Origin of the sequence: Paraburkholderia sp. DHOC27, from assembly GCF_003429005.1 — a bacterium.
Lineage (GTDB): Bacteria > Pseudomonadota > Gammaproteobacteria > Burkholderiales > Burkholderiaceae > Paraburkholderia.
In genome coordinates this window covers 1,679,431-1,736,616 of the sequence record NZ_QVQV01000001.1, presented here as the reverse complement: position 1 = coordinate 1,736,616, position 57,186 = coordinate 1,679,431, and the positions used below count along the sequence as shown (strand labels likewise).

The 57,186-nt window shown below is 64.9% G+C and carries 50 protein-coding genes (1 of these 50 only partly in view); 19 read left to right on the top strand and 31 right to left on the bottom strand.

Annotated features, from left to right (window positions below; genetic code table 11):
• The 3 genes from D0B32_RS07605 to D0B32_RS07595 form a co-directional block, all read right to left on the bottom strand.
• Positions 1-331: the start of an NUDIX hydrolase gene (locus tag D0B32_RS07605; protein WP_117333240.1), read on the bottom strand. Its footprint begins 350 nt before the window's first position; the window shows 331 of its 681 coding nt (coding positions 1-331); its start codon is at positions 329-331; the stop codon falls past the left edge of the window.
• An 81-nt stretch (positions 332-412) separates the two neighbouring features.
• Complete coding sequence (locus D0B32_RS07600) at positions 413-1,096, bottom strand: hypothetical protein (protein ID WP_117333239.1); 684 nt, start codon at positions 1,094-1,096, stop codon at positions 413-415.
• The gene (locus D0B32_RS07595; RefSeq protein WP_117333238.1) at positions 1,093-2,499 is read right to left on the bottom strand and encodes a selenium-binding protein SBP56-related protein; all 1,407 of its coding nucleotides are present in this window, start codon (positions 2,497-2,499) and stop codon (positions 1,093-1,095) included. The genes D0B32_RS07600 and D0B32_RS07595 overlap by 4 nt, the downstream gene beginning before the upstream one ends.
• Positions 2,500-2,764: 265 nt before the next feature.
• On the opposite strand from D0B32_RS07595, the gene D0B32_RS07590 reads away from it, so the two are divergent.
• Positions 2,765-3,319, top strand: coding sequence for a glycine zipper domain-containing protein (locus D0B32_RS07590; RefSeq protein WP_117333237.1), 555 nt, complete (start codon positions 2,765-2,767; stop codon positions 3,317-3,319).
• A gap of 123 nt (positions 3,320-3,442) precedes the next feature.
• Here D0B32_RS07590 and D0B32_RS07585 read toward each other — a convergent pair whose 3' ends face one another.
• Complete coding sequence (locus tag D0B32_RS07585) at positions 3,443-3,862, bottom strand: PRC-barrel domain-containing protein (protein ID WP_404935525.1); 420 nt, start codon at positions 3,860-3,862, stop codon at positions 3,443-3,445.
• A 235-nt stretch (positions 3,863-4,097) separates the two neighbouring features.
• On the opposite strand from D0B32_RS07585, the gene D0B32_RS07580 reads away from it, so the two are divergent.
• The 5 genes from D0B32_RS07580 (at position 4,098) to D0B32_RS07560 (ending at position 12,770) form a co-directional block, all read left to right on the top strand.
• Positions 4,098-4,835, top strand: coding sequence for an ABC transporter ATP-binding protein (locus D0B32_RS07580; protein ID WP_117333236.1), 738 nt, complete (start codon positions 4,098-4,100; stop codon positions 4,833-4,835).
• Positions 4,828-7,425: an FtsX-like permease family protein gene (locus D0B32_RS07575; RefSeq protein ID WP_117333235.1), complete on the top strand. Its 2,598-nt coding sequence runs from the start codon at positions 4,828-4,830 to the stop codon at positions 7,423-7,425. Before D0B32_RS07580 ends, D0B32_RS07575 begins: the two co-directional genes overlap by 8 nt.
• Entirely contained in the window at positions 7,425-8,597 is a 1,173-nt protein-coding gene (locus D0B32_RS07570; RefSeq protein ID WP_181969736.1) for a lipocalin-like domain-containing protein, read from the top strand. Before D0B32_RS07575 ends, D0B32_RS07570 begins: the two co-directional genes overlap by 1 nt.
• A 289-nt stretch (positions 8,598-8,886) precedes the next feature.
• Positions 8,887-10,716, top strand: coding sequence for an ABC transporter ATP-binding protein (locus D0B32_RS07565; RefSeq protein ID WP_117333234.1), 1,830 nt, complete (start codon positions 8,887-8,889; stop codon positions 10,714-10,716).
• 104 nt (positions 10,717-10,820) lie between these two features.
• Positions 10,821-12,770 carry a bifunctional diguanylate cyclase/phosphodiesterase gene (locus D0B32_RS07560; protein ID WP_117333233.1) on the top strand — a complete coding sequence of 650 codons (1,950 nt, stop codon included), beginning with the start codon at positions 10,821-10,823 and terminating at the stop codon, positions 12,768-12,770.
• Positions 12,771-12,784: 14 nt separating this feature from the next.
• Here the strand turns inward: D0B32_RS07560 and D0B32_RS07555 are convergent, their stop codons facing one another.
• Positions 12,785-13,822, bottom strand: coding sequence for an alpha/beta hydrolase (locus D0B32_RS07555; protein WP_117333232.1), 1,038 nt, complete (start codon positions 13,820-13,822; stop codon positions 12,785-12,787).
• A gap of 212 nt (positions 13,823-14,034) precedes the next feature.
• Complete coding sequence (locus D0B32_RS07550; RefSeq protein WP_117333231.1) at positions 14,035-14,277, bottom strand: hypothetical protein; 243 nt, start codon at positions 14,275-14,277, stop codon at positions 14,035-14,037.
• Between the two features lie 409 nt (positions 14,278-14,686).
• Between D0B32_RS07550 and glgA the strand changes: the two genes are divergently transcribed.
• Entirely contained in the window at positions 14,687-16,312 is a 1,626-nt protein-coding gene (glgA, locus tag D0B32_RS07545) for a glycogen synthase GlgA (RefSeq protein WP_117333230.1), read from the top strand.
• A gap of 140 nt (positions 16,313-16,452) precedes the next feature.
• Here glgA and D0B32_RS07540 read toward each other — a convergent pair whose 3' ends face one another.
• From D0B32_RS07540 to D0B32_RS07480, 14 genes are all read right to left on the bottom strand, one after another.
• Positions 16,453-16,746: a hypothetical protein gene (locus D0B32_RS07540; RefSeq protein WP_117333229.1), complete on the bottom strand. Its 294-nt coding sequence runs from the start codon at positions 16,744-16,746 to the stop codon at positions 16,453-16,455.
• Between the two features lie 283 nt (positions 16,747-17,029).
• Positions 17,030-18,007, bottom strand: a complete 978-nt coding sequence (locus tag D0B32_RS07535; RefSeq protein ID WP_117333228.1) for a carboxypeptidase-like regulatory domain-containing protein — start codon at positions 18,005-18,007, stop codon at positions 17,030-17,032.
• A 377-nt stretch (positions 18,008-18,384) separates the two neighbouring features.
• Positions 18,385-19,206 (bottom strand): GntR family transcriptional regulator, encoded by an 822-nt coding sequence (locus tag D0B32_RS07530; RefSeq protein ID WP_259294906.1) that lies wholly within the window; start codon positions 19,204-19,206, stop codon positions 18,385-18,387.
• A 72-nt stretch (positions 19,207-19,278) separates the two neighbouring features.
• Positions 19,279-19,680, bottom strand: coding sequence for an oxalurate catabolism protein HpxZ (hpxZ, locus tag D0B32_RS07525; RefSeq protein WP_117333227.1), 402 nt, complete (start codon positions 19,678-19,680; stop codon positions 19,279-19,281).
• Positions 19,681-19,682: 2 nt separating this feature from the next.
• A complete protein-coding gene (locus D0B32_RS07520) occupies positions 19,683-20,345 on the bottom strand; it encodes a cysteine hydrolase family protein (protein WP_117333226.1) in 663 nt (220 codons plus the stop codon).
• Positions 20,346-20,562: 217 nt separating this feature from the next.
• A complete protein-coding gene (locus D0B32_RS07515; protein WP_117333225.1) occupies positions 20,563-22,224 on the bottom strand; it encodes an ABC transporter ATP-binding protein in 1,662 nt (553 codons plus the stop codon).
• A gap of 5 nt (positions 22,225-22,229) precedes the next feature.
• Complete coding sequence (locus D0B32_RS07510; protein ID WP_117333224.1) at positions 22,230-22,922, bottom strand: cysteine hydrolase family protein; 693 nt, start codon at positions 22,920-22,922, stop codon at positions 22,230-22,232.
• Between the two features lie 88 nt (positions 22,923-23,010).
• Positions 23,011-23,937 (bottom strand): ABC transporter permease, encoded by a 927-nt coding sequence (locus tag D0B32_RS07505; protein ID WP_117333223.1) that lies wholly within the window; start codon positions 23,935-23,937, stop codon positions 23,011-23,013.
• Entirely contained in the window at positions 23,930-25,045 is a 1,116-nt protein-coding gene (locus D0B32_RS07500) for an ABC transporter permease (protein ID WP_117333222.1), read from the bottom strand. Before D0B32_RS07500 ends, D0B32_RS07505 begins: the two co-directional genes overlap by 8 nt.
• Before the next feature lie 33 nt (positions 25,046-25,078).
• A complete protein-coding gene (locus tag D0B32_RS07495; protein WP_117333221.1) occupies positions 25,079-26,176 on the bottom strand; it encodes a BMP family ABC transporter substrate-binding protein in 1,098 nt (365 codons plus the stop codon).
• A 29-nt stretch (positions 26,177-26,205) separates the two neighbouring features.
• Positions 26,206-28,191 carry an allophanate hydrolase gene (atzF, locus tag D0B32_RS07490; RefSeq protein WP_117333220.1) on the bottom strand — a complete coding sequence of 662 codons (1,986 nt, stop codon included), beginning with the start codon at positions 28,189-28,191 and terminating at the stop codon, positions 26,206-26,208.
• Positions 28,192-28,234: 43 nt separating this feature from the next.
• Positions 28,235-28,396, bottom strand: a complete 162-nt coding sequence (locus tag D0B32_RS32475; RefSeq protein ID WP_181969735.1) for a hypothetical protein — start codon at positions 28,394-28,396, stop codon at positions 28,235-28,237.
• Between the two features lie 43 nt (positions 28,397-28,439).
• Positions 28,440-29,540, bottom strand: coding sequence for an NAD(P)/FAD-dependent oxidoreductase (locus D0B32_RS07485; protein ID WP_117333219.1), 1,101 nt, complete (start codon positions 29,538-29,540; stop codon positions 28,440-28,442).
• Positions 29,541-29,687: 147 nt separating this feature from the next.
• Positions 29,688-30,812 (bottom strand): porin, encoded by a 1,125-nt coding sequence (locus D0B32_RS07480; protein WP_117333504.1) that lies wholly within the window; start codon positions 30,810-30,812, stop codon positions 29,688-29,690.
• A 421-nt stretch (positions 30,813-31,233) separates the two neighbouring features.
• On the opposite strand from D0B32_RS07480, the gene D0B32_RS07475 reads away from it, so the two are divergent.
• A complete protein-coding gene (locus tag D0B32_RS07475; RefSeq protein WP_117333218.1) occupies positions 31,234-32,592 on the top strand; it encodes an AAA family ATPase in 1,359 nt (452 codons plus the stop codon).
• Between the two features lie 23 nt (positions 32,593-32,615).
• Positions 32,616-34,355, top strand: coding sequence for a cobaltochelatase CobT-related protein (locus D0B32_RS07470; RefSeq protein WP_259294905.1), 1,740 nt, complete (start codon positions 32,616-32,618; stop codon positions 34,353-34,355).
• Positions 34,356-34,373: 18 nt separating this feature from the next.
• Here D0B32_RS07470 and D0B32_RS07465 read toward each other — a convergent pair whose 3' ends face one another.
• Both D0B32_RS07465 and D0B32_RS07460 read right to left on the bottom strand, forming a co-directional pair.
• Positions 34,374-35,207, bottom strand: coding sequence for a class II glutamine amidotransferase (locus D0B32_RS07465; protein WP_117333216.1), 834 nt, complete (start codon positions 35,205-35,207; stop codon positions 34,374-34,376).
• 46 nt (positions 35,208-35,253) lie between these two features.
• Positions 35,254-35,922, bottom strand: a complete 669-nt coding sequence (locus tag D0B32_RS07460) for a MarC family protein (protein ID WP_117333215.1) — start codon at positions 35,920-35,922, stop codon at positions 35,254-35,256.
• A 337-nt stretch (positions 35,923-36,259) separates the two neighbouring features.
• Here D0B32_RS07460 and D0B32_RS07455 point away from each other — a divergent pair, with 337 nt between their 5' ends.
• From D0B32_RS07455 to bluB, 4 genes are all read left to right on the top strand, one after another.
• Positions 36,260-36,475 carry a DUF3311 domain-containing protein gene (locus D0B32_RS07455; protein ID WP_117333214.1) on the top strand — a complete coding sequence of 72 codons (216 nt, stop codon included), beginning with the start codon at positions 36,260-36,262 and terminating at the stop codon, positions 36,473-36,475.
• Positions 36,472-37,953, top strand: coding sequence for a sodium:solute symporter (locus D0B32_RS07450; RefSeq protein WP_117333212.1), 1,482 nt, complete (start codon positions 36,472-36,474; stop codon positions 37,951-37,953). Before D0B32_RS07455 ends, D0B32_RS07450 begins: the two co-directional genes overlap by 4 nt.
• Before the next feature lie 189 nt (positions 37,954-38,142).
• Positions 38,143-39,072, top strand: a complete 930-nt coding sequence (locus D0B32_RS07445) for a flagellar brake protein (protein WP_117333210.1) — start codon at positions 38,143-38,145, stop codon at positions 39,070-39,072.
• A 284-nt stretch (positions 39,073-39,356) separates the two neighbouring features.
• Complete coding sequence (bluB, locus tag D0B32_RS07440) at positions 39,357-40,013, top strand: 5,6-dimethylbenzimidazole synthase (RefSeq protein WP_117333208.1); 657 nt, start codon at positions 39,357-39,359, stop codon at positions 40,011-40,013.
• Positions 40,014-40,127: 114 nt separating this feature from the next.
• Here bluB and D0B32_RS07435 read toward each other — a convergent pair whose 3' ends face one another.
• From D0B32_RS07435 to D0B32_RS07405, 6 genes are all read right to left on the bottom strand, one after another.
• Complete coding sequence (locus D0B32_RS07435; RefSeq protein ID WP_117333503.1) at positions 40,128-40,772, bottom strand: DUF4136 domain-containing protein; 645 nt, start codon at positions 40,770-40,772, stop codon at positions 40,128-40,130.
• A 27-nt stretch (positions 40,773-40,799) separates the two neighbouring features.
• Entirely contained in the window at positions 40,800-43,787 is a 2,988-nt protein-coding gene (locus tag D0B32_RS32875) for a CHASE2 and HATPase_c domain-containing protein (RefSeq protein WP_259294904.1), read from the bottom strand.
• Positions 43,788-43,830: 43 nt separating this feature from the next.
• Positions 43,831-45,261: a FecR domain-containing protein gene (locus D0B32_RS07420; RefSeq protein ID WP_117333502.1), complete on the bottom strand. Its 1,431-nt coding sequence runs from the start codon at positions 45,259-45,261 to the stop codon at positions 43,831-43,833.
• A 92-nt stretch (positions 45,262-45,353) separates the two neighbouring features.
• Complete coding sequence (locus D0B32_RS07415; RefSeq protein WP_117333206.1) at positions 45,354-46,052, bottom strand: response regulator transcription factor; 699 nt, start codon at positions 46,050-46,052, stop codon at positions 45,354-45,356.
• A 512-nt stretch (positions 46,053-46,564) separates the two neighbouring features.
• Positions 46,565-47,245 (bottom strand): DJ-1/PfpI family protein, encoded by a 681-nt coding sequence (locus D0B32_RS07410; protein WP_117333204.1) that lies wholly within the window; start codon positions 47,243-47,245, stop codon positions 46,565-46,567.
• Positions 47,246-47,346: 101 nt separating this feature from the next.
• Complete coding sequence (locus D0B32_RS07405; RefSeq protein ID WP_117333202.1) at positions 47,347-48,312, bottom strand: LysR family transcriptional regulator; 966 nt, start codon at positions 48,310-48,312, stop codon at positions 47,347-47,349.
• Between the two features lie 180 nt (positions 48,313-48,492).
• Here D0B32_RS07405 and D0B32_RS07400 point away from each other — a divergent pair, with 180 nt between their 5' ends.
• Entirely contained in the window at positions 48,493-49,314 is an 822-nt protein-coding gene (locus D0B32_RS07400) for an aldo/keto reductase (RefSeq protein WP_117333200.1), read from the top strand.
• Between the two features lie 21 nt (positions 49,315-49,335).
• Here D0B32_RS07400 and D0B32_RS07395 read toward each other — a convergent pair whose 3' ends face one another.
• Positions 49,336-50,157 (bottom strand): inositol monophosphatase family protein, encoded by an 822-nt coding sequence (locus D0B32_RS07395; protein WP_117333198.1) that lies wholly within the window; start codon positions 50,155-50,157, stop codon positions 49,336-49,338.
• Between the two features lie 263 nt (positions 50,158-50,420).
• Here D0B32_RS07395 and D0B32_RS07390 point away from each other — a divergent pair, with 263 nt between their 5' ends.
• Both D0B32_RS07390 and D0B32_RS07385 read left to right on the top strand, forming a co-directional pair.
• Positions 50,421-51,611, top strand: a complete 1,191-nt coding sequence (locus D0B32_RS07390) for an MFS transporter (protein ID WP_117333196.1) — start codon at positions 50,421-50,423, stop codon at positions 51,609-51,611.
• A 49-nt stretch (positions 51,612-51,660) separates the two neighbouring features.
• Positions 51,661-52,395 carry an SDR family oxidoreductase gene (locus D0B32_RS07385; protein ID WP_117333194.1) on the top strand — a complete coding sequence of 245 codons (735 nt, stop codon included), beginning with the start codon at positions 51,661-51,663 and terminating at the stop codon, positions 52,393-52,395.
• Positions 52,396-52,409: 14 nt separating this feature from the next.
• On the opposite strand, the gene D0B32_RS07380 is transcribed toward D0B32_RS07385, so the two are convergent.
• Positions 52,410-53,354 carry a LysR family transcriptional regulator gene (locus D0B32_RS07380; RefSeq protein WP_181969734.1) on the bottom strand — a complete coding sequence of 315 codons (945 nt, stop codon included), beginning with the start codon at positions 53,352-53,354 and terminating at the stop codon, positions 52,410-52,412.
• A 105-nt stretch (positions 53,355-53,459) separates the two neighbouring features.
• Complete coding sequence (locus tag D0B32_RS07375; protein WP_117333190.1) at positions 53,460-53,984, bottom strand: hypothetical protein; 525 nt, start codon at positions 53,982-53,984, stop codon at positions 53,460-53,462.
• Positions 53,985-54,103: 119 nt separating this feature from the next.
• On the opposite strand from D0B32_RS07375, the gene D0B32_RS07370 reads away from it, so the two are divergent.
• From D0B32_RS07370 to D0B32_RS07360, 3 genes are all read left to right on the top strand, one after another.
• Complete coding sequence (locus tag D0B32_RS07370) at positions 54,104-55,015, top strand: LysR family transcriptional regulator (RefSeq protein ID WP_117333188.1); 912 nt, start codon at positions 54,104-54,106, stop codon at positions 55,013-55,015.
• 104 nt (positions 55,016-55,119) lie between these two features.
• Positions 55,120-55,719, top strand: a complete 600-nt coding sequence (locus D0B32_RS07365; RefSeq protein WP_117333186.1) for a TMEM175 family protein — start codon at positions 55,120-55,122, stop codon at positions 55,717-55,719.
• 306 nt (positions 55,720-56,025) lie between these two features.
• On the top strand, positions 56,026-57,186 hold a 1,161-nt coding region (locus tag D0B32_RS07360; RefSeq protein WP_404935524.1), incomplete at its 3' end, for a beta strand repeat-containing protein.

The following is a 57,186-nucleotide window of genomic DNA, read 5'->3' as shown; positions in this document are numbered from 1 at the left end:
TGGCGCCGATATCCGCCCATCCACCTGGCAGCGACCAGCGGCCATCGGCGGCCTCGCGCACCAGCAACACGCGCCCGGCCGCGTCGAAGACCGCGCAGCGCACGTCGAGCTTCGGATTGGCGTAGCCCACTTCGTGGGCGAACAGCGCTGCGACCTGTTCGGTGCGCAGATTCGCGAGGTCGGCGAGTTGCGCCTGCGCGATCGCTTCAAGCTCCTCGTAGCGCTCCTTGTCGAAGGCGCCCGTGGTGTAATGCAGGCCCGTTTGCGCGATCGCTAGCAGGCGTCGCGCCTGTTCGAGCCGTCGTTGGGTGAGGTCAGCAGGTTCTAGCATGGGTCCCTTGCGGCACGCAATTAGCAAAAAGACAGAACCCTACTGTAAACCAATCGCCCGTCACTCAGGCGCGCGTGGCGGTCATACTTCGCCGCCAGCCCAGCCGGCATTGAGTGCGAGCGACACCAGCCCGACCACGACGAGGCTGACCGCCCAGATCGCATCCAGATTGAACCAGCTCCGCGAGACGAATTTGAGGCCCAGGTAGCGATACACCAGCCATGCCAGCAGGCCACCGGCCCCGAGCATGGCGGCGGCGTGCACCATGGCGACCAGCAGCGCCATGCCCAGATCCGCGGCGATCAGGGATTGCGCGGCGCGATGGCCGCGATCCATGTCGTAAGCGCTGCACAGCCCAAGGTAGAGCGGCACGAGCATGAGTCCGGCGCCGTGCGCAATAGCCACCGCGAACGACCACAGCGTGAGCCGTGATGGCGGAATGCGCGCGAGCACTCGGGGATGACGCCGGCGGATCAACAGAAAAACACCGAAGCCGATGATGAGCACGCTCGCGGCCAGTTGAATCTCGCGACGCCAGGCCAGCACCACGGCCAGCATCGCGAACGGCAGCATCACCACGAACATGGCCAGCACGTGGCCCGCTGCGAGACAGGCGAGCGAGCGCAGCAGCGCGCCTTCGCGCCGCTGCAACAGGCCGTTGGAGACGGCGAGCGGCCAGCCCATTGCCGGATTGAGCCCGTGATAGAGCCCGCTGGCGAGGATCGCCAGCCACAGGCCGGTTTGCGACCAGGCGCTGCTGCTCAAACGCCCACCGATGGATAGCAGAACGAATCAGTCGAGCAGTCCCCGCCTTCGAGGCGGATCTGATGCGCGCGGTAGCCAGCGGGAAAGGTCACCCAGTAATCCTCGGCAAGCGCCAGACCGCCCGTGGGGTTGGCGTGCGCCATCACCTGGCCGCCGGGCACGCCGCCCGGATAGAACTGGTCGTCCCACGTCGAGTAGAGCGAATTGGTCCAGTAGACGCGCTTGCCGTCGCGGCTGATCTCGACCATCTGCGGGCCGCCTGCAAACGTCTGGCCATTGGGATGCGGCGTGCGCCGCGCGATGCCGCCAATGTGCACCGAGCCGGTGAACTTCGGCTTGCGCGGGTCGGTTACGTCGTACTGGCGCATCTCGCCGGTGCCGTAGCAGGCGACGTACAGGAATTTGTCGTCGATGGAGAGATCAATGTCGGTGACGAGCGGCGGCACCGCGCCGAAACCTTGCAGCAACGGCGGCAATTGTTCCGTGCTGGCCGGCTCTGGCGGAATCGTGGCGGTCTTTTCGATGTGAAACTTGCCGTCCTCGCGCCACCAGGTCCAGATCGAGCCCTCCAGGTTGGTGGTATCGACCACCACGCCGAGAAAACCGTATTCCCGTGAAGGATCGTGTGCGGGCCTGATTTCCAGCGCCATCTGATGATTCGCACCGAGGTCGATGGTCTGCACGTTGCGCCGCCCACGCAGGTCCCAGAAGTGAACGCGGTGGCCGTATTTGTTGGCGAGCAGGTCCTCCGGAACGACACCGTTCTCGACCTGCGACGGCCGGCCCCACTCGCTCGACACCATGTAGTCGCGCGGCAGGTTCCACCAGAAATCGTAGTGCTTGTCCTGCACGCCACGTTCGATCTCATAGCGGCCGATCACATCGAACGTTTCGCAGTCCATGATAAAAATGCCGGCGGGACCGTCCATGCCATCTTTGCCCGCACCGCCAATCGTGCTGACGTAAATGCCCTCCGGTCCACAATGCACGGTATGCGGCCGCGAATAGCCGGTCTTGCGAAACACTTCCTCGGGTTCGATGATCTTGTGAATCTTTGCCTGGGTGGGATGAGGATGCGTATCCACGATATAGATGCGCGAGGACCGCAGGCCGGGAATGATCAGATAGCGCCGCTGCAAAAACGCGTGCCCCGTCAACGGCGAGAGCGACGACGAACAGGCATTCCAGCCGAAGTGATGCAGCTCGTCGCCCTTGTTCGGCATCGTCACCGTATGCACGATCTGGCTGTAGGTGGGCGAGCCGGGCTTGACGTCGATAACAGCGAGCGCGTCGGGCTGCGAGAAATCGCCGCTCAGGAGCGCGGTGTAGGCGTACTCTTCGGCCGGCGCTTCCTTGGCGAGTTGCGGTGAGGCGTGAAAGGTGGGATCTGGGCGCATACCCATGACGGCAGTCTCCTCTATCGAGTGTCCAGTGTGCAGATCGAGTGTGTAGAACTAGATGTAGTCCACCGCGACGCAGAGAGCAACTGAAACTTGCCACGCCGGTGCAAGCCTTGCGTAATGACGCCCCATTTTTCCTGTTTGAACGCCGGGTACGTCAACGTAGCGGATAAGCCGACCACTTTTCCGCGCGCTGCGCTGCTAATTCTCTACTCATTTAGCGTCTCTACGATGGCATCCATCGAATCACAGACAAGGGGATACCATCATGAAGCTCTCGAGAATCTCACGCCTCGCCGTGCCACTGGCGCTGGTCGCCGTTGCCTTGACCGGCTGTGCGGTGATGCCGCCCACCGGCCCGACCGTGGTTGCGCTGCCGCCCAATGGCAAGCCGCTCAACCAGTTCCAGCAGGAGGACTATGCCTGCCGCGATTACGCGTTCCGCTCCGATGACGCCGGCCAGGCGTCGCAGAGCGCGCTGCAAGGCGGCGTCGGCAGCACGGCGATCGGCACGCTCGGTGGCGCCGCGGCGGGCGCGCTGCTGGGCGCGGCCGGCGGCAATGCCGGGGTAGGCGCGGCAATTGGCGCGGGTGCCGGCATGTTGCTGGGCGGCGCCGTGGGTACGCACAACGTGCAGGACTCGTCGGACAGTTTGCAGGCGCGCTACGACGCCTCGTACGCGCAATGTATGGCGTCGAAGGGCAACACCATTTCAGCGCCACCGCCCGGTGTCTACAGCACAATGCCGGCCTACGCGCCGCCGCCTGTGATGGTCGCGCCGCCACCGATGGTGTACGGCACGCCGGGATACTGGGCGTATTGAGTGGCGGGCCATCGGCTTTCGGTTTCCGCTCCCAGTTCTCAGCTTTCAGCTTTTCAGCGCACCAAACGCAAACTGGCGGCACACAGTGCCGCCAGTCGCGTAAAACAAGGCAAGGCCGACGCCTTAATCCATCTTGTGCGGCTTGGTGGCCTTTTCGAGCTTGTTGTACTCGAACTCCGGCACGTCCTTGAGGGCCTGCTTGGTCGCGCCCGCCAGATAGAGGTTGCCGTCGCGAATCGTGAAATGGTCCACCGGAATGGCCACGTAGTGGATGCCCATGCCGAGGAATCCGCCCACGGAAAGCACGGCGTAAGTCGCCTTGCGATCGGGCGCGATGATCACGTCGTAGATGCTGCCCACCTTGTCATTCGTATCGTTGTAAACCGGTTCGTTCACCAGCGCCCTGCGCACGCTCCAGCCGTGCAGCAGGCCATTGGTTTCTTCGACTGAGCCGCCGAGCGGCTGCACGCCGGCAATCTGTGCCATCGCAGCAGGCAACGCGCACGAAAACAGCAGCGCGCCCGCGCAGATTTGTGCCTTCATTTTCATCATCAGATCAGTACCGTCGCCGGACGGCTCCATGTGACATAGGTGGAGTATCGAGTAGCACGGCGCGTGCCCGAGACGCTTCAGCGCAAGCCGGGTATCGCGGTTAAGATGCAGACGTGTGGTGCTTCGAGCGGCGCTGGGTGGATCACCACGGCCGTGAGCGGCCTGCCGCGCTGCATCCCCTAACCCGCATCCCAGGCGCCGCGTAACGCGGTAGCGACTTACATTCATGCCCGTGCGCAACCAATCGTCCCCTTCCGCCGTGCCGGCGCTCGAATGTCGCGGCCTGAGCAAAGCCTACGGTGCGTCGCGCATCGTGCTTGCGGGCCTAGATTTCACGCTGGCGCGCGGCGAATTCGTCGCCGTGATGGGCGATTCCGGCGTGGGCAAGTCCACGCTGCTGAATCTGATCGCGGGCCTCGACCGCGCGGATAGCGGCGACGTGCTGATCGACGGCGAGCCGATCAACGGACTCGACGACGATGCGGCCACGCGGCTGCGTCGGCAGAAACTGGGTTTTGTGTTTCAGGCGTTTCACGTACTACCGCATTTGACGCTCGCGCAAAACGTCGCGCTGCCGTTGCTGCTGAACGATTTGCCACTCGGTCAGGCGGCGGAGATGCTCGCGGCGGTGGGTCTCGCGGGACGCGATGCCGATCTGCCGCGTCAGTTATCCGGCGGCGAGTTGCAGCGGGTGGCGATTGCCCGCGCGCTGGTGCATCGGCCCCGTCTGATCCTCGCTGACGAACCCACCGGCAATCTCGACCCCGACACCGCCCATGACGTGCTCACGCTGTTCCGCGCGCAAGCCCGTTCGAACCACGCGGCCACGATGATGGTGACGCATTCGGAAGCCGCGGCGGCCTTCGCGGATCGTGTGCTGGTGTTGCGCGGCGGTCATCTGCATGCGGGCACGCTGTCCGCGCAGCACAGCACCGCTGCACCCCAGGCTTCGCCGCATGCTTAAGCGCGCCACCGGCACGTCCACTGCCGCATCCGGCATGCGGCGGCTCGCGCGCTGGCTGCTCAGCGCCGAATGGCGCAGTCAGCCTGGCCGCGCGCTGGTGGCAATCGTCACCATTGCGCTGGGCGTCGCGCTCGGTTATTCCGTACAACTGATCAATAGCGCGGCGTTCAACGAATTCTCCGCCGCGGCGCGCAGTCTCTCCGGCGAGGCCGACCTGGAAATCCGCGGTGCGCAATCCCTGTTCGACGAGGCGTGGTATCCGCGCCTCGCGGCACAGCCCGGCGTCGCGCTCGCCAGCCCCGTGCTCGAACTGGATGCCACCGTGCCGGGCCAGAACGCGCCGCTCAAGGTATTGGGCATTGATGTGTTCAAGGCCGCCCAGATCGCGCCGGACCTGGTCGGTGTGCCTGCGGCCGGGCATCCACTGGACACCCTCGCCGACGACACGATCTTTCTGTCACCCGCCGCGCAGCAGTGGCTCAAGGCTGCGCCCGGTCAACGGGTGGCGCTGCAAAGCGGCACCTCCGACGTAAATCTGCGGGTGGCTGGAGGACTCGTCAGAACGCTGCCCGGTCAGCGCATTGCGGTGATGGATATCGCCGCCGCGCAGTGGCATTTCGCGCGGCTCGGCAAACTGTCACGCGTGGATCTGGAGTTGCAGCGCGGGATAGACCGCAACCGGTTCAAGCGGGATTTACAGGCGCGCCTCGGCACGCAACTCGTGGTGTTCGAAGCGGGCGATGTGGATAGCCGCACCAGCCGTCTGTCGCGCGCGTATCGCATCAACATGAACGTGCTGGCGCTGGTGGCGCTCTTCACCGGCGCCTTTCTGGTGTTTTCGACCCAGGTGCTGAGCGTCGTGCGACGCCGCTCGCAACTCGCCATGCTGCGCGTGTTAGGACTCACGCGCGGCCAGTTGCTGCGGCAGATCCTGATGGAAGGCGCGCTGCTCGGCGTGCTGGGATCCATTGCCGGACTCGCGCTCGGCTATGCGATTGCCAGCGCCGCGCTGCGCTTCTTTGGCAGCGATCTCGGCGGCGGCTATTTTCCCGGCGTCCAGCCGCGCGTGAGCTTCGAACCGGTGGCCACGGCCGTGTTTCTGGTGCTGGGCATCGGCGTGGCGATGCTCGGCAGTCTCGCCCCGGCGCTCGATGCCGCGCGCGCACGTCCGGCCGTCGCCTTGAAAGCGGGCAGTGAGGAAGGCGCGCTGGCGCGGCTGGCGTCGCCGTGGCCTGCGTTGATCTGCATCGCGGTCGCAGCGGTGTTGACGCAACTGCCGCCCATTTTCGATGCGCCCATTCTCGGCTACCTTGCGGTGGCGCTGCTGCTGGTGGGCGGCATCGCCTTGATGCCGCGTTGCACGGCGCTGGTGTTCAGCGCGATCAGCGGCGCGTATGCGCGACGCGGACGGCGGCGTGGAGCGCAGCATTCGGCAACGCAGTCGCCCACTACCACGCTCGCCTTGTCGCGTCTCGCCAATGCGCCGGGCCAGGCGTCGGTAGCGATCAGCGGGGTGCTGTCGAGCTTCGCGCTGATCGTGGCGATGGCCATCATGGTGGCGAGCTTCCGCGTCTCCGTCGACGAATGGCTCGGCCATCTGCTCTCCGCGGACCTTTACGTGCGGGTGGCGACGAACGGCGAGACCGGCGCATTGGACTCGGGCCAGCAGGCGCAGATCGCCGCGACGCCGGGCCTCAAGACGGCCGCCTTCAGCCGCGTCGCGTCGCTGACGCTCGATCCGGCTCGCCCCGCCGTGACGCTGATTGCACGCGAGATCGACGCTGCCGATCCCGGCGCCACCCTGCAAATGTCCGGGCCCGTTTTGCCGCCCGCCGCGTTGCATGGCGCGACGCCGATCTGGGTCTCCGAGGCGATGGTCGATCTGTATGGCTACCGGCTCGGTCAGCATGTCGAACTGCCGGTGGGCCCGCGCGAACAGCCCTTCGTCGTGGCGGGCGTGTGGCGCGATTACGTTCGTCAGACCGGTTCCATCCAGATACGTCTCGCGGATTTCCGCCGTCTCACTGGCGATACCGGCGCCACCGACGTCGCCCTCACCCTCGCCCCGCATGCACAGGTAGACGAAGTGCGGGCGGCATTGCGCGCACTGCCGTTCGGCGCCGTGCTCACCTTCGCGCAGCCCGGCGAGATTCGCGCGCGCTCGCTGACCATCTTCGATCGCAGCTTCGCGGTGACGTATCTGCTCGAGGCCGTCGCCATCGTGATCGGTCTGTTCGGCGTGGCCGCGACTTTTTCGGCGCAGACGCTGGCCCGCGCGCGCGAGTTCGGCATGCTGCGCCACGTGGGCGTGACGCGCGGCCAGGTGCTGGCCATCCTCACCCAGGAAGGCGGCCTGCTGACCGCGCTAGGCATCGTGATGGGTTTCGTGCTCGGCTTCGCGGTCAGCCTGATCCTCGTCTATGTGGTGAATCCGCAGTCGTTTCACTGGACCATGTCGCTGCACATGCCGTGGCGGGTGCTCGGCATCGTGGCGGCGGTCATGCTGTGCGCGTCGTGTGCGACAGCGGTGCTGGCCGGACGCCGCGCCGTCTCGGTGGATGCGATCCGCGCCGTCAAGGAGGACTGGTGATGCGTCGTGCCGTGCGGATCGCGCGAATGGGATTGCTGAGCCTGCTCGGCCTGGTGAGCGTGCCTGCTGCGCTGCTCGGGCTGCCGGTCAGCGAAGCGCAAGCCGCGCCGCCTGATTTTGCCGAAGTCACGCCGGGCCGCGCTTTAACGTTTCCGGCAGACACCGGCGCGCATCCCGCGTACCGGATCGAATGGTGGTACGTGACGGGCTGGCTGAACACACCGGACGGCACGCCGCTCGGCTTTCAGATCACCTTCTTCCGTTCCGCGACCACGCACGATCGCGCCGACCCGAGCGCCTTCGCGCCCACCCAGTTGATCCTCGCGCATGCGGCGCTGAGCGATCCGTCGTACGGCAAAGGCGTGCACGATCAGAAAGTGGCACGCCAGGGGTTCGATCTCGCCTATGCGAAGGCGGGCAACACCGACGTCAAGCTCGACGGCTGGAGCATGGTGCGCGCCGCCGATGGGCATTACATCATGCACGCCAACGCGAGGGACTTCGCGTTGAATCTCTCCTTCGTGCCGACCCAGCCGCCGCTGCTGGAAGGTAATCAGGGCTACTCACAAAAGGGGCCACGACCCGGCGAGGCAAGCTACTACTACAGCGAACCGCAACTGCGCGTCAGTGGCAAGGTGGTACGGCCCCGGCGTGGCCCGGATGGTAGCGCGGGGGATGGAGATGGCACTGACGTCACCGGCGTCGCGTGGCTCGATCACGAGTGGTCGAGCACGCTGCTGGATGCCGATGCGGTGGGCTGGGACTGGCTCGGCGCCAATCTCAACGATGGCTCGGCGCTGATGGCGTTCAAGATGCGCGGTCGCGACGGACGAACCATCTGGACCCACGCCGCGTTGCGTGACGCGCATGGCAAGCTCACGACATTCGATCCCGCGCAGGTGGATTTCGTGCCGCTCAAGACCTGGCACTCGCCGCACACGGACGCGCTCTATCCAATCGCGGAAACCGTGCACACTGGCCCGCTTGCGTGGCAGCTCGCACCTTTAATCGACGATCAGGAACTCGACGCGCGTGCGTCGAGCGGCTCGGCGTATTGGGAAGGCGCGGTCGCCATCAAGCGCGATGGCGATACTGTGGGACGCGGCTATCTGGAGTTGACCGGCTACGAGAAGCCGCTGATGCTACAGAGTCCCGCGAAGGCGACGCGGTAAAAGCAACGGTAAGCTCAACGACCGCGCGGGTTGCAAGTGCTGCGTAAGGTGTCCAGGCGTGGCTGAGCGCGCCGCTCAAAAAACGCAAAACACCGCGTAAAACAGGCACTAAAACTTCGCACGTTTCGAACTGACACGAACAGTGCCGATGGGCATACCGCGTGGGCATACCGCTTGCTGGCGTCAGTGTGGTTTGTGATTCTGCTCTAGCTCCCCTCTTGCCCAGCGCCACGTAATCACGGCGCGTGCGCAAGCCCTCGGCCCGTTAATCGCAACGGAGCGCGTGGCCATGCAAGTAACCGAGAACATGAACAGGCGGCATGTGCGTCAGGCACGCCGGCGGGCGCGCTCGCGCGAAATGTCGCGCTATGCCGGCAAGCCGCTGAAGCTGCTCTGGCGTTACATCGCGCGGCGCAAAGTGTCTCATCTGATCGTGCTGCTGAGCGTGCTCGCCGCGGTGGGCTGCGCGCTTGCTTCGCAGTACGGCATCAAGAATCTGGTCGATTCGCTGCCGTCCGGACGCACGCATCCGGCCATCGTGATGCACGCCTTCATGCTGCTGGTCGGGCTGATCATCGCCGACAACCTGTTCTGGCGCGTCGGCGGCTGGATCGCGGCACGCACGTTCGTCACGGTGACGGGTGACATCCGCCGCGAAATGTTTGCCTATCTGACGGCGCACCCGCCCGCGTTTTTCGCCGACAAACAACCGGGCGTGCTGTCGAGCCGCATCTCGGCCACCGCCAACGCCGTGTACGTGCTCGAAAACACCGTCTCATGGACGGCATTGCCGCCGTGCCTGACGGTGATCGGCGCCATCGCGATGGTGGCCGTGGTCAGTATTCCGATGAGCATCGTGCTGGTGGCGATATCCGCAGTGCTGGCCATCGGGCTTTTCATCCTGGCCAGCAAGGGCACGACGCGGCACCAGGCGTTCGCCGCAAAAGCCGCTTCGGTGGATGGCGAACTGGTGGATATCATCGGCAATATGGGGCTGGTGCGCGCGTTTAGCGCATTCGGTGCCGAACATCGGCGCTTCGACGGCCAACTCGCCACCGAGACCAAGGCACGCACCAACAGTCTGCTGTACCTGGAAAAACTGCGGCTGCTGCATGCCATCGCCACCGCGATTTTTTCCGCCGGCATGCTGGGCTGGACGCTGTGGTTGTGGAGCATGGGCCGCGCGACCACCGGTGACGTGGTGCTGATCAGCTCGCTCGGCTTCGCCATCCTGCACGGCACGCGCGATCTGGCGGTGGCCTTCGTCGATCTGACGCAGCACGTGGCGCGGCTCGGCGAAGCGTCGTCCATTCTGCTCAGCCCGCACGCCATGCCCGAACGCTCCGACGCGCAACCGCTCGCCGTCAGCGAGGCGCGCATCGACTTCGACAATGTCACGTTTTCCTATCCGGGGCGCCGTCCGGTGTTGAGCGGTCTGACGCTGCACATTCCGGCAGGTCAGCGCGTGGGGCTGGTCGGACCGTCCGGCGCGGGCAAATCGACGATCCTCGCGCTGCTCCAGCATTTCTACGAGCCCGCTTCCGGAACCGTGAGCATTTCCGGCCAGGACATCTCGCAGGTTTCGCTGGATAGCTTGCAGGCAGCCATGTCGGTGGTGCCGCAGGATGTGTCGCTGTTCCATCGCTCGCTGCTGGAGAATATCCGCTATGGCGTGCCCAAAGCGGACGAAGCCGACGTGCGGCGCGCCTGCGAGGACGCCCGTTGCCTCGACTTCATCGCCGCCATGCCGGACGGCCTGAACACGATTGCCGGCGATCGCGGCACCAAACTGTCCGGTGGCCAGCGCCAACGCATCGCGATTGCGCGGGCCATCCTGCGCGACTCGCCTATCCTGCTGCTCGACGAAGCCACCTCCTCGCTCGACTCCGGTTCGGAAGCCGCCATCCAGGCCGCGCTCGAAAGGCTCATGAAGGGCCGCACGGTGGTGGCGATCGCGCACCGTCTGTCGACCTTGCAGAGCTTCGACCGCATCGTGGTGATCAACCGTGGCCGCATCGTGCAAGACGGCAGCCCCGCCGAACTCGCGTGCCAACCCGGCATCTACCGGGATACCCTGACACGGGAACGCAAACGCGCGCCCGCTGCGGGACTTGCCTGATTACCCGCCTCCCGCTGACGGTCCGCGCCACCAGAAAAGCCTGAAGTTTGCCCGTCGAACTGCCGATATCCCGGTTTACAGCTCATTCCAAGCCAGGGGCGCTGATGGTATCGGTAGCTCGCGTGATGGCGGCGTTCAAGGTCGACGTAAGCGATCCGGAGTTGGTCCGCTCGCAGATGCAGGCGTTTCGCCGGCAGATTCCGCTGCTCTACTTCATTCTCGTCATCAGCACGATGGCGGTGGCGGTCACGCACGTGCAGTGCGCACCCGCCTGGGTTGCCATTTACGTGCCGGGCGCGCTGTGTGTGGCCTGCGTGATTCGCTGCCTGCACTGGTGGCGCGCGCGTCACGTAGTCCTGACGGTCGAACAGGCGGTGCCGGCGCTGCGTCGCAGCATGCGGCTGGTGGGCGTGATCGCGGTCGGTTTTACCGCGTGGGCCTGGGCGCTGTTTCGCTACGGCCCCGCCTACGAGCAGGCGCAGGTCGCGTTCTATATGGCCACCACCGTGGTGGGCTGCGTGTTCTGCCTGATGCATCTGCGCGCGGCGGCGCTGTGGCTGCTCACCATCGTGATCGGTTCGTTCACCGTTTGTCTGATGGCCGCCGGCCGCCCGGTATTTATTGCTATGGCCGTCGACATGATTTTCGTCGGCGTGGCCCTCGCGTTCATCGTCCATCTGTATCACCGCAATTTCGCCGGGCTCGAGCATTCCAAACGCGAGCTGCTGGCGAGCCAGGCCATCACGCAGAAACTGAGCGACGACAATTTCCGCCTCGCCAATATCGACAGCCTGACGGGTCTGCCAAACCGGCGCAGTTTCTTCTCCTCGCTGACCGCGCTCGCCGAGCAACACCTGAGCGAAACCGGCGGCTTCCACATGGGCCTGATCGACCTCGACGGTTTCAAGCAGGTCAACGACATCTACGGTCATTCGAGCGGCGACGTGGTGCTGCGCGAAGTGGGAGCGCGGCTGCTGGCGCTGGCGGACCCCGCGATGTTTTTCGCCCGGCTTGGCGGCGACGAGTTCGGCGTCATCATTCAGCGGCATTTGAGCGAAACCGAACTGGATCGCCTCGGCCAGACCCTGTGCGAGCAACTGGCGCGCCCTTATACGGTGGGCGGCAATACCGCTGAGTTGTCCGGAACGATTGGCTGGGCGGGTCAACCGACGGGCGCGGTGAGCGTGACGGAGATGTTCGAACGCGCCGATGCCGCGCTCTATGTCGGCAAGGAAAGCCGCCGCGGCACGGCGGTGGTGTTTTCCGCGGAGCACGAAAACCGCGTGCGGCGCGCGAGCCTCGTCGCCCAGGAACTCAAGGCGGCCGATCTCGACGCCGAGCTGTACCTGGAATTTCAGCCCATCTGCGATGTGCGCGCCCGCAGCGTGGTCGGCTTCGAGGCGCTTGGCCGCTGGCGCAGTCCGAAGCTCGGGCAGGTGCGGCCGGACGAATTCATCCGCATTGCCGAGCGCACCGACCTGATCCGGGGCGTCACCGAGGTGCTGCTGCGCAAGGCGCTGGCCGAAGCTGCAAACTGGCCGCCCGCTTTGTACCTCTCGTTCAATCTGTCCGCGCTGGATATTTCTTCCGTGCCGCGCTCGCGACGGCTGCTCGACATCGTGGGCGAAGGCGCCACGCCGGCTGCGCGCGTGCATTTCGAAATCACGGAAACGGCGGTGACGCGCGACTTCCGCCAGGCGCGCGCCTCGCTGACGCTGATCAAGGAAGCGGGGTGTCATGTGTCGCTCGACGACTTCGGCACCGGCTATTCGAGCCTGAGCTACGTGCACCGTCTACCGTTCGACACGATCAAGATTGACCGCAGCTTCGTCGCCGAGGTGGATACGGACCTGGCCTCGGGGCAGATCATCAAGTCGGTGATCGACCTGTGCCGCAATCTGGGGCTGGCCTGCGTGGTGGAAGGTGTGGAGACGGATGCACAACGAGAAATTCTGACCTTCCTCGGCGCGCGGGTGATGCAAGGTTACCTGTTCGGCCGCCCCGCTGCGGCCAATGCGCTGCCGCTGGTGCAGTTGCAGCTTGCGGCGCTGTGAGGGGCGCTTTTACCTTAAGAATCCATTTCTTCTAGCGGCGCGCCGCCAAATGCCTGCCGCTGCGCCAGCGAGACGAACGCCTGCGCATCACGCGCGGCCTGCACGACCGGCGCCATGCCGAAGAACTCATGCGTCGCGCCCTGATAGTTGCGATGCTCCACGGCCACACCAGCCGCCGCTAACTTCTCAGCGAGCTTTTCGCCATCCGAGCGCAGCGGGTCGATACCGGCGGTGACGATGACCGTGGGCGGCAGGTTCGCCAGCTCCGCGCTGACCACGTCGATCAACGGGTTGCGTAGATCGCTCTCGTCATTAATCACGTTCTGCACGAACCACAGCATCATCTTCTTGTTCAACGGCTGCGCGTTGCGATTCTCTTCGTACGAGACGGAAGCAATGTTGTTGCTCGCCACCGGATAGATCAGCGCCTGATGCACGGGCGGCGGCAAGCCGTTGTCGCGCGCGTGAATCGACACGTTGATGGCCAGATTCGCGCCCGCGCTCTCGCCCATCACGGCGATCTTGAGCGGATCGCCGCCCAGACGCGCGGCGTGCTCGACGATCCAGCGCCATGCCGCGAAGGCGTCTTCATGGGCGGCCGGCAGTTTGTGCTCGGGCGCCTGCCGGTAATGCGCGGACACCACGATGGCGTGACTTTGCGCAGCCAGTGAGCGCGGCGTCGCGTCGTAAGTGTCGAGGTCGGCGATCACCCAGCCGCCGCCGTGAAAATACAGGATCACCGGGAACGGTCCCTCGCCCGCCGGGGTATAGACCCGGGCCGGATTGGTGCCGACGGCGCCGTCGATCTCGATGTCCCGCGTCACCACCGCCTCCACTTCCAGCGGCAGACGGGCGCCATGCCCGGCCTGCGCGAGCAGCGTTTTGACGGCGTCGGCCGGGGTGGGCTGTTCGCGTGCCTCGGCGACGCTGCAGGTTTCGATCGGCTTCGGATCGAGGCCCTTGAAGGCCTCCAGCACCGTTTTCATATCGGCGTCCGCGTGCGCGGTCGGATCGAGTCCGATCATGCCTTTCAGTGTGTCGGTCAGCGTCATGGCGGTGTCTTCTCTGGAAATCGTTCGTGGCCCAGGCGGCGTTGCCGGATGGCCTGCATGTTCCTGCATGTGCTGGTTGATCCAGCACGCTCGGTGGTTCGAGCGTCTTCAAGCGCCTTCACTAAGTGTCGCGGTCACGCGCAACTAAAACGCGCACCTAGAACGCGCAGGGCGAAACCCGCCCACACGGGCCTCACCTTGCCGCGGATGGATTACTGACCCTTCGTGTCGCTGGCCGAATCCGCACCCGGGATTTGCGTGGTGTCGTTCGCAGGACGCGTGGTCGACTTGGTGTGTTTCTTCTTCATGTGCGTGCTGGAACTCGTTCCCGCTGCGCCACTCGCCGCCGTCACGGCTGCATCGCTCGCGTTGCCCCCGCCGCCACCGGCCGCCATCGCTGCGCCGGAGGTCAGGAACAGGGCCGAAATCACTACCATCGTGTGTTTGATTTTCATAACGTGCTCGTCTGAGTTGAGAGATTGAAGCTGCGCTCGTTGCCATGCGCAGACCCACTCCAAATTCAGCAAGCGGCGTGCCGTTGTTCGCTTGCAGCATCGACCCGCACGCGATCTGCACCCGACGTGCACCCGGTCTGCACCACCTGCGACGGCGCCGGATTGGGCCGCATGTGAAGCGCCGTGGTGCAGGCCGCGCGTCATCCCGATGCATTGCGCTACGCATCCTGCGTAAAAACTGCATGGGGTACTTACCTCGTTCCCGGCGTCTCGTCCGTGAGGCGCGCCAGTCATAGGTCTGCACGGGGTGGCGCGCCGCCCGGGACACGGGCACGCCGCTTGCTGCATCGCAACGGAATTATTCGCGGCTGTATCCCTTCCTCTGCCAGCGCCTCCATCTCTGCACACTATGCCGACGCCGCTCAATGTTTTGCTGGTCGCTTCCGAAGCGGCCCCCCTCGCCAAGTCCGGCGGCCTTGCCGATATGGTCAGCGCCTATGGCGCGGCACTTACCGAAGCCGGCGTGGCCACGTCGATCCTGATGCCTGCTTATCCGAGCGCGCTCAAGCGGGTGCTCGGCGCCACGCGTGTGGCCAGACTCGCGGGCCTGCCAGGCGGCGACGGCGTGATCATTCGCGCCCGCATGCCCGATAGCGGCGTGTCGGTGCTGCTCCTGCAGATGGATCATCTGTATGACCGCGACGGCCTCTACCTCGACAAGCACGGTCGCGACTACGTCGACAACCTCGTGCGGTTTGCCTCGCTAGCGGCGGCTGCGGCTCGCATCGCGCGTGGCGTGCGCGGCATCAAGCGTCCCGACATCGTGCATGCGCACGACTGGCATGCCGGCCTGACGCCGCTATTCATGAAGCTGGGCGGCGTGGCGGCGCGCAGCGTGTTCACCATCCACAACCTCGCCTTCCAGGGCAACTATCCGCTGGCAGCGGGTCCGTGGATCGGCGTACCGGGCGATCTGCTGGCACCCGCTCTGAGCGACGAACGCAGCATCGAGTTTTATGGTTCGCTCAGCATGATCAAGGCGGGAATCGTCCACGCCGATCGCGTGACGACCGTGAGCGAGCGTTACGCGCGTGAAATTCTCACGCCGCGTTTCGGCCATCAGATGGAAGGCGTGCTCCGCGCGGAGGCGCACAAGCTGTCGGGCATCACCAACGGTATCGACATGCAGATGTGGGACCCCGCCACCGATCCGCTGATTGCCAGCCAGTACTCCGCCGACAACGTGGCCGGCAAGTACGCCTGCAAACGCGCGTTGCAGCAGGCCTTCGGTCTCGCGCGTGAGCCGTTCGTGCCGCTGGTGGCGATCGGCAGCCGCCTGACCGGACAGAAGCTCGCCGAGGTGGTGGCCGATGCGCTGCCCGACATGCTGTCGCGTCACGAACGGCTGCAATTCGCGATCCTCGGGCAAGGCGACGCGGCCATCGAGCGCCGCATGCGCGAACTCGCGGCGCAGTGGCCAGGACGCGTCGGCACCTGCATTGGCTACGACGAGACGCTCGCGCACATGCTGCACGCGGGCGCCGACATGCTGCTGCATGCGAGCCGTTTCGAGCCGTGCGGGCTCACGCAGCTGTACGCCATGCGCTTCGGCACGATTCCGGTGGCCTCGCGGGTGGGCGGCCTCGCGGACACGATCTCCGATTACGCGTTTGAAATGGACCGCTATGGCGCCGCCAACGGCTTCCTGTTCGAGGGCGAAACGGCCGTCGATATCGCCAACGCCGTGGGCCGTGCCGTGGACGCGTTCAAGAATCCTTCCTTATGGCGCACGCTGCAACGCAACGCAATGACCCGCGATTCGGGTTGGGACGTCGCGGTACAACGTTATATCGGCGTGTACAGTGAATTGACGGAGGCTCGTCCGGCACCGCGCGTCGACACCCGCGAAGAAGCCGTGGCGGGTGCGGCTACCCTGCCCGCGCTGCCTGCACGTACCAACCGCAGCGCTACGGGCGTGAGCCGGCGCGCGCAGGCCGGCGCGGTGGTCGATCAGTCGCAGGCGGTGGCGCAGTGAGGTAACGCAGCGAAGTAACGCAGTGAGGTAAATGAGGTTGGCGCGCGAGTTCGCGTCACGCGGCTCGCGGTTGGGCCACCAACGTGGTGCACGTGACGCACGTGACACACGTGACCCACACGCAACGCACGCCTCCCTCTTCAGCGCCCTCTCCCCGGCGGCGTACTCGCCGCATCGTGCACGGCCTGGAGTTCCGGCCTCACGCTGAAGGTCGGTTCGGACATCCAGGCTTCGAGCCAGGCGCGCCACTCGGGCCAGCGCGCACCGAGATCGAATTCGCGGTCCACCCGGCCGCCATCCTCGGCGAGCGTCGCGTAGACGATGCGATGGCCGTCCCAGTACGCCACGGCCTCGTCGGTGAGATCGGCGGTGGTGCCGAACGCGACGTCCTGCAAGATCATCGCGAGCTTGCTCTCAAACTCATCTCGGGTCATGGCGACCTCCATTGATGCTTGAAAGCAGCACGACCAGTGCCCGGCCATGTGCAAGCGGCTGAAAAGACCGGCTGGCGGCGAGTGGATTTGCCGTTTGCCTGTGTTTGCCCGCGTCTGCGTGTGCGGTTCGCGGGCTACGGGTTGGGTCATGCGTAAAGACAAAAGCACCGACGTTCGACGCTCTTCGCCACTCCCTGCTGCACGCGCCGGTTAAAACCGCTGATTTAATCCGCTGATTTCACCCGTTCGTTGCATTCGCTAATATCACCCGCCTTTCACCCGCTCAGTTCACCGATGTCGTGCGCAAACTCGGCCATACCAGCGTAAATCTGACGCCGCCGCGCGCCGGTACATACAGTTCGCGGCTGCGCTCGGCGCCATCCACCGACGCGATGATCCGGTAGTGCCCTTCGGGCAAACGCGCAAACAGATACGGCCCATCCGAGGTGGCGGCGAACACCGTGGCGCCGCCCGCTTTCACGACGCGCAGGTTCACGCCCGACAGATACTCGCCCGAACGGGTAGTAAAGGTGGCGCGCATGTTGTACCCCCCGGCGAGGCCGCGCATCGCGCTGGCTTCGTCCTGGCCTACGCCGCCTGTCACATAGGCGACGCCGTTATCCTGCTCGACCGGAATGTCGCCCGCGGCGGCGCTACGCGGCGCAGCGTCGACGGCGGGCCGATCCTGCGGCGGCGGCATGGCGGCAAGCGTGGCTGGCGCGCTATCACGTACGGGAATCTGCGCCGGCGATGGGGTGGTCTGCATGGCGTGCGCGGGGAAATCGCGCGATGGAACCGGTTTGGCTTCCATGCTGTCGCGCGATGCGGATTTGCGTGGCGGCGCTTCAGGCACCTGCGCAACCGGCGCGACCGGTGCCGCGGCCTGCACGCGCGGTCTGCCGCCGCCGTCGTTGCAACTCAGACCCGGCAGACGACCGTCGCTGCCCACCGGCTGTCCTTCTTTCACCCAGTTCGGCAAATCGACGCCTTGCACCTGGGCGCGCGGCGTGACGGTATCGTGCAGACGAACGGTCACTGCGTGGCGTTGTTCGGGGGTGGCAGCGCGGCGCATTTGTGTGCAGAAATCAATGCGCTCGTCGTCGCTCAGCAATTGCGAGGGCACGGCCTCGGATGGCGCCTGCGGCCGCTGCGCGTGCGCGCTCCACGCACTCGTCGCGAAGATGCCACCAAGCGCGCACGCAAGCACACACGTCAGCGCAGCGCGAACGCCATGCGGCCGACTGTACAACGTCGTGGACATGAGAAACCTCCGGGTCGATCTCGGAAGTGCCGCGCCGGGTTCGCGCCGCACGAACCTGCGGCGCGTCGTCTGGTTTCGTCAGAGCAACACCGGCACACCGGTTCGAGGGGGATGATGGCGGCAAAGAGGACCACTACGCAGTGTAACAAACCCACCCGCGCGCGCTCGCACCTCACCGTGCTCGCGCCTAGTCGATCTCCGCCATGTTCGAGCCCATTGCGTCGCGTTGTGCATCACGCGTTATATGCACTCGTGAGACGAATCGGCGCCGTGAATCCGTGCGACGAATCAGCGTGCAAAGCAACGTACAACGCAGCATGCAAAGCCCGCGTGCAGCATCGCACTGCAAGCGCGCCATTGAACGCGGCGAAGCACAGTCACGACACGAACGGCAGCTTCTGGTCGCGCGCTGCGGCGAGCATCGACACGGTGATCTTGCGGACTTCGAGCTTGCTCTGGGTAATATGAGCGCGCAACAGAATGCTGGCCTCCGGCAGCCGGTTGCGTTCGATCAGATGCAGCATGGTGGAATGCTCATCGTATGTGGCGCTGGTGCGGTGCGGCTTCAGAAAATCGAGCCGCCGCACGATGCGGATGCGCTCGGTGACTTCGTTGTGCACGCGAAGCATCTCGCCATTGCCGGTAGCCGCCACGAGTTGCCGATGGAAGTTTTCGTCCATGCCGAACATGGTGACCGCATCGCTCTCGCGCAATTGCGGATCGACACACCAGATCGCCTTGAGCGGCGCGATGGCTTCATGCGGTGCGTTGCCGCTCGTGAGTCGTTCGAGCGATGCGAGTTCGAGCACGATGCGCAGGTCGTACAGTTGATCGAGCTGGTCGAAGTTGATCTGCGAGACTTTCCAGCCGCGCCGGAAACCCACTTCCAGATACCCTTCGCGTTGCAGACGGAACAGACCGTCACGCATCGGCGTGCGTGACACGCCGTAGTGCTGCGCGATATCGCTTTCGGAGAAACGATCGCCCGGGAACAGCCGGAAACTGAAAATGTCGCTCTTCAACTGCTGATACACCTGCTCAGCCAGCGCGTTCGGTCCGGGGTTTGCGCCGGTGTTTGCCCCAGCGCTTGCGCCACCGTTCCGGCCTTCTGCGGACCCCATCTCCTGCCCAGCGTTGGCCTCGGCAAGCGCATACGGTGTGCGTGCCAGTTTCGCCTCGGCTGTGTCGTGTTCACTCATCTCGCCAACTCTCCGTTGCGGTGTCTCGCGGTGTTTTTGCGGTGTTCTCGCGGTGTACTTATTATCAGCCCGTTACGGCATCGGGATCAGGCTGACATGTGCCGCGACGATCTGCCAGCCGCGATGATCCGATGCCAGCGGCGAGCCGATGCGCGCCCACGTCTGCATCTGACGTCCCAGCAGTGCGGTGGCGTCGCTCGTGAATTCCGTGCTGACCGTGGCGTAATCATTACCGAAGGTGGTCACCACCGTGCGATGCAGACGCCGCGACGGCGGCACCGGCACCGCAGTGGCGCGCCACGCACGCACCGCCTCGCCCCCATGCTGAACCTCGGCAATGCCGTAGCGTACTGTCTCGGGTGTGTCCCAGAACAGCGCGTTCATTGCCTCCACATCGTTCATCACCAACGCCCGCTCATACTCTTCGAAGGCCGCCGCCACCTCGGCCACAATCTCCGGCTTGTTGACGTCCATCCTCACGCTTCCCTTTTCAATGCCGCAAACGGCGCGGTCCAGCCAACGATGCCGCCTTGCGAGCGGATCATCGCGAGACTCGCCTCCTTGAATGCGGGGAAGTAGCTCGCGGTCGCATCTTCGATCAACAGGCAATCGTAGCCGCGATCGTTGGCTTCGCGCATCGAGGTTTGTACGCACACCTCGGTTGTTACGCCAGCGAAAATCAGATGGGTGATGCCCCGTGTGGCCAGTTCTTCGCCCAGACGTGTGGCGTAGAAGGCGCCTTTACCGGGTTTGTCGATGACGAGTTCGCCGGCAATCGGCGTCAGTGCGTCGATGATCGCGTTGCCCGGTTCGCCGCGCACGAGAATGCGCCCCATCGGCCCCGGCTCGCCGATGCGCATCTCTGGTGCACCACGCAGCCGCTTGGCGGGCGGGCAATCGGACAGATCGGGCGCGTGCGACTCGCGCGTATGCACCACCATCCAGCCGCCGTCACGCGCAAGCGCGAGCAACTCTACGACGGTGGGGACGATGCCGGCCAGCAGCGTCACGTCGTTACCCAGCGATTCGCCAAAGCCGCCTGGCTCGATGAAATCGCGCTGCATGTCGATGATGACGAGCGCCACCTTCGACGCGTCGAATACGAACGGTGACGGTGCGGCCTGTACTTCGATGTTCATGATCTAACCTCGGTCTAACCCTTGTTGTTGTGTGCCGCCTCTTGTGCGCCAGCTTGATCGCCAGCGGCGGCACACCCCCGCCTCCAGGCCAGGAATGTGCCGCATGGCACGTCCACTCACGCAGCATCGCTCAGACTACGCGGGAACGCTTACGACAACCCCCGTTTTACTACCTGGAACCGCTTTCGCCATGCTCTGACGTCACGGCGCTTCAGCTTTATGCTGCAACCACGTCTGCCGCAGCCGGATGCGCGTGCTCCTCGACATGCCCCGCCATGTGCTGCCCCAGCACGGCCCGTTCGGCATCCTGAGCAGGCGTTTCAAACACGAGTCTGCCTTCGGCCATCACCGTGATACGGTCAGCCAGTTCGAGCAGTTCGTCGAGGTCTTCGCTGACCAGCAGCACAGCGGCGCCCGCATCGCGCGCTGCAATCAGCCGCGCGTGAATGTCCGCCACGGAAGCGAAATCCAGACCGAACACGGGATTCGCGACGATCAGCACATCCACGGCTTGGCCGAGTTCGCGCGCCAGCACCGCACGTTGCACGTTGCCGCCCGAGAGCGTGCCGATCATGCGGTCCGGCGCTGGCGGCCGCACGTTGAAATCGCGAATCCGTTGCGCGGCCCGCTCGCGCATCGCGCGGCGATCCAGCCGCCAGCCGCCCCGGCACACCGGCGCGCGGTCGAAGTCACGCAGTGCCAGGTTTTCGGCCACACTCATGCCCGCGACGCAGGCGTTTTTTAGCGGCTCCTCGGGAATCGCGAAGACGCGGCGCGAGGTCATTTCGGCGCGCGTCGCGCGATACGACTCGCCCTTCACCCGCATCTCGCCCGCTACCGGGCGCCGCTGTCCAACCAGTGCCTCAACCAGTTCCTTTTGACCGTTTCCCGAGACACCGGCAAGGCCAAGAATCTCGCCGGCACGCACTGTCAGCGACGCGTCGCGCACCGCCGTATGTCCACGGTCATCCTCGACAGAAACGTTGCGCAGTTCGAGCCGCACGGGGGCCTGCGGATCGAGCGGCTTGCGCGCGGCACGCTCCACCTTGATCTCCGCGAGCACCGGCGCTGCGGATGCCGCGGCGTCGGTCTGCGCGTTCGCCACGGTGGCGACGCTCGTGCCCATCATCCACGCGGCCAGTTGATCGCGGCTGGTCTGCGCGACGGCGGTCGTGCCCACCTGACGCCCCTTGCGCAACACCGTGACGTCGTCCGCATAGGCCATCACCTCGCGGAACTTGTGCGTGATCATCAGCACGGTGAGTTGTCCGCGCGTGGTGAGGTCGCGCATCAGACCAAGCACTTCGTCGGCCTCCTGCGGCGTGAGCACCGAAGTCGGTTCATCCAGAATCAGAAACCGCTGCCGCAGATACAGTTGCTTGAGAATTTCGAGCTTCTGCTTTTCGCCCGCCGCGAGACCGGCCACGGGCGCTTCGAGCGGCAGACTGAACGGCATGCTGCGCATGAACTCGCTCAATGCGGCACGCTCGCGTTTCCAGTCGATCCGCCACGACAGACGCCCCGTGGCGAGCAACAGGTTTTCTTCCACCGACAAACCCGTTGCCAGCGTGAAATGCTGATACACCATGCCGATGCCGAGCGCCTGCGCGTCGCGCGGCGAGGCGATCTTTGCTTCACGGCCATCGGCGGTGATCTGCCCTTCGTCGAGCAGCCCATAGCCGACCAGCCCCTTCACCAGCGTGCTCTTGCCGGCGCCGTTTTCGCCGAGCAACGCGTGGATCGTGCCCGGCGCGACCTTGATCGACACCTTGTCGAGCGCGCGAAACGCGCCGAAATTTTTCGACGCGCCGAGCACTTCGACGCCCAGCGCGTGCGTGAACGCAGCGTGCGGCTGATTGTAGGGAGCGACGCTGGCCATGATGATTAACGTCCCAAAGTAGCAAGCACTGCTTGCGAATCGGATACCGTACCGAACACGCCGCCTTGCATTGTGATCATGTGCAGCGCGGCGTCGTGATTGCTTTTGTCGGTGGCGCCGCAGCAGTCGGCCAGCACGGTGCACTCGAAGCCGCGGTCGTTGGCTTCACGCATGGTGGTGTGTACGCAGACATCGGTGGTGATGCCGGTGAGAATCAGGTTGACGATGCCGCGTGTGCGCAGGATCAACTCCAGATCCGTCGCGCAGAATGAGCCTTTGCCGGGTTTGTCGATGATGATCTCGCCTGGCAGCGGCGCCAGTTCGTCGATGATCTCCCAGCCCGGCTCACCGCGCACGAGAATCCTGCCGCACGGGCCAGCGTCGCCGATGCCTACGCCGTCGGTCCCGGCGCGGCGGCTGCGCCAGCGCTTGTTGGCGGGCAGATCGGACAGATCCGGCCGATGTCCTTCGCGCGTATGAATGATCGTGAAGCCCTGCTCGCGCATCAGCGTCAACACGTTCTTGATCGGTTCGATGGGCGCGCGCGTGAGCGACAGGTCGTAGCCCATCTTGTCGACATAGCCGCCGTGGCCGCAGAAATCGGTCTGCATGTCGATGATGATGAGCGCGGTGTTATCGGGCCGCAGGTTGCCGTCATACGGCCAGGGGTAAGGTTTCGCTTCGAGGAATCGGTTCATGGTTCGGCACTCTTCAGTTGTGCTGGCAGGTTGTTTGTTCACGCTGTCATGCGCGGCGGAATCAGGCACTCGGCTCAGCGCGTCAGGCTCAGCGTGTCAGGCTCAATTCACCCGGCGCGCCGGTCAGCGTGCGATCGGGGCGGCAGTTGATGATCATGATCACGAGCGTCAGCACATAGGGCGCGGCGTTGTAGAGGTAGTAGCCGCTCGTCACGCCAATGGCTTGCAGCGCCGGACCCAGGGCACCGGCCGCGCCGAACAGCAGCGCGGCATACAGGCAACGCAGCGGCTGCCAGCGCGCGAAGATCACCAGTGCGACGGCCATCAAACCCTGGCCGCTGGAGAGCCCCTCGTTCCAGCTACCCGGATAGACCAGCGACAGATACGCGCCGCCCACGCCCGCGAAAAAACCGCCCACCGCCGTGGCGGCAATGCGGATACGCGTGAGCGGATAGCCCATCGCCCGCGCGGTTTCCGCGTGATCACCGACGAGCCGCAAGGTCATGCCCCAGCGCGTGCTGCGCAACCCCCATTGCAGGACGAACGCGAGCACGATGCCGATCACGAACAGCGGATTGATATGCAGCGCGTTATGCAGTTGCGGCGACACGGCCCAACCGCCCAGGTCGATGGATTGCAGCATCGGCGCCTGTGGCTGGATGAACGGCTTGCCGAGATAGAACGCGAGGCCGGTGCCGAGCAGCATCAACGCAATGCCGAACGCAATGTCCGACACGCGCGGCAGCGAGCACACGAGTCCGTGCAGACAACCAAACAGCAGACCGACCACACCCGCTGCCAGCACGCCGAGCCACGGCGAGCCGGTCAGATACGACGCCGCGTAGCCGCTCATCGCGCCGGAGACGAGGATGCCCTCCAGGCCGAGATTCACGCGGCCGCCCTTTTCCGTCAGGCATTCGCCGAGACTCACGAACAGATACGGTGTGCTCACGCGAATTGCGCCGGCCAGCAACGAGAGCAACAGGACCACCACCGGTGAGTGCATATCAGGCATGAGTCTTCTCCAGTTGCACCGGCACTTCGCTGACCGCGAGCGCCTGCAGTTTCAGACGCCACGCGACGATGCGGCCGCCCAGCGCTTCCCACGCGAGCAGGTTGGCGAACAACAGGCCTTGCAGCACCAGCGTGGTGGCATCCGGCAGGTCGAGCCGGCGTTGCAGCAGACTGCCGCTCGCTTCGATGCCGCCAATCAGCACCGCGCACAGCACGATGGCCAGCGGGTTCTGGCGCGCGGCGAAAGCCACGAGGATGCCGCTGTAGCCATAGCCCGCGAGCAGCGATGCATTCGCGCTGCCCTGCACGGCCGCCACTTCGAACATGCCGGCCAGTCCCGCCGCACCGCCGCCGAGCGCGCACGCGCCGAGCGCCAGCAGACTCACCGGCAAACCCACAAGGCGCGCGGCGCGGTTGCTGCCGCCCACCACGCGCATCGCAAAGCCCTTGGTGCTGTGCTTGACGAACACCCACGCGGCGATACAGGCCAGCACGCCCCACAGCAAACCCCAGTGCACTTCGAGGCCGGGCAGCGAGCCGATCGTCATCGCATCGGGCACGGGGAACGTGGATGGCTTGTTGAGACTCGCCGGATCGCGCAGCGGCCCTTCCACCAGATGCTTGAAGAGGGCAATGGCGATGTACGACATCAACAGACTGCTGATGGTCTCGTTGACGCCGCGCCATTGCCGCAGCGCGCCCACTGCGCCGATCCAGATGGCGCCCGCGACGATGCCCGCCAGCGCCATCAACGGCGAGGCGATGAGCCAGGGCGTGCCGGCCGGCAGGCATTGCGGCACCACGGCCGCGGCCAGTCCGCCTAGCGCGAGCGCGCCCTCGCCGCCAATCACCACCAGCCCCACCTGCGCCGGCAAGGCCACGCACAGTGCCGTCAACATCAACGGTGAAGCGCGCAGCAAGGTGCTTTGCCATGCGAACGACGAACCGAACGCCCCCTGGAAAATCAGGCCGATGGCATCCATCGCCGGCGCGCCCTGCACCAGCAGAAACAGCCAGAACAGCAACAGCGTGCCCGCCAGCGCGCAGACCGTTGGGATGGCGGGCAACACACCGAGCATCAGCCGGGCAGAACTCGCGTTAGGACGCATGGCCGCTCCTTGAAGATTGATCCTGCTGCAACATCAGATCTGGCCCACCACACCCGAGACCAGGTAGTTCATGCTTTCGAGCGTGTAGTCGGTCTGCACGTGGCTCGTGCCGTCCGCCACCACCACGCCGCCCTTGTTGTCCTTGATCGGACCTTTGAAGATCACGAATTCGCCCGACATCATTTTCGATTTCACGCCGTCGGCACTCTGCCGCGCATCGGGCGTGACCTTCGCGCCGTACGGCGACATCTTCACGAAGCCTTCCTTGAGGCCGCCGCGCAGCACGTTCGGTTGCGGCTTGCCGCCCTGCGCGCCCGCCACCAGTTCCTTGTACGGCGTGGCCCAATCCCATTCCGCGCCGGTCAGGTAGCCCTTCGGCGCGAGCGCTGCCTGGCTCGCGTGATAGCCGCAGCTCATCGCGCCGCGCTTCTCGGCGGTCTCGATCACGACCTTCGGACCGTCGACGTGACAGGTCAGCACGTCGCAACCCTGATCAACGAGGCTGTTGGCGGATTCCGCTTCCTTGACAGGCATCGACCAGTCGCCCGTGAAGATCACGTGCGTGGTGATGGACGGGTCCACGGACTGCGCGCCCAGCGTGAACGCGTTGATGTTTCGGAGTACCTGGGGAATCGGCTTGGCGGCGACGAAGCCGAGTTTTTTGGTCTTGGTCATATGGCCGGCCACCACGCCGTTCAGATACTGGCACTCGTCGATATAGCCGAAGTAGCTGGTGATGTTCGGCGGGTTGCCCTGCTTCCACAGTCCGCCGCAGTGGGCGAAGCGCACGTTCGGATATTTGGCCGCCATCTTCAGCACGTGCGGGTCGAAGTAGCCAAACGAGGTGGCGAAGATCAGCGTGGCGCCGTCCTGTTCGATCATCGCTTCCATCGACTTCTGCACCGCGATGGTCTCCGGCACGTTCTCTTCCTCGACCACCTTCACGTTAGGCAGCGTCTTGATTACGTTAGCGGCGGCGGCCTGCGCCTGGTTGTATCCATAGTCGCCCCGCGCGCCGACGTAGATCACGCCGACGGTCAGTTTGCTGGCGGCAAATACCGATTCGAACGGCAGCACGGCACCCAGTGTCAGCAGGCTGGCGTTCTTGAGAAAGTGGCGACGATTGCTCATGGCGTTTCCGGTCTCGTGGGGTTGAGGGTTTATTGATTGACAACGGTTGTGTTGGAGTTCGCGGCTGCGGCCGTAGCGGCGGCGTTGGGGGTGGACAGGCTCGCCAGATAGGCCAGCCAGCCGCCGTATTGCGTGATCTCGCGTGCGCCCGCGGCTGGCGTAACGGCCGCCGGTTCGCAGATGAAGCCGTGCACGGTGCGGCCGTCCGCGACGCGCACCGTGCCGATACCGAGCGGCGCCGGCACCTGCGCGACCAGCGCGCCGAACAGGCGCAGCGGCACCTGCCATAGTTCGATGGCGATGGCTTCGGGCGCCTGAATGGCTTTGGCTTGCTCTGTGTGTTGCGGCGTGACGTGCGACACGTTTTGCGGCGCATGCACGAGCCCAGGCTTGGGCGGCGTGGTGCCCGCCAGCGCGAACAGGCGATAGTCCGGCGAGGTATGCGTCGCCTCGAGGAAGCGCGCGCCCGCCTGCAGCAGTTGCCAGTTCAACGGCTGGCCACGCAGATGTGCGCCCACCACGGCGACGGTGATCGACGGCTCGTCGGTGAGCAGCGGTTGCAGCTTGATGTCGTCTGCGTGAGCGTGAGTGGCGGCGTCGAAAAACAGCGCCTGAATCTGCGCGCCCAGCACGGCGAGCCGATGATCCGCGCCAGCCGGCGCGATCAGCGTGACGCCGGCAGGCAAGCCGTCCGCGCGACGCACGCACGGCACCGACAGCGCGCACAGATCGAGCAGGTTGACGAAGTTCGTGTAGTAGCCGAGCTGGCTGTTGAGTTCGACCGGGTTGGCCTTGACCGCGGCGATGGTCGGATGGGTCGGCGTGGTCGGGACGATCAGCACGTCGATGTCCTCGAACACTTTCTCCGCGTGGCGCTTCAGTTCGGCGAGGCGGTACTGCGCGTTGAAGGCATCCACGGCGCTGAACTGGTCGGCCTTGCTAATCACGCCCGCCACGACCGCGTCCATGTCCGCGCGATGCGTATCGAAGAACTCGCCCACGGCGGCGCGGCGTTCGGCCACCCACGGGCCGTCGTAGAGCAGCGCCGAGACCTGGGTGAACGGCACGAGGTCGATGGCGGCCGGATTCGGTGCCAGGTGCGCGCGCAACGTATCGAGCGCGGCCTCGAAGGCTTGCGCGGCGTGGCTGTCGCCATAGAACTCGGCCTGCGCCGGCACGCCGATGCGGCACGCGCCCGCGGTCAAACCGAGCGCCAGCACGCGGCGCGAATAGCTGTCCAGCGAGTCGAATTTCGCCAGTTGATTCAGCACCTGCCACGCATCGCCGACGCTGTGCGCGAAGATCGACACGGTATCGAGCGTCTTGCACGCCGGCACCACGCCGCGCTTGCTGACGAGCCCGAGGGTTGGTTTCAGTCCGACCAGTTCGTTGAAGCCGGCGGGCACGCGGCCGGAGCCGGCGGTATCCGAGCCGAGCGAAAACGCCACGCAGCCGGCGGCCACCGTGACGGCCGAGCCGGAACTCGAGCCGCCCGACACGCGCTCGGCGAACTCGAACTGGCGCACCGCGCCGAACGGCGAACGCACGCCGACGAGTCCGGTGGCAAACTGGTCGAGGTTGGTCTTGCCGATCAGCATTGCGCCCGCGTCCAGCAGGCGTTGCACCACGAAGGCCGACTCCGTGGGCGTGTAGGCGAACCCGGGACAGGCGGCCGTGGTGGGCAACCCGGCCACGTCGATGTTGTCCTTGACCGCGAACGGAATGCCGAAGAGCGGCAGGCGTTCGAACACCGCCGCGCCTGCTTCTGCGCGCAGCACGTCCAGCTGCGCGGCGCGGGCATACAGCGCCTCGGCGGAGACGCGATAAATCCAGGCTTCGGGACGCCCCGCCGCCTCGATGCGTTGCAGGGTTTCGTCGATGCATTGCGTGGGCGTCAGCGTGCCGGCGGCGTAGCGCGCGGCAAGCGTGCTGACGGATGCCGCACGTGCCACGGAGGAGATGGAAGCCGTCGCAGCGGTAGAACGGGCGGAGCGAAAATCAGCGGAGTTCGTCATGAGTTCAATCTTGAATACAAGTTTGAACCCGATAGAGCACGAGCTATGCCAACTGGATCATCTGACGCGGCATGTAGGCCGCAACCGCCTGTTGCGTAAGGATTTTCGGCTGCGCGACGTTTACCGTTCGCGACTCACGGCGCGCTTCCACGGCGATTTTCGAGGAGCGCTCGTTGTGCACCGTTCCCCAGAACGGGGCGGCCATGACCCGTCGCGGGTCGCGCGACGGTGCGCCGCCCCCCGCTCACCTATTCGGTGCTGGCCGCGACTTTTTCAGCTAGCGCGGCGTCGTAGCTCGAATGCACGTGCACGCGCTTTTTCTCGGGGTACGCATAGGCGTATGCCTTTCGTAAGGCCAACGATGCCTCGTGGAACCCGGACAGAATCAGTTTCTGCTTGTTCGGGTAGTGGGCGATATCGCCCACTGCGAAAATGCCCGGGCGCGAGCTTTCATAGTTGGAGGTGTCGACGTCCACCCGTCCCGCGTGCAGGCTCAAGCCCCAGTTGGCGATCGGCCCGAGGTCCGCAACGAGGCCATACAGCGCGACGACATGCTCAGCCTCGAGTTGGGTCGAACCGCCAATCTGACGGATCTCCAGCGACTCGAGCTTGCCCTCCGGCGCGTTGAGCCCGGCGATCGCGCCCACCACGAAGTCCATCTCACCCGCCTCGACGGCGCGGCGCATCTTGTCGACGCTGGAATCCACCGCGCTGAAGCCGTTGCGCCGATGCAGCAGCGTCAGCTTGCGCGCCACCGGGCGCAGCGCCAGCGCCCAGTCGAGCGCGGAATCGCCGCCGCCCGCCACCACTACGGTCTTGTCCTTGAAGTCCGCCACGTTGGGCACGCTGTAATGGATGTGGCGCCCTTCCAGCGGCACGGCCTCGGGCAAGGCCAACCGCTGCGGCGCGAACGCGCCGTTGCCGGCGGCGAGCAGGATGGCGGCGGCATCGAAACTGAGACCCTGACTGGTGGTTACGTGCCAGCGGCCGTCGTCGCGCTGCTCGACGGTCTCGACGCGTTGCGCCAGATGGATCGGCACGTTGAACGGCTTGCATTGCACCAGCAGGCGCTCCACCAGTTCGCGTGCCGTGCAGGACGGGATGGCGGGAATGTCGTAGATGGGCTTGTCGGGATACAGCTCGATGCACTGTCCGCCTATTTCCGGCAGCGCATCGACGATCTGACACGACAGCCCGATCACGCCCGCCTCGAACGCGGCGAACAGGCCGACCGGCCCCGCGCCGACGATCAGCACGTCGGTGCGTAGCGTCTGCGCCGGGATTGCGGATTCACCGGCGCCTTGCGCGGCGACGGCGCCGTGCGGCGATGAAGCATTACTGGAAGTCATTCGGCGTCCCTGGCGATCACGTTGCATTGAGCACGCCGGAGCAAACCGGACATGCATGGTCCGGCTCACCATACAGACTCCGCCGCGCCCCGGCAACGATGCCACCACGAGCGGTAAGGGTAGCCCTCGCCGCTCGTGCGCCAGACTTTAGAATTGATGCAGGATGCCGACGTAAGCGCCGGTCTGCGATTCGCCCTGCAGCGGACTCGTGCTGCCCGAGCCCTCGCGCGGATTGGCCAGCAGCGAGAAATTGGCCTGCTTGCCGTTGTCCACGTACGCCACCGTGCCGTACAGGAAGGTGCGCTTGCTGAGGTTGTAAGTGCTGCCAAGCGTATACATGGTGGCGTGGCCGGAAGGGTCGTGCTGCGCGTCGCCGCCGCCATCGCCCACGCTCACGTAGAAGCCCGCCAGCGTAATCGCCAGCGCCTGGGTCGCCGTGTAAGTGGCGCCCAGCCAGTAGTAATTGGCGCTGTCAGCAATGCCTGCGGGGGTGTCCGGCGCGGAGAAGTGGGTGTAGGCGCCCTGGATCTTTACCCTGTCCAGATTGACGTTCACACCCGCGAAGTATTCGCGCGAACTGGTGAAGATGTTGGTCATCTGGCCGTTGGCGTCGCGCAGCTCGTCGTAGATGCCGCGCACTTCGAAGAGCTTCGAGTGATACGTCAGCATCACGCCGTCGGAACGGCCAAACTCGCCGGGCGCGCCGTTATTGAACCCGTTGGTCTGATTGCCGAAGGCATACTGGCCTTGAATATCGAAACCCGCGATGACCGGGCTGTGGTACTCGACGTTATTGTTGGTCTGCTGCCAGTTGCGACCGCGCACGAGCGAGGCCGAGGCAAACGCCTCCTGCACCATCGGGTCGAATTCCCACACGCCGTCACTGTCGATAAACAGATTGCGGCCCGCCTGCAGCAAGCCCCATTGATCGCTGTCCAGACCGACGAACGCGCGCCGCGAAAACAGCCGGCCGCCGCTCACGGTGCCGTTCATGATTTCCGGCGCGGTCTCCAGCTTGAAGATGGCGGAGAGACCGCCGCCCATATCTTCAGTGCCCTTGAAGCCGAGGATGCTGGTGCCCCAGTCGCCCCCTTCGGCACTGTAGTTCGAGACGGTGCCGCCCTTGCCGGTTGCAAGGTGATTGATCCATTGAAAGCCGCCGTCGAGCCGTCCGTAAATGACGACGCTGCTTTGTGCATGTGCAGCGAGCGGGGTGGCCATTGCTGGAATGGCCACTGCAAAGGTGGCCAGTAATTGTGTGCGTAGTCTCATCATCGGTGTCGGTCGCGAGTCGTTGTTTTAGGCAGAGCGATTCATGCGACGTACTCGCACTCGCCTCATTGCCGGTTCGCGAACTGACGCGCGCGATGTCGAATGAGTGAGCTGCCGCATGAAACGTCTGGATCCACTTCGCATTGCAGCGCTGGTGATTCTTATAAAAACGCCCGAACTATAGGTGAAAGCGCGACAACAGTATATTTCGTTTGCGGCAAGAGTGATTTGCCTTTGCACATCTCGACACGTCACCGGCATGCTCGGCCTCGCCGGTAGCCGGAAACACGACCCGCACGGGGGCACGCACGGGGACAAGCAACGGCCGCGCTAAGATAGACGTCCGTTGATGAACCAGACGATGCAGCCGACGCTCCGGACCTGTCCGGGTTCAGGCAGTGCTGCCACGACCTTTCGCTCAATGAACGCACCCGACCTCACCGAAGACGAACGCCTTGGCCTCTACCGTCGCGCTACTGTCACTGGCGCCGAATGGTGGCAGGTCAGCGTCGCGGACCGTCCGCAGACGTTCCGCCTGGAGCATGGCGTGCAGAACGGCGAGGCCAGGGCCGTGGTCGATATCGACCTGGTTGTCGATGCCGAAAACCTGCGCGCCAAGCTCAAGAAGTGGCATCGCGAAGGCTTCGTGTTCGAGCCGCGCGATGCAACGCAGCACGCGGCGGCGCAACCCCGCGCCGAGTTCATGCCGGCCTTGCGGCGGGCTGCGGCTGCTTTCGCCGCTGGTGCCGTTGATGCCGCTGGTGCCGCTGATGCCGCTGCCGAAAGCGAACAGCAGCAGGCTCACGAGGTCGTGGACGCAGCCGCCGGGGCTGAGGCCGGGCGCGCGGCGCGACCCCATCCAGGCGCGGATCAAAGCGCCACCCGCGGCGTGTTGCAAAACCCGCTGCAAACCACGCGCATCGGGAGCGTGACGCTGGCCTGCGGTGCACCCGGCCCGCTCGTGCCGCTGGTCAATCCCGCCTACCTCTTCACGGAGCGCTTCGATGACATCCTCGCGGACATCGTCGAGAACCGCCGCGTGATGCTGATCGGCCATACCGGCGTGGGCAAAACCAGTCTGATCGAGCAGGTGGCCGCGCGGACCCAGCACGGCGTGGTGCGTTCGAACATGAACGGCCAGACCACGGTGGGCGACTTCGTCGGCTTCTGGACCGTCAAGGGAGGCGAGACGCTTTGGGTGGACGGCGTGCTGCCCACCGCGATGCGCGAAGGTCTGTGGCTGATCGTGGATGAAATCGATTTCGCCGAGCCGTCCATCCTCGCCGCCCTGACGGCGGTCCTCGAACCGCAGGGGCGTCTGACGCTCAAGGAAAAAGGCAACGAAGTGGTCGCCCCGCATCCGGCCTTTCGCCTCTTTGCGACCGCCAACGCGGTGGGCGCGATGAGCCAGTTCCGGCATCTGTACCAGGGTGCGAACCTGATGAACGAGGCATTCCTCGACCGCTGGCGCGTGTACCTGCTCGACTACCTCGCGCCGGCTGAAGAAGCCGAGGTGCTGGTGCGCACGCTCGCACCGCATATGACGCCGATGCTGGCCGGCACGCTCGCCGCGATCGCCGCCGATTGCCGCGCCGCCTTCGCCCGCGAAGACCTCGCGAGCGCGTTCTCGACGCGGCGCCTGCTCGACTGGGCCGCGTTGATGCTGCGCAGCGGCGACCCCGAGCGCGCCGCCGGTCCCGCGATCTATGCGAAGGTCAGCCCGGAAGATGCGACGCTGATTCGCGGCATCATCCGTCATCACATCGCGCCCGCGACCTGAGCGCCATGCACGCGGCGCACGGTATGCGCGAGAGCCGGGGCTTCGAATTCGAGTCCGCGCTGGGCAAGATTGCCCGCGTGCTGACCGGACAGTACGGCGTGAGCGTCGTCTTCAGTCCCGAGGGGCCGCGCGTGGAACGCGGCCGCATCGTCATTCCCGATTACCCGGTGGGCGAAGGTCTTTCCACCGACGTGCTGGTCGGCTATCTCGACCTGCTGGTGGCGCGCGCCCGGTATTCGGAACTCAACCGCTTCGAGGCGCTGCCACGCGGCGTGACGGCGCAACTGGCGCAGGTGATCGAAGACCGACGCGTCTGTGTGCAACTGCTCGACGCGTATCCGGGCGCACATTGGTTCATCGGCAAGCTGCGCGAACATGCGGCGACGCGCACGCAGCAGCGCTGGCGCACGCTGCGCTGGCGCGACCGTTTTGTCTGCCGAGTGGAACGCGCGTTGTGGAACGAGACCGCGAGCGCCGCCGAAACCAGCCAGTCGCTCTCCGCCGCGCTGCTCGCCTCGCAGGATCTGCTGACGGCGGCGAGCCAGAGCGCCTCCAGCGCCGCCAGCATTGCCGCGGCGCAAGTCATTCTGGCGCGTGTGCGGGCGCTCTCGGCCGGCGACGTCAACCCGATGATGTTTTCCGTTGGCACTGCCGAGGACCTCGACGACGTCACGAGCGATGCCCCCGTTGACGCCTTCGACGCCTTCGAGAGCGACGGCACCCGCGCCGACCCGAACGACGCTGCCAGCCCGCCGGGCGAAGCAGGCGCAGGCAGCGCCGCGCTCGACGGCGTGGGGATGGGCCACGCCATGGCCGACGCCGAGCCTGCGGCAACACGCGCGGACAACACGCTGCCGGCGCCACGCACGTGGACGCCGCCGCGCCTGTCCATTCCGCTTGCCACCGAATTCGACGTGGTCAACGACCAGACCGGTCTCGGCGACCCAGCCGAGTGGCACACGCTGCGCGCGGCGGCGCGCGCCGAAACCGCGCAACTGAAAGCCCGCCTCGAACGGGCGCTGAGCGCGGACGAGCGTACCCGCTGGCGACGCGAACAGGAGCGCGGCGAGATCGACCGCACGGCGCTCGCCAGACTGGCTACGACACCGGGCTATCGCACGCCGTTCAGGATTCGCCGCGCCACCCGCGGACGCGATGTGGCCGTGACCTTGCTGATCGACCGCAGCGGTTCGATGGCCGGCCGCAAGATCGAACTGGCGCGCCTGTGCGCCGCCGCCCTCGCCGATGTGCTGACGCAACTCGGCTTCGCTTGCGAAGTGCTCGGCTACAGCTCAATCGAATCGCCGCAGATGCAGCAACTCTGCGCGCGGCAACGCGCGGCGGGCGTGGACCTGCGGCGCTACAACCGCCTCGTGGAACGGCTCGACCTGCAGATCTACAAGCGCTTCGGTGCGCCCGATCTGAGCGGCCTCACCGGCATCGACTGCGGTCACGAAAATCCGGACGGCGAAGCGCTGGCCTGGGCCGCGACGCGGCTCGCCGATCATCCGGCCGAACGCCGCATCCTGATGGTGTTCTCCGACGGCTACCCGGCCACCGGCGACGGCGATCCGCTGGTGTTGCGCAGCGATCTGCGCGAGCGGGTGGCGGCGATCCAGAAACGCGGCATCGAACTGGTCGGGGTGGGCGTGCTCACCGACGCGGTGGAGGCGTTTTACCCGCACAACGTCGTGGTGAGCCGGCTGGCCGAGCTGCCCTCGACGGTGTTTGCCGTGCTGAGCGCGATGTTATTGAAGCGCTGAGCCCATCTGCGGCCGGCGTCACGCCAGATGCGGATTGAAGGCCGTCTGTTGGATCTCCCCGCCACGCGCAATCAACGCCGTGCTTTCCGGTATCTCCTCCCAGAACCCCGGCAGGTCGACCAACGGTTCGGACAGCACGAGAAAGGCGTCGTCGCCGGCCGCCAGGATGCGCGGGTCGTGCGGATACAGTTCGCGCAAATGCTTGAACGACGTGCTGTGGAACAGCGTGCGCGAATCCCGCTCGCTCGAATAACGTACCGCGACGATCTGCTCGCCGTCCGTTGCGCACACGGTCATGTTGAGCGGCTCTTCGACCCCGTAGCGGCGGCCGGTGGCTTCGACGAACCCCACCATCCGTTCCAGCGCGGTGACGGGCGCGAGTTCCAGCCCGTAAGTGAGCGCGAGATAGAACAGCACTTCGGAATCGGTCGAGCCTTCGATGGACGGGAAGAATTCCGGATCGATCGCCATCATCAGATCACGCCGCACGGCCGGGTAATTGCGCACCAGGCCGTTGTGGACGAACAGCCACCGCCCGTAGCGAAACGGATGACAGTTGGTCTCCTGTGCGGGCGTGTCGGTGGCTGCGCGAATGTGCGCGACGAACAGCGGCGAGTGGATGGCCCGCGCCGCTTCGCGCAGATTGCGGTCGCTCCACGCCGGCTGCATGCAGCGGTAGCGGAACGGGATGTCGGTGGGATGCCCGTACCAGCCGATGCCGAAGCCGTCGCCATTGGTGGTGGTCTGCCCGAGACGGGAATGCAGACTCTGGTCGATCAACGAATGTTTGGCGCGAAACAGCACCGTTTCGAGCTGCACGGGGTTCCCGGTGTAGGCGAGCCAGCGGCACATGGTGGTCTCCGTGAAAGGCAGTTGAAATGGGCTATTTTCGATTGCCCTACTTCCCCTGCAACTGCGCAATGGGAATGAGAAATTCGGAAAGGCCCGTCAAGATGATCTGCACACCGATACACAGCAACAGGAACGACGACACCCGCATGGCTACTTTCGTCCCCTCGACGCCAAGGTAGCGCGCGAAGATGACCGCACGGCTATAGGTAAGGTAGACCACGAAGGCCACGATCACTGAAATCACCACCGACGCGATGCTGGACAGCACGAACTCCGACAGCTTATGCGTACGGTTGGCATTGAGCGCGATGGCCGTGGCAAGCGAACCCGGACCCGTGGTCAGGGGCACCGTCAACGGGAAAAACGCCTTGGAGGTGGCGCTGTCCGCATCGACGCGCCGCACGGTTGGCTCGGGCGGCGGCGTATCCGGCGCGTTCAGCATGTTCCAGCCGGCCACCGCGACCGCGAGGCCGCCGCCGATTCGCAACGCCTGCATGGAAATGCCGAAGAAATGCAGCACCGGCGTGCCCAGAAAAAACGCCACCAGCAGCACGCACAGCACGTTGATCGCAATCTTGCGGGCGAGCGCGGTGCGTTCCTCGGTAGTCAGCGAAGCCGTGCGATCCAGAAACACAAACGCAATGCCGAACGGATTGATGATGCTGATCAATCCGGTAAATCCGAACAGTATGTCCGAGATCAGGCTTTCCACCATGTTGTGCGATCCCCGTGGTGCGACGGCCGACAGGTTACGGCTGAAACCGGTCGCGGCGTCTGGTTTGGTCTGGCTGGAGCCTCATCATAGCGCGGCGCATCAATCGTTAGACATTGGCCGAATGGCCAATTGTGGCGCGCGGCGGCGGCGTGCAACACTGCCGTTTTCCGGGCACCTTGTTCCGCCACGTTCTGGCCAGCGTCCGCGTCATGTTTCGGGCCATCTTTTTGCGGGCACCTTTTTTTGAGCACCTTTACGTGGCGGCATCATCCGGCATAAAGTCGGATCGAAGTCGCGCCAGGGCTCAATGCATCCATTCGTTCGAGGAGCTGTTCATATGTTGCTGCGCCTGCTCGGTTTGCTGCCGTTCATCGGGATTCTGCTCGGCGTACCGTTCGCCAATCGGGTCGAGCCGCTGGTTCTGGGCATGCCTTTCGTGCTCGCGTGGATCGTGCTCTGGGTCGTGCTGACCTCGGTGGTGATGGGCATCGTCTACCGGCTCGACCCGCGCAACCGTCAAGGCGGCGCCGACGCCGAAGGGACGGCACGATGAGCGCCGCGCTGGTTCTGATTGCCGCCGTAACACTGGTCGCGCTGTATCTCGGTCTGCGCGCGAAACGCGGCCACGACATGGACCTCGAACAGTGGACCGTGGGCGGCCGCAGCTTCGGTACCGCGTTCGTGTTCCTGTTGATGGCGGGTGAGATCTACACCACCTTCACGTTCCTTGGCGGCAGCGGCTTCGCCTACGGCAAGGGCGCGCCGGTCTACTACATCCTCGCGTATGCGACGCTTGCGTACATCCTGTCCTACTGGATGCTGCCGCCCATCTGGCGTTACGCCAAGCAGCATCGGCTCGTCTCGCAGCCGCACTTCTTCACGCGCAAGTACGACAGCCCCGCGCTCGGCGTGCTGGTCGCGCTGGTGGGCGTCGCGGCGCTGATTCCATACCTGGTGCTGCAGTTGAAGGGGCTCGGCATCATCGTCGCCACCACGTCGTATGGCGCGATCTCGTCCACGGAGGCGGTCTGGATCGGCGCAGCCGTGGTGACGGCGTATGTGATCGTGTCGGGCGTACGCGGCTCGGCATGGAACTCGGTGGTCAAGGACACGCTGATTCTGGCGATCGTGCTGTTTCTCGGCATCTATTTGCCGATTCATTACTACGGCGGCCTCGCGCCCATGTTCCATGCCATCGACGCGGCCAAACCCGGTTTCCTCACTTTCCCTGCCAGGGGATCGAGCGTGAGCTGGTTCCAGTCCACGGTGCTGCTCACGTCGCTGGGCTTTTTCATGTGGCCGCATACCTTCGGCTCCGTGTTCACCGCCAGGGACGAGCAGATCTTTCGCCGCAACGCGATGATCCTGCCGCTCTACCAGTTGATTCTGCTGTTCGTGTTCTTCGTCGGCTTTGCTGCGGTGCTGAAGGTGCCGGGCTTGAAGGGTGGGGACATCGACCTGTCGCTGTTCCGGCTGTCGCTGCAAACCTTCGATCCGTGGTTCGTCGGCGTGATCGGTGCAGCGGGCGTGCTGACTGCGCTGGTGCCCGGCTCGATGATCCTCAATAGCGCCTCCACCCTGCTCGCCAACGACGTCTACCGTGGCCTGCTCAAGCGCGACGCGCCGGACGCCGCCGTGCGCAACCTCGCGCGTCTGCTGGTGCCGGTGGTGGCGCTGGTGGCCGTGGCCTTCACGCTGCATGGCGGCGAGACGATCGTCGCGCTGCTGCTGATGGGTTACAGCTTCGTGACGCAGCTGTTCCCGGCGCTGGTGTGCAGTCTGTCGCCCCACAACCGGGCCACCCGGCAAGGCGCGTTCTGCGGCATCCTCGCCGGCGTGCTGGTGGTGGCCGTCACCACCTTGATGCACGTGAGCGTGGGTCAGTTGTTTCCGTTCCTGCCCGATAGCGCCAAGGATGTGAATATCGGCTTCGTGGCGCTGGCGCTGAACATCATCGTGTTTGTGGCGGTCAGTGCGGTGACGCAGCCGCGCTCGCGCGGACAGTCGCATGCGCAGACGCACGTGCACTGAAGCGCAATGAGGTGCGATGAGGTGCAATGAATGGCGCGAGCTTCACGAAATGTGGGCTCGTCAGCCATGCCGGACGACAGGCTCGTTCACCTCAGGAAATTTTTGCTGAATTAAAGAAACCATTAAACTTTCAGGTAAGGCTGACGTTAACCCGGTATCCGCCATTCACTTCGCTGCTGATTAACGCCCATGAACGAAGATACCGTGGAGTCACCTGCCGCGACGGCGCAGGCCGTGCTGAGTCCCGACGCCGTGCCGGTCGGCACGCCGCTCGACTGGCCGATCGTCGATCAGGACGGCTCGCTGCTGCTCGACACCGGCGCAGTACTTGCCGCCATCTCGGAACGCCAGTTCCTGTTCGACAACTTCAAGCCCCGCCGCGGTGACGTGGCCGGGCCGGGCAGCGCGCATGCCGTCGACGGCGCGAGCAAGCCAGAGCAGGATCCGCTCGCGCTCAAGGACATGCATCTGTCCATCGGCGCGTTGATCGGCTTGCGCCCGCAGGCCGGCAGCACCGGACCGATGCACCCGTGCCGCATCATCGGTTTTGCGCCGAACGAAGCGCTGTTCGTTACGCCGCCGCTGTTCGAAGGCAAGATCCTGCCGCTCGGCGTGGGCGAAAACGTCGAGATCGTCGCCATTGCCAGTCAGGCGGTGTTCCGCTTCGTCTGCACCGTGGAATCGGTGTGCCAGTTGCCGTTCGATTACGTGGTGCTGTCGCGTCCCGGTGTGATCCGCCGGCTGCGCGAACGCAAGTCGATCCGCGTGCGCGCACGGCTGCCGGTGCGTTATGGCGTCGGCGAGACGGGCGAGCGCTACGAGGGCATCGGGCTCGCCAAGGGTATCAGTTCGCTCGGCATGTCGCTCACCACCTCGTGGGCGCTTGGCCAGGTCGGCGACCGCCTGCGTCTGAGCTTCCCGCTGAAATCCAAGGACCTCGACACGCAGATCGAAACCGTCGGCATTATCCGCAACGTGCAGAAGGGCGAAGCGGGCGAGCCTGCGGTTCATGGGCTGGAGCTGGACCGGCTCGACGCGGCGCAGCAGATGGCGATGAAAGTCTTCGTGTTCGACCGCCAGGACGAAGTGCTGTACTGGACCAACGGCTCGTCGAAGTAAGCGGCGGTTGGCCTAGATTGTTCAGGTGAACGTGCGGAGAGTGATTTGCGCGCGGGCTGGCTGGCAGACTCGCAGACCAACCCGCGGCAGCGTCACGTCGGCCCAACGCGCTGTTTGTTGAATGCGTGGCCAGTGCCCGGTCAACGCCTGACCATCGCCACGCCAACACCTGGCCAGTCTGCCCAACCCGCGCGGGGCGCACCAGATAACACCGCCAACCCGCCCTTCGGCGTATATTCACGCCCAATACCCCACCTACCCGGCCCAAGCGGCCGTCCCGTTTCATGGCAAAGCCCTTCAACGACGCCGATCGCGCGGCGGTCTACCGTGCCATTCACGAGCGGCGCGACATGCGCCACTTCGTGCCCGATCCGGTCGATCCCGCCGTTCTGCAACGCCTGCTCGATGCCGCCCATCACGCGCCGAGCGTGGGCTACATGCAGCCGTGGCGGATTGCGCGCATCACCGATCCCGCGTTGCGCGAAGCGCTGCACCAAACCGTCGAGAGTGAACGGCTCGCCACCGCCGATGCCCTCGGCGAGCGCCGCGACGCCTTCATGAAGCTGAAGGTGGAAGGCATGCTGGAGTGCGGCGAGCTGCTGGTGATGGCGTTGATGGACGGTCGCGAGAAGCACATTTTCGGCCGTCGCACGCTGCCGGAGATGGATCTCGCCTCGGTGGCCTGCGCGATCCAGAACATGTGGCTCGCGGCGCGCGTGGAAGGACTCGGGATGGGATGGGTGTCGCTGTTCGACGTGGACGCCGTGCGTACCCTCCTGCACATGCCGGCGGGCGCGCGGCCCGTGGCGATTCTGTGTCTCGGCCACGTCGACGAGTTTTACGCCGCGCCGATGCTGGAGACTGAAGGCTGGGCGAGCCGCCAGGCGCTATCCACGTGCGTGTTCGAGAATCGCTGGCCCAGCGAGACGGAACCCGAGTGATCCTCGTACGCATGATGTGAAAGCGCGTGCGTTTTGCGGCCGAGTACCCGGATTCGTGCGCGGGTTCCTGCCCAGATAGCAAACCCGCTTTCATCCAGACGGGTACAGCTCCGCTCAAGGCTGCAACGGTTTGACCGACACCACCCGAGGCGCGCCATCCGCATCCCCGGGACGCAATTTGACGCGCCAGTCCGCGTGTCCTTCAAAGGGGAATTGCGCGAGCGCGCTTTTCACCAGATACGGGATCGCATGCAGCGGCCCGGCGTCGCGGTCCTCGCTCGTCGCGCTCACCTTGTACAGTTCACGGCCGCTCGCCTTGTCGAAAAAGCGCAGCGTCAACGCGTGCCGATACGTCCGGCCGCCGAACCACGGAAACGACGCTTTCGCCGCATCACTGCAACCACCCTGTTCGCAAGCGCCCGCCTGAACGCCGATCGAGGCAGCCCGCGTATCGTATGCAACGGACAGCAGGTAATGCGCGTCCGGTCCTGACGTCGCCGCGAAACCGTATTTTTCCAGTTCGGTTCGCACCGATATTTCGTATTGCTGATGATATCCGCTCGCGTCCTGCAACGCTGTACGCGCAAGCGCATAGGTACGCGGGCCCTGCCAGCCGCTCGCCGTTTCGTCCGCGCTGCTGGCGCTGTCCGGGCGGGAAGCCTGCACGTCCGCACTCACGCCCGCGCAACCGGACAGCGCAGCCCCGCTCACAAGCGCCGCAATTAGCGCGATGCGCCTTGCCGTGTTCGTGATTTTCATGGTTATCGTCATCGTCTTCTCGCTTCGCTAAAAACGCGCGGCGGTCTCAACCGCGTCCCACTGCGCTTCATCCAGCGCGGGCAATATCACCGTGAACTCCGTGCCCTTGCCCGGCGCGCTGACCACGTGCACATCGCCGCCATGACGCGTCACCACCGTCTTCACAAACGCCATGCCGAGGCCCGCGCCGCCGGTTTCCGGCTGCTCGCCTTCGTGAAAGCGGCTAAAGCGCTGGAACAGGCGGCTTTGTTGTTCGACCGGAATGCCATAGCCCTGATCGCGAATCGTGCATTGCACGCGCGCAGGCGGCTTGCTAACGGTATCGAGCATGACGTGGCTTGTTGCGTCGCTTGTTGCGTTGCCTGTTGTGTGCCTCGTTGCGTTGCCTGTTGCGTTGCTCGTTGCGTGCCTCATTGCGTCGGTTGTGTCATTCGATGAGGCGCTCGCCGCGTCATCCTTCAAGTCGCGCATGACGTCATCCGACGCGTGATCTGCGAGACCGCTCGGCGCCGGGTTCAGCGCCCCGCTCGCCGCTCCATTCAGCGTCCCCATGACACACGTGATGCGCGTCCCCGGCGGACTGTATTTGACCGCGTTGTTCAGAATGTTGACGAGCGCGCGCGTCATCAGCGAACGATCGGCGCAGATCCAGCAGCCGTCCTCGTCGCCGCCTTCCGTCTCCAGTTGGATCTGTTTGGCGTGGGCTTGCGGCCAGACCTCGTCGCTCGCGTCGATGATCAGCTCGGTCAGGCTGACGGGTTCGAGCACGTAGGTCTGCGATTCGGCGCGGGCCAGTTGCACGAAATCGTCGGCGAGCGTGAGGGCGCGCCGCGAGTAGCGTGCAATGCGCTCCAGCAGATCGTTGGCCGGGCCCGTCTCACGATGCAGCCGCGCTCGTTCGATCTCGACCAGGGCAAGGATCGACGCTTGCGGCGAGCGCATGTCGTGCGACAGCAGCCGCAGTGCGTCTTCGCGCTGACGCTCGGCGGCATGCAGGACCGAGACATCGACGAGGCCCGCAATCCAGCCCGTCACTTCGCCCTGCTCGTTGGCGCATAGTGCGTAGCGCAGCAGGTGGTCGCGCTCCATTCGGTCGCGCACTTCGATGCCCTGCGCCATCAGGCTCGCGAATTCGCGTCGGGTGGGATCGAGGATCGCGGGCCAGTGGGCGCGGGCCTGCTGGTCGTGGTTGCGGATGCCGCTGTCACTTCCGGTGGCGTCTGGTGCGTTGCCGTCTGGTGCGTTGCCATTCGCTGCATTGCCGGTCGCCGCGTTGCCATTTGCTGCGTTGCCATTCGCTGCGTTGCCATTCGCCGCGTTGCCATTCGCCGCATTGCCGTCCGGTGCATCGCCGTCCGGTATCCCGCCATCGTCGCTTCCTTTGCGCCCCGTCGCGCCGGCCATTCCGCCTCGATCCACGTCGCGCTCCGCGCCACCGTCTATCGTCTTCACGAACGCCAGCGTCCCCAACGCCTCGCGCACGAGTCGCCCCTGCGGCGGCGGCTCGCCGAGCCGCTCGAAGTGCGCCTTGGCGGCATGATTGGCGATCAGTATCACGCCGTGCACATCGCTCACGAGGAGCGGTTCAGGCACGCTGTCGAGGCTGTCCCAGACAAAGCGCTTCATGTCCTGCACACGCTGCGCCGCCTGTCCCATCAGCGCCATGTGCTGCGCCAGCACGTCGCCGCCGAACTCGCGCCGGCGTTGCGGCGTCTCGGGCAGCAGATGCGGTTCGTCGGCGAGCCGCTGCAGTTCCTTGCGCAGATACGCCATCGTCATCTCGAGCCGGCGCCAGTTCCAGATCGGATACACGACGATCAGCCCGACGATAGCCGGCACCGGCGACATCCACAGCCGCGCGCCATACAGCAACCCCGCGCTGCCCACTATCACCACCGCGCCCAGACCGGCGGTCAACAATAGCGAACGCCGTGGCGAAAGCACCAGAAAACCCGCCAGCAAGCCGGCCAGCGGCAGCAGTGAAACGAGCATCAACGGCCATGCGCCGACCGGCTCGATGGCGCGGCCACCCAGCAGCGTATCGAGCACGTTGGCGTGAATGTAGACGCCCGGCATGGGACCCAGCTCGCCCGACACCGGCGTCGCGAAGCGGTCGTACAGACCTGCGGCCGTCACGCCGACCAGCACCAGCCGGCCGCGCAGTCGTAGCGGCGGCACGTCGCCCGCCAACACGCTGGCAAACGACACCTTCGTGTAGTGCCCGGCATTCAGGCTGAATGGAATCAGGAAACGCGCCTCGTCGCCGCGTGACGCGAGGCGATCCGTGGAGGTGACCGCAGAGGCTGTTACCACCGCAGTGTTGCCGGTACCGGTGCCAACCTCACCACCTCCAGCACCGCCACCATTCCCTCCGTCACCAACCGCGCCACGCTCAGGCCCAGCCCCGACCCGCACCGCCCCATCGCGAAGCGCCCGCCAGACTGGCAGCATCAACTGTGGCCAGCGCGAAGCCGCGTCGCCTTCGAATAGCGCCACGCTGCGCACGATGCCGTCGTCGTCCACTTCGAAGTTGATATGCCCAAGCCCCGCCGCGGCTTGCGCGAGCGGCGCCACCGGCTTGACCACCACGCGCGTGCCGTCGCCGGATTCGGGACTCAGCAGCACCGGCAGATACGTCGGGCTCAGTGCGACGGCATGCGCGAGTTGCGCATCGTCGGGTGAAGGCTCGGTGAACAGCACGTCGTAGATCACCGCGGCGGGCGACGCCTGCGCGAGCCGTTCCAGCAGGCGCGCATGCACACTGCGCGGCCACGGCCAGCGGCCAAGCTGCGCGATGCTGGCGTTGTCGATTTCGACCACCACGATGTCCGGCGACACCGTCTGCCGATGCAGCATCAGCAAGCGATCGTAGACCAGATGATCGACGCCCGCCGTCACGTGTCCCAGCGCGATCGCCAGAATCACCGTAATACCCAGGCAGCCGATCGCCGCCCATTCGAGCAGGAAGCGTCGGCCGGCTGGCTGGCCAAGTCGTGCACGCGGATCGAGGCTCATGGGTTCATTGGCTCGGGCGAGCGTCTGGTCGTTCTAGTGGACCTCAACGGGCCAGCGTGAACGAACGGATCGAACTACTCTTTTCGTAGAACCGGCCGTTCTCGAACTGCTCGGCAATCACGGTCCAATAGTAGACGCCGCGCGGCAGATCGGTCACGACGATCTCGCCCGCCGGCAAGTCCGTGCGGTCGACGAGCGGCGTGCCCAGATCGGCCGTCGTCCCCAGCACGAAACGAAAGCGCGTCGCCACGCCCGCGCGGCTCACGAACCAGCGGAACGTGTAGTCACGGCTGCCGGGGCGCGCTTCAGCAGACGCGGCGAGGCCGAGCTGTCGCCGCTCGAACGCGTAGGTCTGCGGCAGACCTTCGAGCCCGTCGTGACCCAGCGCTGCAATGCGGACGAAATACGTGCCGTCCGCGAGGTCGCCAAAATCCGCGTGCGGTTCGCTCACGCGCTGATCGCGGATCAAATCGAGCAGGTCCGCATCACGCGCAATCTGCACGCGGTAGCCCACGGCCTGGGCTTGCGCGACGAGATCGAAAGCGACGGTTTTGCCGTCCTGCACCTTGCCGGGCTCGAGCAACGCCGGAGCGGGCAGCAAAGCGACCGGCACGCCCACCGCGCCGCCCGCGTCGCTGACGTTGCCGAAATGCGCGGCGACGAGTTGCTGCGAGTCCCGTAGCGGCACGCCTGGCGGCGGCGCGGCGATGCTGGCCGGATCGACGCCTACCGCACCATCCAGCACCTCCACGGCGGTCCGCTGCGCGCCGCCGTCATAGTCGACCCGAAAGCGCGTGCCGCGTACCCCCGCCACCACCGAAGGCGAGCGGATCTGGAAGCGGTCATCCTTCTTCGTGGCATGCGTGACTTCGCTGTCGACTTCGCCCTGATGCAACTGGATCACGCGATCGGTAGCGCCCGTCAGCGCTGTGACGCGCAGCGTGCCGATCACCACCGTCGCGTCCTGCGAGACCGTCACGTGCGTGCCGTCTTCCAGTTCCAGCGTGACGAAACCTTCGTGACCGGTACGCACCCGGTCACCCTCGCCCAGCGTCATACCCGCCGCGAGCGGCGTAAACGGACCGTCGTCAAAGGCGCGCTCGACCGGGCCGCTCGCGGCCACCACGTGCGCCGCCTGCTGGTCCTGCCGCAAGAGCGCCGCCGGCAGTCGCAGCGTGACGCCGGCCTGCAGGTGACGCGGCGCCGGCACGCCGTTCAGACGGCTGAGCACGGTCCAGTCGTGCGGGTTTCGCAGATAGCGCTGGGCAATCTCGTAGAGGGTGTCGCCCTGGCTCGTCACGTAGGTGACGTACACGGCTTGTGGCGTCGCCGGGTGATGTGGGTGTGTGGCCGTGGCAGCATAGGTCGCCGCTGGCGCAACGATGAGGGCCGCGATGAGCGCGTGCAACGGACTCAACGAACGCAACGAACGCAACGAACGCGATGAGCCTAACCCACGCGACTGACACGGCATGTGCAAGGCGAGCGCCTGCCGCCGCGCCGCCTCATGCGTGATCCTGACCGTTACCGCCGCCTGCACCGCCACAGCCAGGCCGGCGACGCGACTCACGCCGCCCCCTTGTCGATGCGCTCCAGCCGGTAGCCGTAACCATAAATCGGCGTCAGGCGATAACCGTGTTCGGGACGCAAACCGAGTTTGCTGCGCAGCACCGAGACGTGCGTGTCCATCGTCCGCGACGGGATATCCGTGGCCCGCTTCCAGATCACGTCGAGGATATGCGCGCGCGACAACGGCCGGCTTAGGTGCTGGAACAACAGCAACGCCAGCTCGAACTCCTTCTGCGTGACGGCCACCGGCGTGCCGCGCACCACCACGTGCCGCGCGCCGAGATCGAATTCGTAGTCGTCGAAGATTTCCTTCAACGCGGTGGCATCGAGCGGGTACGCGCGGCGCAGCAGCGAGCCGACGCGAGCCAGCAGCACGCCGGCGGAGACCGGTTTGACGACGTAGTCATCAGCGCCCGTGTTGAGGATGGAGGTGATATCCGCATCGCGGCCGCGGCTCGTCATGAACAAGACGGGCAGTCGCTCTGACAGACTTTCCCGCACCCATCGCAAGACGTCCTCGCCGGACATATCGGGCACGTTCCAGTCGAGCACCAGCAGATCGAAAGTCTGGCGCCGCAACTGCCGCACCAGTGCGCGGCCTTCGGCAAAGGCGTGACAGATATGCCCTGCGGCCGACAATGTTTCGCACACCAGATCCGTCTGGGCCGGATCGTCATCCAGGACTGCAATTCTCATAAAACCCCGCGCGACACACTACCGTTATTCGTATCTTCATGGCCGGTAATCGGCTGGCGCCGACGAGCGCCCTGGCTGCGGGGGCCTCGCCTTGTTTGCTGGACCATGCGTCGCATCGTTTTGCGACTCCTGCATGAGCCATTGCCCAACCCATCACGTAGTTATCGATTATTGGCTGCGCAGCGCGAATCCCGTTTAACCGATCTCGCGTCATATCTCCAAATTGCTGCGCAATGCTCCCGTTCACTCATCCGGTTAAGGGAGTTTTTATCATAATCGAAACCGCGCAGGGCCCGCGAATACAATAGATACGTGACCTGGCACACCAGCAGCAATCAGGATGCCGAGAGAATCGACAAGCTGGCGAGACAGTATAAGAATTGTCTCGAAATAAATCGTTTAAATAGTGTTAAGTCGTTTAAACGGCGGCCGGCAGGCGAATGCGGATAACCTCGTCCGGAATGGCGGACGCCACGGCATGGCACCGTCCGCCAGGTGAGATCAAACCAAAGCTAACGCCATTGCGCAGCGATTTTCAGGGCAATTTCCCGTTGCGCCGTGACGGCCTTTTCCGAGCGCTGACGGACCCGCTCCACGACGGCCGGCGTGGCGGCCTCGGGCGTCCCCGAGTCGAAAGGCGGCGCCGGTGCATATTCGAGTCTGAGCTGGATCGCCCTGGCTTCTTCTTCGCCCGCCAGTTCCGCAGCCACCGTGAGTCCGAAATCAATGCCCGCCGTGACCCCGCCGCCCGTGATGAGATTGCCGTCACGCACCACGCGTCCGTGCGTCGGGACCGCGCCGAACAGTTCCAGTAACCCGTGATAGGCCCAGTGCGTGGTCGCACGCCGCCCACGCAGCAGACCCGCCGCACCCAGCACGATGGCGCCGGTACAGACCGAGGTGACGTAACGCGCACTGGCGGCCTGCTTCTGGATGAAGGCGATGGTTTCAGCGTCCTGCAGCAGATGCGTCACGCCACCGCCGCCAGGCACGCAGATGACGTCGAGCGGCGGACAGTCCTGATACGTCGTGGAGGGCGTGAGGACGAGACCATTGCTGGACCTGACCGGTTCAGTTGTTTTCCAGACCAGATGGGCCGTTGCGCCGGGCAGCGAAGCGAGCACGTCGTGGGGACCCGTCAGGTCCAGTTGCTGCACCTCGGGAAAGACGAGAAATCCGATCTGGAGCGTCATGGTGAAATCTCATTCCTTTAGAAAACGGTTCCGGCCGCCTCGAACGTGGCGTGCAGCGGTCTCTATACGACCGGACGACTATAAAGCGAAAGTGGCAAAGTTCAACGCCCTTTGCGCTTCGACCGCTCGCCTCGCACACTCACCGGACGGCGTGTCACAGGCGCGACCGCCGACAGTGACTCGACACAGAAATGCATGAACGCCTCGACTTTCGCCGCGCGATGACGCCGCGATGGAAAGAGCGCGTACAACGGAAACCGCTCGTCGGACCAGTCCGGGAAGATATCCACGAGGGCGCCGTCGCGCATGATCTGCTCGACGCCGATCTCCATCACCTGGGCGATGCCGGCCCCGGCCATGCACGCCTCGAGCATGGTTTCCACATCGGAGACGAGCAGGCGTCCTTCCGCCGGAATCTCCGTGACTTTCTTGCCGCGATGGAACTCCCACTCGAAGGGACGCGCGGTGACCGGGTTATAAAACATGATGCGCTGATGGGTTCGTACGGCTTCCGGATTGGCGGGCTTGCCGTACGCGGCGACGTATCCCGGCGACGCCACGGTGATGATGCGCGTCTCCAGCAGCTTGCGTGCGATCAATGAGCCGGACGGGGGTGGTCCGAAGCGTACCGCGAGATCGAAGCCATCGGCCACCAGATCGCCGACGTCGTCGCGCATAATGAGTTCGAGCGACAGGTCAGGATGACGGCTTAGAAAGTCGGCCAGCCGCGAGGCCAGCACGGTGCGCGAAAAGAACGGGTCGACGTTGACACGCAGCTTTCCCTGCACGACGTTCGCCGAACCGGCAGCCGCGGTCGCCGCCTCTTCGATGCCCGTGAGATGCGGACCGACCGCTTCGTAGAGACGCCGCCCTTCGTCGGTCAGCGTCTGCGAGCGCGTGGTCCGGTCCAGCAGCCGCACCCCTACCCGCTTTTCGAGGCGCGCCACCGCGCGGCTCACCCCGGATGGCGACAAGCCCAGCGCATCGGCGGCGCGCACGAAGCTGCCGCTCTCCGCGACCGCCGCGAGTACGGTGATGCCGGAAAACAGTCGGCCGTCGAACGTCATGTGTATTCCCCTGCGAATGTCGTACTTCGGATTCAGGGAGTTTAATCACGAGTGATTTGAACGGCACGTACTTTATTCAACAATCGAAACGTGGGAAATTGTGCGCCTGAAGATTCGCGGTGATTCGCGGCGGCTTGCACCGATTCATGCTGCGGACCCGAAACAGCCTGGAGAATACGAATGGACGTTTTGCACACACAGGGCATCGAGTTGCCGCGCCTCGGTTTCGGCACCTTCCGGATGCCGGGCGGCGGTTGCCAGCCGGTGGTGGAGAGTGCGCTGGAACTCGGATACCGGCACATCGACACGGCCGAGATGTATCAGAACGAGGAGGCGGTCGGCGCTGCGATTGCCGCTTCGGGTCTCGCACGCAAGCAACTGCATCTGACCACCAAGGTGTGGCACGAGCATCTCGCGCCGCACGCGATCCGCCGCGCGCTGGATACGAGCCTGGGCAAGCTCGGCGTCGATTACGTCGACCTGTACATGGTGCATTGGCCGTCGCGCGACATGGACCTCGGCGCCATCATGGAGACCATGCAGGGCTTTCTGCAGAACGGCACGGTTCGCGCCATCGGCGTATGCAATTTCAACCTGACGATGCTGCGCACCGCCATCGAAGAAATCGGCGCACCCATCGCCTGTCATCAGATCGAATATCACGCGTTCCTGGATCAGTCGAAGATGCTCGGCTATCTACGCGAGCGCGGCATTCCGCTCGTCGCCTATGCGCCGCTTGCCCAGGGCCGGGCGGCCAACGACCCGGTGCTGCAGCAAATTGGCGCGAAGCATGGCGTGAGCGCCGCGCAGGTGGCACTCGCGTGGCTGCTGGAACAGGACGGTGTTGCCGCCATCCCCAAAGCACAACGGCGCGAAAGTCAGCAGTCGAATCTCGACGCGCTGGCGGTGAAACTCGACGCGGACGACCGCGCAGCAATCGCCGCGCTGCCGAAACACAACCGCTTCGTCACGCCGCCGTTTGCGCCGGAGTGGGATGCGTGAAATACGTAGAAGACGCTTGGTCTACGCCTCGCGTGTCAGCCCGGGGTGCGCGGCAAACGTCTGAATGACGCTTTGCCAGACACCCTCCGACGCGGCCACGATGCTCGCCGATTTCAGCCCGTATGGCTCACCCGCCGCATTGGTCGCGCGGCCGCCCGCCATCTCGACGAGCAAGGCGCCTGCAACGCAGTTGAAGGTGTCCTCGCCGAATTCCCAGAAGCCGTCCAGCCGCCCGCATGCAACGTAGGCGAGTTGCAGCGAGGTCGGCCCCAGATTGCGGACCGCGCCGGCGTCCGCGAGCATCGCGCTCAACGACGTGCCTGCGGCTTCGATGACGCCGGGCTTGTCGCCGATAAACGGCGGCTGGCTGGTCGCAAGCATCGCCCTTGCGTGATGTTTGCGCCCATTCACTGCGATGCGCTGGCCGTTGAGAAAAGCGCCCTCCCCACGCACCGCATGAAAACATTCATCGCGATGTGCGTCGTATGTCATGGCAAACGTGGTGCTGCCATCTTCTACCAGTGCGATCGTGATGCACCAGGATGTGATGGAGCGCAAAAACTGTACGGCGCCATCAATCGCATCGCAGATCCAGAAGCTCGTCGCCTTACCACTGCGCGCGCTGCCGTCCACGAGTTCTCCTTCGAGCCACGCAATCTGCGGATAACCTTCGGCGAGTGCATCACGGATCTTTTCCGCCGCGTGATCGTCGAGCTGTTTGAACACGCGCATCATCTCGTCGTTGGCGTGGATGGGCTCCGTTGCATTGAATGTCTGCAGCAGGTCTTGCCCGACATCTCGTAGTAGCGCGCTCAAATGGGTAACATCAACTGGCGTTGGCATGCTTCGGTCTCCGTAAAATGGCAACGTTGGACAGGCCGGCCAATCATGCCATAGGGGCCCACGCGGCATTTGCTCGTCTTGCTTGAAGGTGCTTCAACGCCCAGCCCAATTGTGGATGCCAGGCGAATCACTGGGGTAGGCTTTTGTCTGTAGATAAACTGCCGTTTATCCCGGTCGATTTGAAAATCATTCAAACGACAGACCCATTATCAAACCATGCGATCGGACGGAAACTGCGGGTCATTCGTTCTCTGGAGAACAACATGCCGCTTCCTATTCTTGCGCTCGCATTGAGTGCCTTTGCCATCGGGACCACCGAATTCGTCATCATGGGCATCCTGCCCGAGGTCGCCCGCTCCCTGTCCGTCACCATCCCTTCGGCTGGCCTGCTCGTGAGCGGCTATGCACTCGGCGTGGCGGTCGGCGCACCCCTGCTCGCCGTTCTGACGAGCCGCCTGCCACGTAAGTGGGCTTTGTTATTGCTGATGGGCATCTTTATCGTGGGCAATATTTTTTGTGCACTGGCGCCCGGCTACACGAGTCTGATGATTGCGCGCGTCATCACCTCGTTCGCACACGGGTCGTTCTTCGGCATCGGCTCCGTGGTCGCCGCATCACTTGTGAAGCAGGAGAAACGCGCCAGTGCCATTGCGCTGATGTTCACCGGGCTCGCGCTTGCCAACGTGCTCGGCGTGCCGCTTGGCACGTTCATCGGCCAGACTTTGGGATGGCGCGCGGCCTTCTGGGCCGTGGCCGGTGCGGGACTGATCGCAACAGTCGCGCTCATTGCGCTGGTGCCGGCCCGCCATGACGGCGGCCCGCTGAACCTGCGCAGCGAAGTGGGCGTGCTCGCGCAACCACAAGTGTGGGTGGCGCTTTTGATGACCGTATTTGGCTTTGGCGGTGTGTTTGTTGTCCTCACGTACATCACGCCTATCCTCGAACAGATGAGCGGCTTCGCGCCGCGCTCCGTGACGTTGCTGCTCGTGCTGTTCGGTGTGGGGCTCGTGATCGGCAATACCGTGGGCGGCAAACTGGCAGACCGTGGAGGCATGCGGGCGCTGGCCGGAATCTTCGTTGCGCTGATCGCCATCATGGCGCTCTTCAGCCACACCATGCATTCACGCGTGCCCGCCATGATGACACTGTTCGTATGGGGCATCGCCGCGTTCGCGACGATCCCAGGTTTGCAGACACGCGTGCTGGGCAAGGCGTCGAATGCACCCAATCTGGCCTCGACCTTGAACATCGGCGCGTTCAACATCGGCAACGCGCTGGGAGCCTGGCTGGGCGGCCTCGCAATCGCGCATGGGCATGCGCTCGATACCCTGCCGTGGGTCGCCGCGGTCGTCACGCTCGCTGCACTCGCTTTGACGGGCGTTGCCATACGGCTCGATGCAGCCGACAAGCCGGCTCGCGTCGCCAACATCCTCGGGCGTGTTCCGCAACAATGAAGTGTTGAATCGCTGTACCGCTAACCTTATTTGCTGACAGGAGCGAATCATGAACACGCAACTCTCGAACACACAATCCTTCGACAACCAGACTGTGCTGATCGTAGGCGGCAGCTCGGGCATCGGCGCGGCGACCGCGCAGTCATTTGCCGCGCAAGGCGCGCAGGTGACGATCGCCTCGCGCAGTACGGCGAAACTGGACGCCATCGCGAAGCAGATCGGCGCGGACGTGACCACTGCGACGCTGGATTTCACCGACGACGCGAGCGTCGAAGCGTTTTTCGCCAATCAAACCGCGTATGACCACGTGGTCGTGACGGCCGGTGAAACACCCACCGGCCCGGTCCGCGTTCTCTCACTCGCCGATGCGTATGCAGCCATGAACAGCAAGTTTTGGGGTGCCTACCGGGTAGCGCGTGTCGCGCGGATTCGCGAAGGCGGCTCGTTGACGCTCGTATCGGGCTTCCTCGCCGTTCGACCGAGCAAGATGTCGGTGCTGCAAGGTGCGATCAACGCGGCGCTCGAAGCGCTCGCTCGCGGACTCGCGCTCGAACTGTCCCCGGTGCGGGTGAACACGGTGTCGCCAGGTCTGATCGAAACGCCGCTCTGGTCCAGACTCGATGCCGAGCGGCGCACCAAAATGTTCGAAGACGCCGCAGCACGACTGCCCGCACGCCGGGTCGGCCAGCCAGAAGACGTTGCACGGGCGGTGCTCTATCTTGCGTCGAATCCATATGCAAGCGGCTCGACCGTGCTGGTCGACGGTGGCGGTGCGATTGCCTGAGTGCTCCAGGCCATTCATCGCACGACGCGAATGGCGCCGATGATCTTCTGTTCGTCGAGGTGTCGCGCGATCAGGTTGTTGATCACGTTCAAGGTGGCGTCGGCGGCCGGCGTCAACGGGTGTGCCGCCGAGGTGATGTGACTGGCGGTCATATACACGGGCGGCTCGAGCGGCACCGCTTTCATTTCCGCGCCGCCCTGGGTATGGGACAGGTCGCCGATTGCCAGAAGCGCGAAGCCGAGCCCGGCCTGCACGGCAGAAATCTGCGCCCAGAAATCGTTCTCGACGAGGATGGTTACCCCATGCGGGCCTTCGTTGAAGATGGGATCGAGCAGCGTCTGCACGATGTGCTCATGGGGATGCGCGGGCAGCACGAGCGGCATGTCCCGCAAGGCGTCCCACGTCACGGACTCCTGTTCGAGCAGCGCTGTGCGTTGAGCGATCAGAAAGAGTTGCTGGCGAAACAGCGGCTGACTCGTGACACCGGCCGCGAATTCGCCGTCGAAAATCAGCGCGATATCGAGGCTGTGCTCGCGAATCCGATGGGCCAGTTGTTCGCTGGTATCGCGCACCAGATGCAGGGTGACGTTGGGCAAGGCCGACCTGCAGGCACCGGTGATGGCGGCGGTCATGAACGCGGCCAGCACCTGCGAAAGGCCGAGCCGCACCACGCCATTGACTTCTTCGCTATGAGCGCGCACGAGGTCCGGCAGATGCTCGATGCGATGAATGATCGCCTCGGCCTCGGCGTACAGGAGCTTTCCTGCCGCCGTGGGTTGAACGCCGCGCGCGCTGCGGTGCAGCACAGAGACGCCGAGGCTCTCTTCGAGTTCGCTCATCTGCTGGCTGAGCGCGGGTTGCGCAACGTGGATCAGCGTCGCAGCACGCGAAAAACTGCCGGCGTCGACGATCTTGATGAAGTACAGCAGATGCCGCAGTTGTATGCGCGACCGCCCCATGCACCCTCCACGAACCCGACTCGCCCGCTGCCTGCGCGTAACCTCCCGATAGTATCGTGATTCACCGGTGTATACCATTCAGGCGTTCGGGTCGTTTCAGGGCGCTCACGTTGCGGCTGGGTCCGTGATGAACGCCCGCTCTGGCTGGCGCACACCGCGTATCAGCAGATAGAACGCGGCGCAGTGCGTGATCATCAAGAGGGGCACGTAGATGACCGGAATCACGTAGGCGGCGCCCAGTTGTCCCGCCACGGCCGGAAGGTCCAGCCGGATAGCGTGGTAGTAGTCGAGGAGCAGGTCCGATACGCCCGCCACGTTGAAGGCGACCACGAAGAACCAGAACAGCCCACGGACTCTCACCGTGAGTAGCGCCAGCGTGGCCAGCACGGCCGTGACGAAGTCGCCATACGCGGCGAACTGGGCGAACCCGGCGGGCAGCCCCGGTCCGACGACGCCGGGAATCAGGAACACCAGCCCGAAAAAACGAAAGCTGTGCAGTGTGGCGATGGCGCGTTGCGCGTCAACGCGATCCGCCGACCTGAGCTTCGGCAGGATATACGTGACGAAGCAAAGCAGCCACGCCACGTAGCCCAGAACGAGTTGCAACCGGAAAATTGTTTCGGATGACATTCAGGATTCCTATCATGTGTGTGCCGATGGTGAAGCGTTTCACCGGCGAGGTCCTTGTTTGCAAGCCGATTCTAGGGCCGCTTTCGACGCGTGACTATTCACGATAATATTGTTGGGTTATGAAGCAAAACTTCACAGTCCGGCAAGGCGCACTCGACGGCGTCGAAGCGTTCCTGAGCGTTGCACGGCATCGCAGCTTTCGGCGTGCGGCGGCGGAGCTTGGCGTGACGCCGTCGGCGATCAGCCAGACCATCCGGGTCCTCGAGGCGCGCATCGGCGCCGCGCTGTTCGTGCGCACGACGCGCAGCGTCGGCCTGACCGAAGCCGGCGAGCGCTTCCTGGCGCGGGCGCGGCCTGCCTTTGAGGAACTCGTGGCGGCGAGCGACGTGGCGCGTGACCTCGGCGCGCGGCCCACCGGACTGTTGCGCCTTGCCGTGCCGGGGGCGGCCGTGCCGACCGTGCTGGAACCGCTGATCGCGTCCTTCTGCGAGGCGTATCCCGAGGTGGAGGTGGAGATCGTCGCCAGCGCGGGACTGGTGGATCTGGCCGCCGAAGGGTTCGACGCGGGCGTGCGGCTGGGACAGTTCATCGAAGCCGACATGGTGGCGATTCGCCTGACGCCGCCGTTTCGCTTCGAAGTGGTTGGCAGCCCTGATTATCTGGCGAAGCGAAAGGCGCCGGCGTGCATCGACGATCTGCGCGACCACGCCTGTCTGCGCATGCGCCGGTCGAACGGGGCGCTGGCACCGTGGTCCTTCGTGGACGATGGCAAGCCGGTCGAGACGGTCGTCGCGGGTCCGCTCATCGCGCACGACTACCCCACCCTCCTTGGCGCAGCGATTCGCGGTGTCGGGCTCGCGCAACTGCCCGGCCCGCTCGCCGCGCAGGCCATCGCGGACGGCCGCCTGCAGGTGTTGCTGGCGCCCTTCGCGCAGGCGACGCCAGGCGTCTTCCTGTTTCATTCGGGTAAGCACCAGGTGCTGCCCAAGCTGCGCGCGTTCATCGAGCATGTGAAGCAGCGCGAGCGTTGAGCAAACGTCGAGGCGCACACGGCGGCGGCCACTGAAACGCCCATTGATGCGCGCGCACGATGTCAAATAAGATGCGGGAAGTGTCCCACCCGCGACGCCATGACATGACCCCAGCCGACGCCGGACTCGAACGCTTTTATGCCCTCTCCGACGGTATTTTTGCCGTCATCATCACGGTCATGGTACTGGCGTTCAAGTCACCGGACGGCCATGATTTTCAGGCGCTGGTGAAGCTGTGGCCCGATCTCGTCAGCTATGCCGTGAGCTACGCGTTCATCGCCGTGGTCTGGTTGAATCATCACGCGGTGCTGCGGCACGCGCAACGTCTGACCGGCACCCTCGCGCTGGCCAACTTCGCCAACCTGTTTGCGATTTCCTTCATCCCGTTCACGACGGCCTGGCTTGCGGATAGCGAATTGGCAACGTTCCCGCTGACGCTGTATGCAATCGTCTTTTTTCTGGTGGAAGGCACCTACATGATCCTGATGTGGGAGAGCTACTCTCACCATCAGGAAATCGGCGCGCCGCTGCGCGCGCGGAAATGGCAATGGATCCGGGCGTGGGTGATGTTGTCGATCTTCCTGATCTGCGCCGTGGGCGTCATCATCCCGCCGTTCTGGCGGCTCGGCCTGCTGGCGTCGTTTCTCATTCTGTATTGCCGTCCCGATCCGTTTTTGCGGACGCGGCCGACGCCGCGTCGTTGACGCAAGCCGATGCTGGAGTGGCGAGGGTGCGTGACAGCGAGTAGGCGTGGCGGCTTTTGCGTTTTGATCGCGGCAGCCATTGCGCACGCATGCGCGTCCGCATGTCACGTTACATGAGGTGGGTGCGATCGCGCTGTCACCGTGACATCGAGCCGCTTTCGAGCCGTCGTAGCGCGGCGGCATCGCGCACCAGCCCGATGCGCCGGACTGTGACGCGGCCACTTCGCGATAACGAAACTTGGCATGCATTCTGCAGATGTTTGTTGGCGGGCTGAGCACCGCCAACAACACACAAGAGGATGCCAGATGGAGAAGACTTTCGCGATCAAGGCCGTTGCACTCTGCGCGGCGGCTGCGTTCAATCTCGCTGCGAGCAGCGCGGCGATGGCGGCAACGGATTCACCGAGTGCGGGGCTCGTCGTTGCAGCCGGCGCGAGCCCGGGGACGATCGAAGTGGGCGCGTCGGCGATCACGTCGGCCGCGGCAAACGGGGTCTCGGTAGTGATAGGCGGCGCGGGGGCGGTCGCGGTCGATCTGGGCAGCACGTCGCTTAGCCCTGTGACGGGGGCTGTTGGGGCGTTGACTGGCGCGCTGTCGGGGGCTGGTGGTGGCAATCCGCTGGCTCCGGTTACGGGCGCTGTTGGGACGTTGACTGGCGCGCTGTCCGGCGCTGGTGGTGGCAATCCGCTGGCGCCGGTTACTGGCGCTATCAGCACAGTGACCGGTGCGCTGTCTGGCGCTACCGGTGGCAACCCGCTAGCTCCGGTTACGGGCGCTGTTGGTACGTTGACCGGTGCGTTGTCCGGCGCTGCCGGCAGCAATCCGTTGGCTCCGGTTACGGGTGCTATCAGCACTGTGACTGGTGCGTTGTCGAGCGCTGGCGGTAGCGACCCATTGGCTCCAGTGACACGTGCCATTAGCACCGTGACCGGCGCACTCGCTGGTGCTGGCGGCAGCGACCCATTGGCAACCGTCACGGGGGCCGTCAATTCGGCAACCAGCCAACTCAGCGGCGCTGCCAATTCCGCGACGAGCGCTCTCTCGGGCGCGGCGAACACCGCAACTGGCACGCTATCGAGCGCCGTCAACACGGCGACCGGATCGCTGTCGAGTACAGTCAATTCGGCGACCGGCACGCTCGCTGGCGCGGTCAACACCGCCACGGCGGCACTCGACAACGCCGCGTCGAACAACCCGCTTGGCCCGGTCACCGGCGCAATCAGCAGCGTCACCGGCGCATTGCAAGGCGCAGCAGGCTCCAACCCGCTCGCTCCCGTCACCGGCGCAATCAGCAGCGTGACCGGCGCACTGCAAGGCGCAGCAGGCTCCAACCCGCTCGCTCCTGTCACCGGCGCAATCAGCAGCGTGACCGGCGCACTGCAAGGCGCAGCAGGCTCCAACCCGCTCGCCCCTGTCACCGGCGCAATCAGCAGCGTGACCGGCGCACTGCAAGGCGCAGCAGGCTCC

Bases quoted from the DNA above. Each gene is read 5' to 3' on its own strand.
- D0B32_RS07415 (WP_117333206.1), bottom strand. From the start codon at position 46,052: ATGAGAATTGCAGTCCTGGATGACGATCCGGCCCAGACGGATCTGGTG.
- D0B32_RS07450 (WP_117333212.1), top strand. From the start codon at position 36,472: ATGAGCGCCGCGCTGGTTCTGATTGCCGCCGTAACACTGGTCGCGCTG.
- D0B32_RS07520 (WP_117333226.1), bottom strand. From the start codon at position 20,345: ATGAACATCGAAGTACAGGCCGCACCGTCACCGTTCGTATTCGACGCG.
- glgA (WP_117333230.1), top strand. From the start codon at position 14,687: ATGCCGACGCCGCTCAATGTTTTGCTGGTCGCTTCCGAAGCGGCCCCC.
- D0B32_RS32875 (WP_259294904.1), bottom strand. From the start codon at position 43,787: ATGAGCCTCGATCCGCGTGCACGACTTGGCCAGCCAGCCGGCCGACGC.
- D0B32_RS07480 (WP_117333504.1), bottom strand. From the start codon at position 30,812: ATGAGACTACGCACACAATTACTGGCCACCTTTGCAGTGGCCATTCCA.
- D0B32_RS07575 (WP_117333235.1), top strand. From the start codon at position 4,828: ATGCTTAAGCGCGCCACCGGCACGTCCACTGCCGCATCCGGCATGCGG.
- D0B32_RS07595 (WP_117333238.1), bottom strand. From the start codon at position 2,499: ATGGGTATGCGCCCAGATCCCACCTTTCACGCCTCACCGCAACTCGCC.
- D0B32_RS07570 (WP_181969736.1), top strand. From the start codon at position 7,425: ATGCGTCGTGCCGTGCGGATCGCGCGAATGGGATTGCTGAGCCTGCTC.
- D0B32_RS07370 (WP_117333188.1), top strand. From the start codon at position 54,104: ATGAAGCAAAACTTCACAGTCCGGCAAGGCGCACTCGACGGCGTCGAA.
- D0B32_RS07590 (WP_117333237.1), top strand. From the start codon at position 2,765: ATGAAGCTCTCGAGAATCTCACGCCTCGCCGTGCCACTGGCGCTGGTC.
- D0B32_RS07475 (WP_117333218.1), top strand. From the start codon at position 31,234: ATGAACGCACCCGACCTCACCGAAGACGAACGCCTTGGCCTCTACCGT.
- D0B32_RS07460 (WP_117333215.1), bottom strand. From the start codon at position 35,922: ATGGTGGAAAGCCTGATCTCGGACATACTGTTCGGATTTACCGGATTG.
- hpxZ (WP_117333227.1), bottom strand. From the start codon at position 19,680: ATGGACGTCAACAAGCCGGAGATTGTGGCCGAGGTGGCGGCGGCCTTC.
- D0B32_RS07535 (WP_117333228.1), bottom strand. From the start codon at position 18,007: ATGTCCACGACGTTGTACAGTCGGCCGCATGGCGTTCGCGCTGCGCTG.
- D0B32_RS07405 (WP_117333202.1), bottom strand. From the start codon at position 48,312: ATGACGTTCGACGGCCGACTGTTTTCCGGCATCACCGTACTCGCGGCG.
- D0B32_RS07530 (WP_259294906.1), bottom strand. From the start codon at position 19,206: ATGAGTGAACACGACACAGCCGAGGCGAAACTGGCACGCACACCGTAT.
- D0B32_RS07485 (WP_117333219.1), bottom strand. From the start codon at position 29,540: ATGACTTCCAGTAATGCTTCATCGCCGCACGGCGCCGTCGCCGCGCAA.
- D0B32_RS07565 (WP_117333234.1), top strand. From the start codon at position 8,887: ATGCAAGTAACCGAGAACATGAACAGGCGGCATGTGCGTCAGGCACGC.
- D0B32_RS07380 (WP_181969734.1), bottom strand. From the start codon at position 53,354: ATGGGGCGGTCGCGCATACAACTGCGGCATCTGCTGTACTTCATCAAG.
- D0B32_RS07470 (WP_259294905.1), top strand. From the start codon at position 32,616: ATGCGCGAGAGCCGGGGCTTCGAATTCGAGTCCGCGCTGGGCAAGATT.
- D0B32_RS07410 (WP_117333204.1), bottom strand. From the start codon at position 47,245: ATGACGCTCCAGATCGGATTTCTCGTCTTTCCCGAGGTGCAGCAACTG.
- D0B32_RS07560 (WP_117333233.1), top strand. From the start codon at position 10,821: ATGGTATCGGTAGCTCGCGTGATGGCGGCGTTCAAGGTCGACGTAAGC.
- D0B32_RS07375 (WP_117333190.1), bottom strand. From the start codon at position 53,984: ATGTCATCCGAAACAATTTTCCGGTTGCAACTCGTTCTGGGCTACGTG.
- D0B32_RS07505 (WP_117333223.1), bottom strand. From the start codon at position 23,937: ATGCCTGATATGCACTCACCGGTGGTGGTCCTGTTGCTCTCGTTGCTG.
- bluB (WP_117333208.1), top strand. From the start codon at position 39,357: ATGGCAAAGCCCTTCAACGACGCCGATCGCGCGGCGGTCTACCGTGCC.
- D0B32_RS07400 (WP_117333200.1), top strand. From the start codon at position 48,493: ATGGACGTTTTGCACACACAGGGCATCGAGTTGCCGCGCCTCGGTTTC.
- D0B32_RS07395 (WP_117333198.1), bottom strand. From the start codon at position 50,157: ATGCCAACGCCAGTTGATGTTACCCATTTGAGCGCGCTACTACGAGAT.
- D0B32_RS07365 (WP_117333186.1), top strand. From the start codon at position 55,120: ATGACCCCAGCCGACGCCGGACTCGAACGCTTTTATGCCCTCTCCGAC.
- D0B32_RS07515 (WP_117333225.1), bottom strand. From the start codon at position 22,224: ATGGCCAGCGTCGCTCCCTACAATCAGCCGCACGCTGCGTTCACGCAC.
- atzF (WP_117333220.1), bottom strand. From the start codon at position 28,191: ATGACGAACTCCGCTGATTTTCGCTCCGCCCGTTCTACCGCTGCGACG.
- D0B32_RS07555 (WP_117333232.1), bottom strand. From the start codon at position 13,822: ATGACGCTGACCGACACACTGAAAGGCATGATCGGACTCGATCCGACC.
- D0B32_RS07500 (WP_117333222.1), bottom strand. From the start codon at position 25,045: ATGCGTCCTAACGCGAGTTCTGCCCGGCTGATGCTCGGTGTGTTGCCC.
- D0B32_RS07455 (WP_117333214.1), top strand. From the start codon at position 36,260: ATGTTGCTGCGCCTGCTCGGTTTGCTGCCGTTCATCGGGATTCTGCTC.
- D0B32_RS07465 (WP_117333216.1), bottom strand. From the start codon at position 35,207: ATGTGCCGCTGGCTCGCCTACACCGGGAACCCCGTGCAGCTCGAAACG.
- D0B32_RS07580 (WP_117333236.1), top strand. From the start codon at position 4,098: ATGCCCGTGCGCAACCAATCGTCCCCTTCCGCCGTGCCGGCGCTCGAA.
- D0B32_RS32475 (WP_181969735.1), bottom strand. From the start codon at position 28,396: ATGGCCGCCCCGTTCTGGGGAACGGTGCACAACGAGCGCTCCTCGAAA.
- D0B32_RS07495 (WP_117333221.1), bottom strand. From the start codon at position 26,176: ATGAGCAATCGTCGCCACTTTCTCAAGAACGCCAGCCTGCTGACACTG.
- D0B32_RS07390 (WP_117333196.1), top strand. From the start codon at position 50,421: ATGCCGCTTCCTATTCTTGCGCTCGCATTGAGTGCCTTTGCCATCGGG.
- D0B32_RS07585 (WP_404935525.1), bottom strand. From the start codon at position 3,862: ATGAAGGCACAAATCTGCGCGGGCGCGCTGCTGTTTTCGTGCGCGTTG.
- D0B32_RS07510 (WP_117333224.1), bottom strand. From the start codon at position 22,922: ATGAACCGATTCCTCGAAGCGAAACCTTACCCCTGGCCGTATGACGGC.
- D0B32_RS07385 (WP_117333194.1), top strand. From the start codon at position 51,661: ATGAACACGCAACTCTCGAACACACAATCCTTCGACAACCAGACTGTG.
- D0B32_RS07420 (WP_117333502.1), bottom strand. From the start codon at position 45,261: ATGCCGTGTCAGTCGCGTGGGTTAGGCTCATCGCGTTCGTTGCGTTCG.
- D0B32_RS07540 (WP_117333229.1), bottom strand. From the start codon at position 16,746: ATGACCCGAGATGAGTTTGAGAGCAAGCTCGCGATGATCTTGCAGGAC.
- D0B32_RS07435 (WP_117333503.1), bottom strand. From the start codon at position 40,772: ATGAAAATCACGAACACGGCAAGGCGCATCGCGCTAATTGCGGCGCTT.
- D0B32_RS07445 (WP_117333210.1), top strand. From the start codon at position 38,143: ATGAACGAAGATACCGTGGAGTCACCTGCCGCGACGGCGCAGGCCGTG.
- D0B32_RS07550 (WP_117333231.1), bottom strand. From the start codon at position 14,277: ATGAAAATCAAACACACGATGGTAGTGATTTCGGCCCTGTTCCTGACC.